Source organism: Streptosporangium sp. NPDC000239 (assembly GCF_040300765.1).
Lineage (GTDB): Bacteria > Actinomycetota > Actinomycetes > Streptosporangiales > Streptosporangiaceae > Streptosporangium.
On sequence record NZ_JBEPEI010000006.1, the window covers coordinates 114,605 to 170,805 of the forward strand.

The 56,201-nt window shown below is 72.5% G+C and carries 53 protein-coding genes, 1 pseudogene and 1 riboswitch (1 of these 55 cut by a window edge); of the genes and pseudogenes, 21 read left to right on the top strand and 33 right to left on the bottom strand.

The features are described 5' to 3' along the window. The first annotated feature begins 75 nt into the window (after positions 1-75). Positions 76-2,223, top strand: a complete 2,148-nt coding sequence (locus ABT340_RS17720) for a tetratricopeptide repeat protein (protein WP_352011821.1) — start codon at positions 76-78, stop codon at positions 2,221-2,223. A 1-nt stretch (position 2,224) separates the two neighbouring features. Here the strand turns inward: ABT340_RS17720 and ABT340_RS17725 are convergent, their stop codons facing one another. Next, complete coding sequence (locus ABT340_RS17725; RefSeq protein ID WP_352011822.1) at positions 2,225-3,904, bottom strand: CDP-glycerol glycerophosphotransferase family protein; 1,680 nt, start codon at positions 3,902-3,904, stop codon at positions 2,225-2,227. 276 nt (positions 3,905-4,180) lie between these two features. Here ABT340_RS17725 and ABT340_RS17730 point away from each other — a divergent pair, with 276 nt between their 5' ends. The 3 genes from ABT340_RS17730 (at position 4,181) to ABT340_RS17740 (ending at position 6,406) form a co-directional block, all read left to right on the top strand. After that, positions 4,181-4,528: a cupin domain-containing protein gene (locus ABT340_RS17730; RefSeq protein WP_352011823.1), complete on the top strand. Its 348-nt coding sequence runs from the start codon at positions 4,181-4,183 to the stop codon at positions 4,526-4,528. Between the two features lie 96 nt (positions 4,529-4,624). Next, the gene (locus tag ABT340_RS17735) at positions 4,625-5,044 is read left to right on the top strand and encodes a YciI family protein (RefSeq protein ID WP_352011824.1); all 420 of its coding nucleotides are present in this window, start codon (positions 4,625-4,627) and stop codon (positions 5,042-5,044) included. Positions 5,045-5,104: 60 nt separating this feature from the next. Then, on the top strand, positions 5,105-6,406 hold the full coding sequence (locus ABT340_RS17740) for an RNA polymerase sigma factor (RefSeq protein ID WP_399179406.1): 1,302 nt from the start codon (positions 5,105-5,107) through the stop codon (positions 6,404-6,406). Positions 6,407-6,425: 19 nt separating this feature from the next. Here the strand turns inward: ABT340_RS17740 and ABT340_RS17745 are convergent, their stop codons facing one another. Beyond that, positions 6,426-7,709, bottom strand: a complete 1,284-nt coding sequence (locus ABT340_RS17745; RefSeq protein ID WP_352011825.1) for an amidohydrolase family protein — start codon at positions 7,707-7,709, stop codon at positions 6,426-6,428. Positions 7,710-7,796: 87 nt separating this feature from the next. Between ABT340_RS17745 and ABT340_RS17750 the strand changes: the two genes are divergently transcribed. Then, positions 7,797-8,252, top strand: coding sequence for a MarR family winged helix-turn-helix transcriptional regulator (locus ABT340_RS17750; protein ID WP_352011826.1), 456 nt, complete (start codon positions 7,797-7,799; stop codon positions 8,250-8,252). Positions 8,253-8,348: 96 nt separating this feature from the next. On the opposite strand, the gene ABT340_RS17755 is transcribed toward ABT340_RS17750, so the two are convergent. From ABT340_RS17755 to ABT340_RS17765, 3 genes and pseudogenes are all read right to left on the bottom strand, one after another. Beyond that, positions 8,349-8,618, bottom strand: coding sequence for a Rossmann-fold NAD(P)-binding domain-containing protein (locus ABT340_RS17755; protein WP_352011827.1), 270 nt, complete (start codon positions 8,616-8,618; stop codon positions 8,349-8,351). A 22-nt stretch (positions 8,619-8,640) separates the two neighbouring features. Beyond that, positions 8,641-8,811 (bottom strand): annotated as a pseudogene (locus ABT340_RS17760) (RNA-guided endonuclease TnpB family protein); the annotation flags it as partial. Between the two features lie 202 nt (positions 8,812-9,013). Next, positions 9,014-10,111 (bottom strand): aldo/keto reductase, encoded by a 1,098-nt coding sequence (locus ABT340_RS17765; RefSeq protein ID WP_352011828.1) that lies wholly within the window; start codon positions 10,109-10,111, stop codon positions 9,014-9,016. Between the two features lie 125 nt (positions 10,112-10,236). Between ABT340_RS17765 and ABT340_RS17770 the strand changes: the two genes are divergently transcribed. From ABT340_RS17770 to ABT340_RS17790, 5 genes are all read left to right on the top strand, one after another. Continuing rightward, positions 10,237-10,842 carry a TetR/AcrR family transcriptional regulator gene (locus ABT340_RS17770; protein WP_352011829.1) on the top strand — a complete coding sequence of 202 codons (606 nt, stop codon included), beginning with the start codon at positions 10,237-10,239 and terminating at the stop codon, positions 10,840-10,842. A 110-nt stretch (positions 10,843-10,952) separates the two neighbouring features. Next, entirely contained in the window at positions 10,953-11,345 is a 393-nt protein-coding gene (locus ABT340_RS17775; RefSeq protein ID WP_352011830.1) for a YybH family protein, read from the top strand. Between the two features lies 1 nt (position 11,346). Then, positions 11,347-12,849, top strand: coding sequence for an aldehyde dehydrogenase family protein (locus tag ABT340_RS17780; protein ID WP_352011831.1), 1,503 nt, complete (start codon positions 11,347-11,349; stop codon positions 12,847-12,849). 40 nt (positions 12,850-12,889) lie between these two features. Further along, a complete protein-coding gene (locus ABT340_RS17785) occupies positions 12,890-14,101 on the top strand; it encodes an acyl-CoA dehydrogenase family protein (RefSeq protein ID WP_352011832.1) in 1,212 nt (403 codons plus the stop codon). Further along, positions 14,098-14,595 carry a flavin reductase family protein gene (locus ABT340_RS17790; protein ID WP_352011833.1) on the top strand — a complete coding sequence of 166 codons (498 nt, stop codon included), beginning with the start codon at positions 14,098-14,100 and terminating at the stop codon, positions 14,593-14,595. Before ABT340_RS17785 ends, ABT340_RS17790 begins: the two co-directional genes overlap by 4 nt. A gap of 252 nt (positions 14,596-14,847) precedes the next feature. On the opposite strand, the gene ABT340_RS17795 is transcribed toward ABT340_RS17790, so the two are convergent. Next, positions 14,848-16,032, bottom strand: coding sequence for an RNA-guided endonuclease InsQ/TnpB family protein (locus tag ABT340_RS17795; RefSeq protein ID WP_352011834.1), 1,185 nt, complete (start codon positions 16,030-16,032; stop codon positions 14,848-14,850). Between the two features lie 179 nt (positions 16,033-16,211). On the opposite strand from ABT340_RS17795, the gene ABT340_RS17800 reads away from it, so the two are divergent. Beyond that, on the top strand, positions 16,212-17,258 hold the full coding sequence (locus tag ABT340_RS17800) for a LuxR C-terminal-related transcriptional regulator (RefSeq protein WP_352011835.1): 1,047 nt from the start codon (positions 16,212-16,214) through the stop codon (positions 17,256-17,258). Between the two features lie 24 nt (positions 17,259-17,282). Here ABT340_RS17800 and ABT340_RS17805 read toward each other — a convergent pair whose 3' ends face one another. After that, on the bottom strand, positions 17,283-18,263 hold the full coding sequence (locus ABT340_RS17805) for a helix-turn-helix transcriptional regulator (protein ID WP_352011836.1): 981 nt from the start codon (positions 18,261-18,263) through the stop codon (positions 17,283-17,285). Positions 18,264-18,370: 107 nt separating this feature from the next. On the opposite strand from ABT340_RS17805, the gene ABT340_RS17810 reads away from it, so the two are divergent. After that, positions 18,371-18,766, top strand: a complete 396-nt coding sequence (locus tag ABT340_RS17810; protein ID WP_352012082.1) for a RidA family protein — start codon at positions 18,371-18,373, stop codon at positions 18,764-18,766. Positions 18,767-18,863: 97 nt separating this feature from the next. Here the strand turns inward: ABT340_RS17810 and ABT340_RS17815 are convergent, their stop codons facing one another. Next, positions 18,864-20,297, bottom strand: coding sequence for a M4 family metallopeptidase (locus ABT340_RS17815; protein WP_352011837.1), 1,434 nt, complete (start codon positions 20,295-20,297; stop codon positions 18,864-18,866). A 387-nt stretch (positions 20,298-20,684) separates the two neighbouring features. Here ABT340_RS17815 and ligA point away from each other — a divergent pair, with 387 nt between their 5' ends. Both ligA and ABT340_RS17825 read left to right on the top strand, forming a co-directional pair. Beyond that, positions 20,685-22,781: an NAD-dependent DNA ligase LigA gene (ligA, locus tag ABT340_RS17820; RefSeq protein WP_352011838.1), complete on the top strand. Its 2,097-nt coding sequence runs from the start codon at positions 20,685-20,687 to the stop codon at positions 22,779-22,781. Positions 22,782-22,957: 176 nt separating this feature from the next. Further along, positions 22,958-23,773 (top strand): inositol monophosphatase family protein, encoded by an 816-nt coding sequence (locus tag ABT340_RS17825; RefSeq protein WP_352011839.1) that lies wholly within the window; start codon positions 22,958-22,960, stop codon positions 23,771-23,773. Between the two features lie 155 nt (positions 23,774-23,928). On the opposite strand, the gene ABT340_RS17830 is transcribed toward ABT340_RS17825, so the two are convergent. Further along, a complete protein-coding gene (locus ABT340_RS17830; RefSeq protein WP_352011840.1) occupies positions 23,929-24,354 on the bottom strand; it encodes a low affinity iron permease family protein in 426 nt (141 codons plus the stop codon). Positions 24,355-24,519: 165 nt separating this feature from the next. Between ABT340_RS17830 and ABT340_RS17835 the strand changes: the two genes are divergently transcribed. Beyond that, positions 24,520-25,692: a hypothetical protein gene (locus ABT340_RS17835; protein WP_352011841.1), complete on the top strand. Its 1,173-nt coding sequence runs from the start codon at positions 24,520-24,522 to the stop codon at positions 25,690-25,692. 58 nt (positions 25,693-25,750) lie between these two features. On the opposite strand, the gene ABT340_RS17840 is transcribed toward ABT340_RS17835, so the two are convergent. After that, positions 25,751-26,110: a ferredoxin family protein gene (locus ABT340_RS17840; RefSeq protein ID WP_352011842.1), complete on the bottom strand. Its 360-nt coding sequence runs from the start codon at positions 26,108-26,110 to the stop codon at positions 25,751-25,753. Between the two features lie 19 nt (positions 26,111-26,129). After that, entirely contained in the window at positions 26,130-27,122 is a 993-nt protein-coding gene (locus tag ABT340_RS17845) for an NAD(P)/FAD-dependent oxidoreductase (RefSeq protein WP_352011843.1), read from the bottom strand. A 241-nt stretch (positions 27,123-27,363) separates the two neighbouring features. Between ABT340_RS17845 and ABT340_RS17850 the strand changes: the two genes are divergently transcribed. From ABT340_RS17850 to ABT340_RS17865, 4 genes are read left to right on the top strand one after another with little or no spacing between them, the layout of a single operon-like run. Further along, positions 27,364-28,527, top strand: a complete 1,164-nt coding sequence (locus ABT340_RS17850; protein WP_352011844.1) for a Rieske 2Fe-2S domain-containing protein — start codon at positions 27,364-27,366, stop codon at positions 28,525-28,527. A 9-nt stretch (positions 28,528-28,536) separates the two neighbouring features. Then, positions 28,537-29,484, top strand: a complete 948-nt coding sequence (locus ABT340_RS17855; RefSeq protein ID WP_352011845.1) for a DODA-type extradiol aromatic ring-opening family dioxygenase — start codon at positions 28,537-28,539, stop codon at positions 29,482-29,484. Further along, positions 29,481-30,359 carry an alpha/beta fold hydrolase gene (locus ABT340_RS17860; protein ID WP_352011846.1) on the top strand — a complete coding sequence of 293 codons (879 nt, stop codon included), beginning with the start codon at positions 29,481-29,483 and terminating at the stop codon, positions 30,357-30,359. The genes ABT340_RS17855 and ABT340_RS17860 overlap by 4 nt, the downstream gene beginning before the upstream one ends. Positions 30,360-30,380: 21 nt before the next feature. Next, the gene (locus tag ABT340_RS17865) at positions 30,381-31,244 is read left to right on the top strand and encodes an alpha/beta fold hydrolase (RefSeq protein WP_352011847.1); all 864 of its coding nucleotides are present in this window, start codon (positions 30,381-30,383) and stop codon (positions 31,242-31,244) included. A gap of 3 nt (positions 31,245-31,247) precedes the next feature. Here the strand turns inward: ABT340_RS17865 and ABT340_RS17870 are convergent, their stop codons facing one another. From ABT340_RS17870 to ABT340_RS17890, 5 genes are all read right to left on the bottom strand, one after another. After that, on the bottom strand, positions 31,248-32,036 hold the full coding sequence (locus ABT340_RS17870) for an IclR family transcriptional regulator (protein ID WP_352011848.1): 789 nt from the start codon (positions 32,034-32,036) through the stop codon (positions 31,248-31,250). A gap of 88 nt (positions 32,037-32,124) precedes the next feature. After that, positions 32,125-33,444 (bottom strand): M20 family metallopeptidase, encoded by a 1,320-nt coding sequence (locus ABT340_RS17875; protein WP_352011849.1) that lies wholly within the window; start codon positions 33,442-33,444, stop codon positions 32,125-32,127. Positions 33,445-33,905: 461 nt separating this feature from the next. Further along, the gene (locus tag ABT340_RS17880) at positions 33,906-34,685 is read right to left on the bottom strand and encodes an ABC transporter ATP-binding protein (protein WP_352011850.1); all 780 of its coding nucleotides are present in this window, start codon (positions 34,683-34,685) and stop codon (positions 33,906-33,908) included. Continuing rightward, entirely contained in the window at positions 34,685-35,749 is a 1,065-nt protein-coding gene (locus ABT340_RS17885; protein WP_352011851.1) for a FecCD family ABC transporter permease, read from the bottom strand. Before ABT340_RS17885 ends, ABT340_RS17880 begins: the two co-directional genes overlap by 1 nt. Next, positions 35,746-36,732 carry an ABC transporter substrate-binding protein gene (locus ABT340_RS17890; RefSeq protein ID WP_352011852.1) on the bottom strand — a complete coding sequence of 329 codons (987 nt, stop codon included), beginning with the start codon at positions 36,730-36,732 and terminating at the stop codon, positions 35,746-35,748. Before ABT340_RS17890 ends, ABT340_RS17885 begins: the two co-directional genes overlap by 4 nt. A gap of 193 nt (positions 36,733-36,925) precedes the next feature. Then, a riboswitch (cobalamin riboswitch) is annotated at positions 36,926-37,048 on the bottom strand. A gap of 141 nt (positions 37,049-37,189) precedes the next feature. Here ABT340_RS17890 and alaS point away from each other — a divergent pair. Then, a complete protein-coding gene (gene alaS / locus ABT340_RS17895) occupies positions 37,190-39,835 on the top strand; it encodes an alanine--tRNA ligase (RefSeq protein ID WP_352011853.1) in 2,646 nt (881 codons plus the stop codon). Between the two features lie 15 nt (positions 39,836-39,850). Here the strand turns inward: alaS and ABT340_RS17900 are convergent, their stop codons facing one another. Continuing rightward, positions 39,851-40,588: a class I SAM-dependent DNA methyltransferase gene (locus ABT340_RS17900; protein ID WP_352011854.1), complete on the bottom strand. Its 738-nt coding sequence runs from the start codon at positions 40,586-40,588 to the stop codon at positions 39,851-39,853. A 50-nt stretch (positions 40,589-40,638) separates the two neighbouring features. On the opposite strand from ABT340_RS17900, the gene ABT340_RS17905 reads away from it, so the two are divergent. Continuing rightward, positions 40,639-40,983, top strand: a complete 345-nt coding sequence (locus tag ABT340_RS17905) for an ArsR/SmtB family transcription factor (protein ID WP_352011855.1) — start codon at positions 40,639-40,641, stop codon at positions 40,981-40,983. Here ABT340_RS17905 and ABT340_RS17910 read toward each other — a convergent pair. The 16 genes from ABT340_RS17910 to ABT340_RS17985 all read right to left on the bottom strand — a co-directional run. Then, positions 40,943-41,704, bottom strand: a complete 762-nt coding sequence (locus tag ABT340_RS17910; protein WP_352011856.1) for a metallophosphoesterase family protein — start codon at positions 41,702-41,704, stop codon at positions 40,943-40,945. The two genes, ABT340_RS17905 and ABT340_RS17910, sit on opposite strands and share 41 nt — an antisense overlap. Positions 41,705-41,842: 138 nt before the next feature. Next, positions 41,843-43,060, bottom strand: coding sequence for an ATP-grasp domain-containing protein (locus tag ABT340_RS17915; protein ID WP_352011857.1), 1,218 nt, complete (start codon positions 43,058-43,060; stop codon positions 41,843-41,845). A 5-nt stretch (positions 43,061-43,065) separates the two neighbouring features. After that, positions 43,066-43,851 carry an inositol monophosphatase family protein gene (locus tag ABT340_RS17920; protein WP_352011858.1) on the bottom strand — a complete coding sequence of 262 codons (786 nt, stop codon included), beginning with the start codon at positions 43,849-43,851 and terminating at the stop codon, positions 43,066-43,068. A gap of 7 nt (positions 43,852-43,858) precedes the next feature. Next, complete coding sequence (locus tag ABT340_RS17925; protein ID WP_352011859.1) at positions 43,859-45,100, bottom strand: ATP-grasp domain-containing protein; 1,242 nt, start codon at positions 45,098-45,100, stop codon at positions 43,859-43,861. Continuing rightward, positions 45,097-46,251, bottom strand: coding sequence for a hypothetical protein (locus ABT340_RS17930; protein ID WP_352011860.1), 1,155 nt, complete (start codon positions 46,249-46,251; stop codon positions 45,097-45,099). The genes ABT340_RS17925 and ABT340_RS17930 overlap by 4 nt, the downstream gene beginning before the upstream one ends. Then, positions 46,248-47,321, bottom strand: coding sequence for an amidohydrolase family protein (locus ABT340_RS17935; RefSeq protein ID WP_352011861.1), 1,074 nt, complete (start codon positions 47,319-47,321; stop codon positions 46,248-46,250). Before ABT340_RS17935 ends, ABT340_RS17930 begins: the two co-directional genes overlap by 4 nt. A 51-nt stretch (positions 47,322-47,372) precedes the next feature. After that, positions 47,373-48,212, bottom strand: a complete 840-nt coding sequence (locus ABT340_RS17940) for a nucleotidyltransferase family protein (RefSeq protein ID WP_352011862.1) — start codon at positions 48,210-48,212, stop codon at positions 47,373-47,375. Next, complete coding sequence (locus ABT340_RS17945; RefSeq protein ID WP_352011863.1) at positions 48,209-49,045, bottom strand: hypothetical protein; 837 nt, start codon at positions 49,043-49,045, stop codon at positions 48,209-48,211. Before ABT340_RS17945 ends, ABT340_RS17940 begins: the two co-directional genes overlap by 4 nt. Beyond that, entirely contained in the window at positions 49,042-50,310 is a 1,269-nt protein-coding gene (locus ABT340_RS17950; RefSeq protein WP_352011864.1) for an MFS transporter, read from the bottom strand. The genes ABT340_RS17945 and ABT340_RS17950 overlap by 4 nt, the downstream gene beginning before the upstream one ends. Then, positions 50,307-51,005, bottom strand: a complete 699-nt coding sequence (locus ABT340_RS17955; protein WP_352011865.1) for a class I SAM-dependent methyltransferase — start codon at positions 51,003-51,005, stop codon at positions 50,307-50,309. Before ABT340_RS17955 ends, ABT340_RS17950 begins: the two co-directional genes overlap by 4 nt. Continuing rightward, positions 51,002-52,957 carry an alpha-hydroxy-acid oxidizing protein gene (locus tag ABT340_RS17960; RefSeq protein ID WP_352011866.1) on the bottom strand — a complete coding sequence of 652 codons (1,956 nt, stop codon included), beginning with the start codon at positions 52,955-52,957 and terminating at the stop codon, positions 51,002-51,004. The genes ABT340_RS17955 and ABT340_RS17960 overlap by 4 nt, the downstream gene beginning before the upstream one ends. Then, complete coding sequence (locus tag ABT340_RS17965; RefSeq protein WP_352011867.1) at positions 52,954-53,544, bottom strand: thiamine pyrophosphate-dependent enzyme; 591 nt, start codon at positions 53,542-53,544, stop codon at positions 52,954-52,956. Before ABT340_RS17965 ends, ABT340_RS17960 begins: the two co-directional genes overlap by 4 nt. A gap of 7 nt (positions 53,545-53,551) precedes the next feature. Then, entirely contained in the window at positions 53,552-54,079 is a 528-nt protein-coding gene (locus tag ABT340_RS17970) for a thiamine pyrophosphate-binding protein (RefSeq protein WP_352011868.1), read from the bottom strand. 61 nt (positions 54,080-54,140) lie between these two features. Continuing rightward, positions 54,141-55,259 (bottom strand): GNAT family N-acetyltransferase, encoded by a 1,119-nt coding sequence (locus tag ABT340_RS17975; protein WP_352011869.1) that lies wholly within the window; start codon positions 55,257-55,259, stop codon positions 54,141-54,143. Continuing rightward, positions 55,244-55,999: a YqcI/YcgG family protein gene (locus ABT340_RS17980; protein WP_352011870.1), complete on the bottom strand. Its 756-nt coding sequence runs from the start codon at positions 55,997-55,999 to the stop codon at positions 55,244-55,246. The genes ABT340_RS17975 and ABT340_RS17980 overlap by 16 nt, the downstream gene beginning before the upstream one ends. Then, on the bottom strand, positions 55,992-56,201 hold the end of the coding sequence (locus tag ABT340_RS17985) for a nucleoside-diphosphate kinase (protein WP_352011871.1). 678 nt of this gene lie beyond the right edge of the window; the window shows 210 of its 888 coding nt (coding positions 679-888); its start codon lies beyond the right edge, outside the window — the gene reads right to left on this strand; it ends in the stop codon at positions 55,992-55,994. The genes ABT340_RS17980 and ABT340_RS17985 overlap by 8 nt, the downstream gene beginning before the upstream one ends.

Below are 56,201 nucleotides of genomic sequence, written 5' to 3' on the forward strand. Positions count from 1 at the left end.
TCATTTACCCCAGGCGTGTTCCCGGTGGCGGGCCGCCGTCCGAAGTGTGACCAGACCTGAGGCGGTTGCTTGAGCATGGTGATCGAATCCGATGACGAGCGGTCAGGGGCGGGCGGGACGCGCAACGAGCTTTCCGGCCAGGTCGCGGGCAACGTCGTGCAGGCCGGAGTCATCCAGCACCTCACGTTCGCGGCCCAGGAGCCGCCCGTCGCCGAGATTCCCCGGCAGCTGCCTCCCGAGCCGCGCGACTTCGTCAACAGGGTCAGGGAACTGGACGAGCTGGACCGGCTCCTCGACGAGGGCGGTGACGGTTCCGCACCCCTGGTGGCCGTCGTGAACGGCCTCGGCGGGGTGGGCAAGAGCGCGCTGAGCCGCCGCTGGGCGCACCGGGTGCGTGAGCGGTTCACCGACGGTCAGCTCTACGCCAGCCTGGGCGACCTGCGTCACGGGGGCGGGGTCGCGGTGAGCGACGTGCTCGGCGGTTTCCTGCGGGCCCTGGGCGTCCGCGAGGCGGGCATCCCCGCCGACCCGTCCGAGCGGGCGGCCCTGTTCCGCTCCAGGACCGCCGACCTGCGGCTTCTCATCCTGCTCGACGACGTCGAACACGCCGCCCAGGTGACGCCGGTGCTTCCGGCGTCCGCGAGCGGCGTCGTGGTGGTGACCAGCCACAGCAGACTCGGCGAGCTGGTCGTCACCGGCGCGGTCCCGGTCCCGCTCGCACCACTCGACGAGGAGCAGGGGGTACGGCTGCTCGCGGGCGTGCTCGGTGAGGAGCGCGTCCACGCGGAACCGGAGGCCGCCGGGGAGCTGGCGCGGCTGTGCGGAGGGCTGCCGGTCGCGCTGCGGGTGGCCGCCGCCCGCCTGGCGCAGCGGCGCGGACGGCCGATCGCCAGGCTGGTGACGGAGCTGACCGACGAGCGCCGCAGGCTGGAACGCCTGGCGGTCGGGGGGAAGACGATCGTGGAGGCGGTGTTCGAGACGGCGTGCCGGGCGCTGCCGCCCGGGGCGGGACGGCTCTACCGGCTGCTTGGCGCGGTCCCGGTCGCCGACCTCTCGGTCCAGGCCGTGCAGGTCGTGGCGGGAACGGGGGAGCGGGAGACGGAGGAGTCGCTGGAACTGCTCCTTGAGGCCAATCTCCTTGAGGAGACCGCGCAGGAGCGTTACCGGTTCCACGACCTGGTCAGGTTGCACGCGGCCCGGCTCGCCGAGCGGGAGGAGGCCCCCGGGGAGCGGGAGGCGGCGCTCGGCCGGATGGCCCGCTGGTACCGGGCGTGCGCCATGGCGGCCGACCGGGCGGTCACGAGGTCCCGGCTGCGTCTGGCCCCCGCCCCCGAGCCGGTCGAGCCCGAGGTGACGTTCTCCTCGGCGCGGCAGGCCCTGGACTGGCTGGACGGTGAGCGCGGCAACATGCTCGCCGTCCTCCGCCTCGCGGAGCGGGCCGGATGGGACGACGTCGTCTGGCAGACGGTCGAGGCGCTGTGGGTGCTGCACCACAGCCGCAAGCACTACGCCGACTGGATCGAGGCGGGCAGGCTGGGCACCCTGGCCGCGGGCCGCCTCGGGAACCGGGCCGCGGAGGCCCGCATGCGCAACCAGACGGCCAGGGCGTTCGTCGAGCTCGGCGAGCTCGGGCCCGCGGACGAGGAACTGCGCCTGGCCAGGTCCCTGGCCGTGGAGTCCGGCGACCGGCGGCTTGAGGCGGCGGTGCTCGAGTCACTCGGCCAGGTCGAGCTGGCCCGAGGGGCCTTCGACGCCGCGATCGGGCACTTCACCGAGGCCCTGGCCGTCAACGAGGCGCTGGGCAGGACCCGGGGCGCGGGGCTGCAGTCCTACCATCTCGGCCTGACCCACACCGCGGCGGGCCGCCCCCGGGAGGCGTTGGAGGCGTTCGAGCGGGCCAGGGGGCTGATCGGGGCCGAGGACGAGACCAGCCGGGCGAAGATCGACATCGAGCTGGGACTCGTCCACCGGATGCTCGGCAGGCCGCAGGAGATCGTGGGGAGGGTGACGGAGGCGGCGCGCACCATGCGGGCCAGGGGAGTCCCCCTCAAGGAGGCCAGGGCCTGGGAGATCCTGGCCGGCCTCACCGCCGACCTGGGAGACGAGCGGGGCTCGGAGGAGCACCTGCGCCGGGCGATCGCCGTCTACCTCGACCTGGGGAAGACGGCGAAGGCCGACGAGCTGGGCGGACGCCTGCCCCCTCCGGCCCCGGAGGACTCCTGACTCACGGCCGGACGGGGGTGACGTCGACGCGACCCTCGACGGCTCCGAGCCGTAGCCGCAACACGGACGGCGGCTCCCCGGCGCGGCGCTCGGAGACCAGCCAGCCGTACAGCGCGGAGGGCAGGCACGAGACGTCCGTCACCTGGGAGGTCTCCGGCAGGCCGAGGACGAACTCCCGCCCGTCACGCCGCAGGACGACGTGGACCCGGCGCCCGTCGACGACCGCGGCGGCCAGCGCGCAGCCCGGGTGGCGCCGTACGGCCTCCCGCGCCCACTCCGGTGAGCCGTCGCGGTGCACGATGACGGCCGCGCTCTCCAGCAGCCGCCGGTTCAGCTCCTCGGCGTCCACGGTGAGGTGCGTCTCGCGTGGCTCCCCGTCGAGGGGGCGGGTGACGGCCGCCGGGAAACGCCGCATCGCCACGGCCCCGTCCTCGCCGGCCCACGTCTCCACCAGGAACGAGGCCGGAGCCGGTTCCGCCCCGTACGGCTCGGCGAACGGCACCCCCGGCGCGGAACCGGGCGGATGGGCGAGGTCCATGAGCCGGTAGGCCACCTCGCGCAGCGACTCGCCCGCGCGGCCGAGGTTGCCCAGCGTACGGCCCGTCACGCGGTCGTAGGCCCCGGGCACGTGCGCGGAGAGGGCCTCCTCCACCTGTTCGAGCAGACCACGGCGCCGGTCGAGCCGGGGCAGGACCCCGCACAGCTCGGCGGTCGGGGAGGACGGGTCGAGCTCCTGCGCCTCCCGCCCCGAGGAGGCCAGCAGCACCGGCCGCCCGAGCGCCGCCCCGTAGAAGGTGACCGACCCGTGGTCGCCGACGACCACGTCCGAGGCGATCAGCGCCGCCTGCCACCCCCGTTCCGGGGGGATCACCGTCAGGCCCGCGCTCCGCTCACGCGCCAGCCACAGCCGTAACTGCAGCTCGCCGTGGTGGAGCGGGATGTTCGGATGCGTCACAAGCGCCACGCGGTACTCGTCGAGGGGAAGCTCGGCCAGCAGACGGGGCAACACGTCGCCGTTGGCCCCGTACAGGGAGTGCTCACCCCAGGTCGAGCTGACCAGCACCAGCCTGAGACCGTCGGGAACGCCGAGCGCGCGCCGGTAGCGCCTCCTGCGCGGCAGGTGCGCGACCAGCCGGTCGAAGGACGGGTCCCCGGTGACCGTGGCGACGGTCACGGCCTCGGGGCAGTAGCGCGCCAGGCGTCCCAGCTGCTCCTGGTGGGACAGGGCGATCGCGGCGGGCACCACCCGGCCGTCGCGGACCAGCTGGCTGCGCGCCAGGCCCGAGACCTCGGGGCCGTAGCCGTTCCCGGTGCGCAGCAGGCGGTTGTGACCGGCGCCGTGGGGCATCAGCAGCAGCGGGGCGTCGATCCGGTGCAGGTCCCCGTTGGCACTGGCGGACAGCGCCAGGTCGAACCGCGTCGCCACCGCCTGCGCCCACGGGATGGTCCTCGCCCCCGCCGCCCGCAGGTAGACGTCGAGCCCGTCGTCGAAGGCCGACCCCTCGACGGTCGTGAACAGCGTCCGGACGCGCAGGTCGGAGCCGAACATGGGCAGCACGTCGAGCAGCCGGCCCGCCGAGGTCATGTTCCTGGCCACGGCCAGGACGCTGCGGCGGGTGCGGACGGTGCCCCAGGTGCCCGCCGGAGAATCCCCCGCCCACGGCCGGTCCTCGCCGCTCACGATCCTCCGACCGGGTAATCCAGACACTCGGGCCAGCAGTGATTTTCAACGAGCATGTACCATACCGCCTGATCCTTCGGCGCCGGAAACGAGAAGAGTTCCCGCCGCCAAGCGGTTTCCCCTTTTCCGTGAACACGCTTCCCGGCGCCATATGAATGGCAGGGAAAAGAACCGCGGTTCCGGAGCGCCCGGATATGTGGCCGAGGAAGGGGGGAAGTACCGTCTGCGTGGGAGATCGGACGCCCATCGCCTCGTCCGTACCGTTCAGGGGAACGAATGAACAAGCTGTCATTGACCGCACTGGCCTCCCAGCAGCTCGACCTCGCCCGCGCCGCGTCGAGCGGGCGCAGCGCGCACACCGTGTACGGCGGGCACGAGCACTCCCTCCGCCAGACGCTGATCGCGCTCGACGCCGGACAGCGGCTCGGCGAGCACGAGAACCCCGGTGAGGCCACCGTGCACGTCCTGCGCGGGCGGGTCCGGCTGAGCGCGGGCGACGACTCCTGGGACGGTTCGGCCGGTGACCTGCTGATCGTGCCCGACGCCCGGCACGACCTTGAGGCGGTCGAGGAAGCCGTCGTCCTGCTCACCGTCTCCCTCAGCCGCCAGGGCTGGGACGCCTGAGAAAAAAGTTCGCCCGCCGTGTCGATCCGCCGTCACGCTGTTCGACCTGTGGGTGAGAGGGCCGAAGGACGGCCCCGACAGCGGAGGAGACCGGAGATGGCGAAGTACATGCTGATCATGAGGGGCACGGACGAGAGCCTCGCCGAGATGATGAAGACGCCCTTCGAGGAGATGCTCGAAACGGTCGGGCGTTTCAACGACGAGTTGATCAAGGCGGGCGTGCTCGTCGCCGCCGAGGGCCTGGACGACCCGGCCCAGGGCGTGGTCGTCGACTTCAGCGGACAGACGCCGGTGGTCACCGACGGCCCGTACGGCGAGACGAAGGAGCTGTTCGGCGGCTTCTACCTGATCGACGTGGCCTCCAAGGAGGAGGCGGTCGAGTGGGCCAGGCGGATCCCCATGATGTCCGGCGCCAAGTGTGAGATCCGCCGGGTGCCCGGCATCGACGAGTTCCCCCAGGACAACGAGTGGGTCGCCAAGGAGCGGGAGTGGCGCGAGCGGACCGGCCAGCTCTGACCGCCGGGACGGGCCCAGAAGACGAGCGCGGCAGGCGAGCACGGAAGACGAGCACAGAGGATGAGCGCGGAAACAGCGGAAACAGTGGGTGAGCCGGTACGGCGGGCCGTCGAGGCCGTCTGGCGGATCGAGTCGGCCAGGATCGTCGGCGCGCTGGCCCGCTACACCGGTGACTTCGCGCTGGCCGAGGACGTCGCGCAGGAGGCGGTCGCCGAGGCGCTCGTCGCCTGGTCGCGCGACGGCACGCCGGACAACCCGGTGGGCTGGCTGCTGACGACCGCGCGGCGGCGCGCCATCGACGGCTTCCGCCGCGGGGCGGCGCTGGGCGAGCGCTACGCCATGCTCGCCGGGCAGCTCACCGAGGGGGAGGCCACCTCGGGCGCGCGGGTCCCGCCGGACCGGGACGACCTGCCGTGGGATCCAGAACGGATCGACGACGACGTCCTGGCGCTGATGTTCGTGGCCTGCCACCCGGTGCTCTCCCCGGAGGCACGGGTGGCCCTGACCCTGCGCGTGGTCGGCGGCCTGTCGAGCGAGGAGATCGCCAGGGCGTTCCTGGTGCCCGTGCCGACGGTCCAGGCGCGGATCACCCGGGCGAAGAAGACGATCGCCGCGGCGGCGGTGCCGTTCGAGCTGCCGCCGCCGGAGGATCGGCGCGAGCGGCTCGGCGGCGTCCTGGGCGTGCTCTACGTGATCTTCACGGAGGGCTCGACGGCGACGGCCGGTGACCACCTGCTGCGCACCGACCTCGCCTACGAGGCGATCCGCCTGGCCAGGACGCTGACCGCGCTGCTGCCCGCCGAGCCGGAGGCGCACGGGCTGCTCGCCCTGTTCGAGCTCACAGCCGCGCGTTTCCCCGCGCGCACCGGTCCCGACGGGGAGGCGGTGCTCCTGGAGGACCAGGACCGACGGCTGTGGGACCGTTCGGCGATCCGCCGGGGACTGGCCGCCCTCACCCGCGCGGCGGGGGCCGGGCGAGGGCTCGGGCCGTACGGGCTCCAGGCGGCGATCGCCGCCTGCCACGCGTCGGCCCCCTCGGTGGCGGAGACCGACTGGAGACGGATCGTGATCCTCTACGAGGCGCTCGGCCGGGTGGCGCCCTCACCCGTCGTGGAGCTCAACCGCGCGGTCGCCGTCGCGATGGCGGACGGGCCGGGGCAGGCGCTGGGCATCGTGGACGACCTGGCCGTCGCCGGTCGCCTGCCGGGTTCGCACCTGCTGCCGGGGGTGCGCGGCGAACTGCTGGCCAGACTCGGCAGGGCCGCCGAGGCACGCGCGGAGTTCGAACTGGCCGCCCGCCTGTGCGGCAACGTCCGCGAACGGTCGGTACTGCTGCGCAAGGCGGCGGCGCTGCCGGGGTGACCCGGTCCGGCGGGGGCGCTCAGGCGGCCAGCAGGGTGCCGCGGCGCCAGACGGCGCGGATGTCCAGGGTCGCGGAGATGTCGGTCGTGGGGTCGCCGTCCACGAGGAGCAGGTCGGCGCGGGCGTCCACGGCGATCCTGCCCCGGTCGGTGAGGCCGAAGCGGCGTGCCGTGACGCTGGTCGCGGCACGCAGCGCCTCGACGGGCGTCAGTCCGGCCTGGACGAGGTAGCGCAGCTCACGGTGGAGGCTGGCGCCGTGGGCGACACCGCCGAGGAAGGGCAGCGGGAAGGCGGCGTCGGTCCCGGCGAGGATGTCCACGCCCGCGGCGCGCAGGGCGCCGACCGTGTCCAGGACGTCCTCCAGCCTGCCCTGGGGGTAGTGGCCGTAGCAGCGGCGCAGCGTGGTGAGCCAGGCCTCGTCCAGGCGGGAGCCGACGCGCGGGTCCTCGGCGAGGTCGGCGCCGGTGATCCCCGTCATGGAGGCGTTGAGGACCACGCAGGGGACGACGAACGCGCCGGAGCGGGCGACGAGATCGATGATCTCGTCGTCGTGCGGCCGGTCCATGAACAGGTGGGCCAGGCCGTCGACGCCCGCCTCGACGGCCATGCGCGTCGCCTCGACGGTGAGGACGTGGGCGAGGGTGAGCATCCCGTGCCGGTGGGCCTCGGCGACCCCGGCGTTCAGGGTCGCCTGGTCGAGCATGGGCAGGCCGGGGTGGCCCTCGACCGTGCCGTCGTCGACCATGAACTTGATGTAGTCGGAACCCGTCTCGACGAGCTTCGGCACGAAGTCCCTCGCCTCCTGAGGGGTGGTCGAGAGCGGCTTCACCGGGGCCTGGCCGCCGGTCGGCCCGCCGGCGGGGCCACTGTCGCCGAAGTGCGTGCCCGGTGGGAACAGCTCGCTGGGGTGGCCGCCGGGCGGGGTGATGGCGAACCCCGCGGAGCGCACGTCGGCGAGGGCGTCGTCGCCGTCGAGGCGGGCCCTGTTGGGCTTGGTCCACAGCCCCTGCATCTCCAGTTCGGTCGTGACCCCGAACCTCAGCGCGAACGCCAGCGCCTGCTCGGAGGTGTGGACATGGGCGTCGATCAGGCCGGGCAGCAGCGTGCCGCCGCCCGCGTCGACGACGTTCGCCCCTGCGGGCACGTCGCCTCCGACGGCGGTGACGACCCCGCCGTCGATCACGACGGTGGTCTCCCGCAGAACGTGTTCGCCGTCGAAGACGCGGGCGTTGGTCACGGCGGTCATGGGCACTGTGCCTCCCTGGGCGGTGCGGACGGTACGGGCGGTCCGGGTGCCGCCCATGCCCAAGAAAATACATGACTAATGACATGCATGTGCGTGTCATAAAGCATATGTATGTTTGTTTGTCGTGAAGGTTAGGATGTCTCCATGACCAGCGGTGACGACATGACCCCGGAGGAGGAGGCCCTCCTCGACGGCATCGGGCCCATCTTCGCCCGGCTGCGGCGGCGCGTGCCCGCCTCACGCAGGGACGCCTCCCGCAACCTGGTGCTCAACATCGTCGCCGACAGCCGCGACGAGATGACCGTCGGCGGCGTCGCCGAGGAGCTCGGGGTCGACCAGTCGGTCGCCAGCCGCATGGTCTCCGACTGCATCTCCTCCGGATACCTGCTGCGCGCCGCCTCACAGGAGGACGGCAGACGGACCGTGCTCAAACTCACCCAGCAGGGCGCCGACCTGCGCGAGTGCTTCGCCAAGGGGCAGCGCGAGGCGTTCGAGCAGATCACGGAGGGCTGGCCGAGGAGGGAACGGCTCCAGTTCGCCAGGCTGCTGCTCAGATACGTCGAAGACGCGGCCCTCCTGCGCGAGCGGGAGCGAACCTAGGACCTGTCTGGCAATTCGAAGTCGCGGAGCCAGAGCATGACAGATGCCAGGGTGACGCCTGTCGGGTAGCGGGCGGCCAGATCCACGGACCCCTTGTCAGGAGGCGGGGTGGTCGGCGCTGAGGGTGAGGTCGCGCCAGGTGTCGAAGGCGGTCCTGAGGGTGCCGAGGCGGGCGGAGGCCACGTCGTAGGAGGCCCTGCCCAGCAGCAGGCGCAGCGGTGGCCGCTCCGACCCGACGGCGGTGATGATCGCCTCGCTCGCGCGGACCGGGTCGCCGGGCTGCCTGCCGTACGTGGCGAGGGTCGAGGCCCGTCGCGCGCCCGCCGTCTCCGCGTAGTCGTCGATGTGGACGCCGGACTGACGCATGGAGGGGCCCGACCAGTTCGTCCGTGAAACGAACCGTCTGTCGGCTGTCCTTCCTCGACCGGAACCGGGGCGGTGCGATCTTTCGCCCCTTGCGCCTGCCTGTGACCGAGGAGAAGAAGTTGCGGTAGGCGGCGTTCAGGTCCGCCAGCGCCTGCTGCAACACCACGGCCGAGACCTCGCTCAGCCAGGCCCGCGACCCGGCGGCGAGTGCCGTACGGTATGCCCGCGTCCTCGGGGCTCAGGCGCTCGCGGCGGGCGCGCAGGAACCGGCCGAGCGGGTTGTCCCGGGCCGTGGCCGCGCCCGTGGTCTCAGGGTCCATGCCTTCGAGGCCAGGCCCGGCGCCGGGGAGGCAGAAGCCCTGAAGGGGGCCGTGCCACTCCCACCCTGACGGGCGTCAGGCCACCCAGTTCCGTACGGCGGGGGCGTATCCGGCGGGCTTGTCCCCGACCTTGACCCCCGGGCTGACCAGATTGCCCTGGTACTCCGGGGTGAACATGCCGTAGACCAGCGGGGGCGTCACGGCGCTCGCCTCGTCGAGGACGGCGCGCAGCTCCGGCGGGATCTCGAAGCCGAGGGCGGCCATGGTGCCGTCGAGCTGCCGCACGTCGCTCGCCCCGACGATCGCCGAGGCGATCCCGGGCTGGGTGGCGACCCAGTTGACGGCGACCTGGGCCGTCGTCACCCCGAGCTCGGCGGCGACCTTCTCGGCCGCCGTCAGGATCCGCCACTCCCGGTCCGTCCACGACCGCCAGGCCGAGCCCGAGCGGTCGAGCCTGCCCGGCCCGGTCAGACCCTGTCCGTCACGCCGGTACTTGCCGGTCAGGAAGCCGCCGCCGAGGGGGCTCCACGCCGTGATGCCGACTCCCAGGTCGCGTCCCATCGGGACGTGTTCGAACTCGATCGCCCGGTCGATGAGGGAGTAGGGCAGCTGCACGCAGAGCACCGGAGGGAAGGCGCCGGTCTCGGCGAGGGTCTGGGCGCGGGCCGCGTACCAGGCGGGCACGTCGGACAGGCCCGCGTAACGGATCTTCCCGGCCCTGGTGAGGTCGTCGAAGGTCCGCATGACCTCCTCGACGGGGGTGATCCGGTCCCAGGTGTGCAGCAGGAACAGGTCGACGTGGTCGGTGCGCAGGCGGCGCAGCGACGCCTCGACCGCCCTGATCATGTGCTTGCGGCCGTTGCCGCCCGCGTTCGGGTCTCCGGGCTCGACGCTGTTGGTGAACTTGGTGGTGAGCACCACCCTGTCGCGCACCCCGGCCTCGGCGATGAGGTCGCCGAGGATGGTCTCGCTCTCTCCGGCGGTGTAGAAGTCGGCCGTGTCGATGAGGTTCCCGCCCGCCTCCAGGTAGCGGCGGAAGACGGGGCGGATCTCGTCCCGGGCCTTGCCGTACGCGGCGTGGAAGCCGCCGGTGCCGAAGTTCATCGTGCCGAGCGCGAGCCTGCTGACCCGCAGCCCGGAACGTCCGAGCAGGTAGTACTGGTCGAGAGACATGGGGGTCCTTCCCGTTCTGAGATGGGTGGGTGGTTTCGCGACCCACCTTGCGCGGCATAAAATGGACTGTCAAGTCCAAAACTGGCGCGATAATATGGACTGAAAAGTCCAATCTGGAGGTGGTCATGCCCACGCTCACCCGCAAGGGGGCCGCGACCCGGCGGCGCATCCTGGACGGCGCCGCCGCGCACATCCGCGAGTTCGGCGTGGCCGCGACGACCCTCGACGACGTGCTGGCCAGGACCGCCACCAGCAAGAGCCAGCTGTTCCACTACTTCCCCGGCGGCAGGGAGGAGCTGCTGCTGGCCGTGGCGCGCCTGGAGGCCGACCGGGTGCTTGAGGACCAGCGGCCCCAGCTCGGCGACCTCACCTCCTGGCCCGCCTGGTGGTCGTGGCGCGACACCGTCGTCGAGCGTTACCGCAGGCAGGGCGGCCTGTGCCCGCTCAACGCCGTCACCTCGCACCTGGGCGAGGGCACCCCCGGCGCCCGCGCCGTGGTCACCGGGCTGATGGGCCGCTGGCAGGCCGAGCTCGCCGCCGGAGTACGGCACATGCAGGGCGTCGGCGAGATCGACCCCGCAGTCGACCCCGACCGCGCCGCGGCGGCCCTGCTCGCGTGCGTCCAGGGCGGAGTGCTGATCCAGATGTCCACCGGCGAGACCACCCACCTGGAGGCCGCCCTCGACATGGGCATCGCCAGCCTGCGCGCGGGCTCCTTCCCCGCGAACTGACGGGCATCCCCCGAACAGGGGATGCCCGCGAACCCCGTCCCGGCGGGATGTGGCCGCCCGCGGCCGAACCTACGTTGAGGGAAACGCACCCCCCTCACCAAGGAGTAACCGTGGGTTCGCACAACAGCGTCACCGAGCTCAACGAGTTGTTCGTCGAGGCAATGAACGCCGGGGACCTCGACCTGGCCGTGTCCTGCTGGGACGAGAACACCGTCTTCCAGACCGCGCCGGGGACGGAGCCCGTCCGAGGGCTGCCCGCCCTGCGGGAGGCGCTCCAGCGGTTCATCGACACCAAGCCCCACCTGACGATCGAGGAACTGCACCGGGTCGAGGCGGGGGACGTCGCCCTGGTCGCGCTCAGGTGGCACCTGACCGGGACCGGCCCCGACGGGGAGCCGATCGAGATGGGCGCCGTGGACAGCAACGTCTTCTGCCGCCAGGCCGACGGCACCTGGCGCATCCGCATCGACAACCCCTTCCACTCCCAGCACATCGGCTTCTGACATGACCACGACCGAAGCCACCACGGGGGGACGGCTCTCGCTGGCCGCCCCGCAACCCCTGCTGATCGGCGGCGAGGAGGTCGGGGCCGCCCGGACCTTCCCCGCCGTCGACCCCAGCACCGGCCGCGTCTGGGCGCAGGTCGCCGAGGGTACGGCGGGCGACGTGGACCGCGCGGTCGCCGCGGCCAGGAGCGCCTTCGACACCTGGCGGCGGACCTCGCTCGACACCCGGCAGGCCCTGCTGTGGGCCGTCGCCGAGCGGCTGACCCAGGATGCCGGACGCTGGCCCGCCCTGCTCGCGACCGAGAACGGCAGAGCCATCCGCGAGGGCGGCCTGATCGACGTGCCGACGGCCGCGGAGATCTTCCGGTTCTTCTCCGGCGTCGTCCGCGACCTGCACGGGCGGACCGTGCCCTGCGGCCCCGGCGCCCACGTCTCCACCACCCCGCGCCCGCTCGGCGTCGTCGCCGCGATCGTCCCGTGGAACTCGCCGCTGATCTCGGTCGCGCACAAGCTGGCGCCCGCCCTGGCCGCGGGCAACACCGTCGTGGTGAAGCCGTCGGAACTGGCCTCGGTCAGCACGGTGGAGTTCGTCCGGCTCGTGCAGGACCTGTTCCCGCCCGGCGTCGTCAACGTCGTCACCGGGTTCGGCCCCGAGGCCGGGCACGCGCTCGTCTCCCACCCCGACGTCGCCAAGGTCAGCTTCACCGGCGGCACCGAGACCGGGCGCCGCATCCTCGGGGGCGTCTCGGAGCGGCTGGTCCCGGCGCTGATGGAACTGGGCGGGAAGGGGGCCATGGTGGTCTGCCCGGACGCCGACCTCGACACCGTCACCGAGGACGTGCTCACCGGCGTCTTCGCCGCCAACGGCGAGGTGTGCTTCGCCTCCTCACGGCTCATGGTGCACCGGGACCGCCACGACGAACTCCTCGAAAGGGTCGTCGCCCGCGCCGAGTCGATCGTCGTCGGCGACGCCCTCGACCCGGCCACCCAGCTCGGCCCGCTGGTGACGGCCGGGCACCGCGACCTGGTCGCCGCCAGGGTGCGGGCCGCGCTCTCCGAGGGAGCGGGGCTCAGGGCGGGCGGGCACGTCCCGGAGATGCCCGGCGAGCTGGCCGGGGGCAGCTACTACCGGCCGACCGTCCTGGCCTCCCCGGACGGCACGACCAGCGCCTCGTGCGAGGAGTTCTTCGGCCCCGTGCTCACCGTGGAGTCCTGGACCTCGGAGGAGGAGGTCGTCGAACGGGCCAACAGGGTCGCCTTCGGGCTGGCCAACGGGGTGTGGAGCACCGACCTCGCCCAGGCCTACCGGCTGGCGGACCGCCTCGACTCCGGGATGGTCTGGATCAACACCTGGTTCGCGACACCGCTCGGCCAGCCGCAGGGCGGCGTCAAGGCCAGCGGCTTCGGCAGGGAGGGGGCCACCTCGACCCTCCTGGAGTACACCTTGACCAAGGTCGTCCACGCCAGCCTCGACACCGCCCGTCCACCGATGTGGACCTGAGACCCTTCAGAACAGATCGACCAGGAAGACAGGCACCACCATGCGCTTCGACCTCGACGAACACAGCGCGCAACTGGCCGAGCTCGGCGCGAGACTCGCCGCCGGGTTCGCCCCCCACGCCGGGGAGCACGACCGCGACCGCAGCACCGCGACGGAGAACCTCGCCAAACTGCGCGAGGCGGGCCTGTACGGCGTCGCGCTCCCGCGCGACCTCGGCGGCCTCGGGGCCAGGACGACCCAGTGGCTGGCCACCGTCGAGGCGCTCGCCAAGGGCGACGCCTCGACCGCGCTCGGCTTCAACATGCACTACGTGGCCACCCGCATCATCGCCACACTCGACGCCGTACCGGCCGACGCCAGGAAGCGGGTGGCCGACCTGGTGGTCCGGGACGGCGCGCTGATCTGCGCGCCGCTGTCCGAGCCGTCCGCGTCGAGCCTGCTGCCCGCCACCTACATGCCCACCCTCTCCGCGCGCCGGGTGCCCGGCGGCCTGGAGGTCAGCGGCACGAAGATGTTCGCCTCCCTGTGGGAGGCCAGCGACTACGCCTTCATGTTCGCCCACCCGGAGTGGGCGGACGACCCGACCCACGTGGTCGGCTTCCTGATGCCGACCCGCCAGGACGGCGCGATCACGGTCACCGACGACTGGGACACCCTGGGCATGCGCTCGACCCGCAGCAACCAGGTCCGCATCGACGGGGCGTTCGTGCCGGACGACCTCGTCCTGTGCGAGTTCGGCGACTTCCTCGGCAACTGGATCGTGGCCCAGGCCCACATCGCGTGGGGCGGCTACACCGGCGTCTACCTCGGTGTCGCCGAGGCGATGGCGGAGTGGCTGCGGAACGCCCTCGGGACGCGCACGGCCAAGGGCCACGCCCAGCCGATGGGCTACCACCCGACGATCAGCACCGCGATGGGGCACATCGCGGCCCAGATCGAGGCGGCCAGGCTGATGATGTACCACGCGGCCTGGGAGGCCGACGAGAACAGCGGGCCGAGCCTGAACACCTGCGCCGCGTTCCTGCGGGCGAAGCTGATGGTCGGCACGGCGATCCACACGATCTCCACGCTCGGCACGACGGCGGGCGGCCTCAACTCGCTGATGCGGGCCAAGGGCTACGAGCTGATGCTGCGGGACGCCATGACCGGCCCGATCATGCCGCCGAACGCGCTGGCGTGCGCGGAGATGGCCGGTCTGATCTCGATGGGGCTCGACCCGGGCCAGGCACCGGCCCTGCGCACGGCGTCATGAACGGGGCCACCTCGTGCGAGCCGTCGACCGAGCCGACTCCCGAGGCCTTCAGATCGGCGTGCGCCCAGTTCCCCACCGGGGTCGTGGTCGTCACGACGACCCTGGACGGCACGCCGTACGGCAGCACCGTCAACGCCTTCACCTCCCTCACCCTGCACCCGCCCCAGGTGCTGGTCTGCCTGGCGGCGACCTCCCGCACCTGGTCGGCGATCGAACGCTCCGGGGTGTTCGCGGTGAACGTGCTCTCCTCGGGGCAGGCGGCCACGGCCCGGCTGTTCGCCTCGAAGGACTCCGACAAGTTCGAGCACGTGGACCACGTCCCCGGCGCGGTCGGCGCGCCGCTGCTCGCCGGGACCACGGCGAGCTTCGAGTGCCGCCTGGCGGGGACGCTGCGCAACAACTCACACTGGATGCTCATCGGGCGGGTGGTCTCACTGGCCGCCGAACCCGAGCGTGAGCCGTTGCTCTTCCTCCACGGCCGTCTGGCCGGATGACGGCCCCGGCGGACCCGGCCGGACAGCGACCCGGCGGCCCCGGCCGGACAACGGCTCGCCAGGCCCGGCCGGGTGACGGCCCGCGGGGCGCGGGTCCGCTGAGCGGACCCGGCGCTTGGCGGCCACGGCCGTCCTCCTGGAAGGTGGGAGGAAGCCGGTCCGGGCGGGACGCCTCGGTGGGCCGCCCGGCCGAGCGTGTCGAGAGTGGAGCACGTCGTGACTCCTCCGTTCCCTGAAGGAAGCGGCTTCTCGCTAAGCCGCTTCCGCGGCCTGGCGAAGGGCAAGCCCTGCCCTCAAGACGTTGACCGCCGCGTTCACATCGGCGTGCGCGGCATGCCCGCACTCCCGGCATCGGAACTCGGCTTGGGTGAGGCGGTTCTCCGCAGCGCGGTGCCCGCAGGCGGCGCAGGTGCGGGAGGTGTGGGCGGGGTTCACCGCGATCAGCTCTCGACCGGCGCCCTCAGCCTTGTACGACAGAATCGTCAGGAACACCCCCCGCCCCGCATCCAGAATGCTCCGGTTCAACCCGGACTTGGCGGCGATGTTCCGGCCGGGCCGCTCGACCGTGCCCGCAGCCGAGCGGGTCATGTTCGCGATCCGCAGGTCCTCGTGCACGATCACGTCGTAAGTGCGGACCAGGGCGAGCACGGCCTTGTGCCCGTGGTCGAGGCGCTGACGGCGGACCTTGCCGTGCAGGGCGGCGACACGGGCGACCGCCTTACGGCGCCGCGTGGAGCCTCTCTTCTTACGGGCCAGGGCTCGTTGAGCCTGCGCGAGACGATCGGCGGTCGCGGCCAGGTGGCGCGGGTTGGCGACGTGCTCGCCGCCGGAGGTGGTCACCAGCGAGGCGACGCCCATGTCGATGCCGACCGCCGTGCCCGTGGCGGGAAGTGGTTCGGCGGGCACGTCGTCGCACGACAGCACCACGTACCAGCGGGGCCCCTCCCGTTTGACGCCGATCGTCTTCACGCGGCCCTTGACCGGCCGGTGCCGGTGCGCCCGGACAGGCCCGACACCCTGAAGGCGGACATAGGTGGCGCTGGGGTGTTCGGGCTGGAAGTCCCACCGGCAGCCGTCACCGTCCCTGGGCCACTCAACGGTGTCGAACCGGCCCCGCCCCTTGAACCGCGGGAAACCGGGCGTGCGGCCTGCTTTGACGCGGTCGAAGAACGCACGGAACGCCTTGTCGAGCCGTCGAAGGGTGGCCTGCTGGGAGGAGAAGGACCAGCGCCCCTGCCCGTCCGGGTCGTCGGCGCGGATGTGCTTCAGTTCGGCCGACTGCTCGCCGTAGCGGATGCTCACGCCCGCCTTGGCATAGGCGGTGCGGCGATGCTCCAGAGCGGCGTTGTACAGGACCCGGTGATCGCCCAGGCACGCCGCCAGCGCGATCTCCTGGTGGTGGGTGGGACGCAACAGGAATTTGAACGATCTGCGCACACCCCACCCCCATCACGTTCGGTAACTAAACCGTCACGGTATCGGCCGGCACCGACAAAACCAGGAAGGACATCCGCGATGCGCGGACCAGGCGGGTCACTGCACGCTCGGGCCTTGGCGGCCCTCCCTCTCCCGATTCCCCCGTCACCTAAAGGCGACAGTCCCCTCGGGAGAATCTGATGGGCAGTCCCGCCGCCGATCCGGTCCGATCGCTGCCGCCCGCGCTCGTCGCCGAGCTGGTCGCCTCGCCCTCCCTCGAACGGCTGCTCGACCGCTTCCTCGACTTCCTTGAGGAGGCGCCGGGCAGGTTCGGCTCCTTCGCCGCGGGCGTCTACGTGCACGACAACGTGACCGGGCGCCCCGCCGCGGCCAGGGTGCGGGGACTGGGCGACTACTACGTGCGCAGCTACGAGCGCCACGGCCGCGACCGGGACCCCGTCGTCCAGCGAGCCCTGCGCGAACGCCGGGTGTGCGACAGCGACTCGCTGATGCCGAGGGAGGAGTGGCTGAAGCTGCCCATCGTGCACGATGTGTTCGCCCCGCACGCCATGGCGCGGGTGCTGTGCGCCCCGTTCGTCGTCGGCGCCGAGGTGGCGGGCACGCTGAACCTGGCCCGGCGGGACGGGCAGCCCGAGTTCACCGAGGCCGACCGCGACGCCGCCCACGTGGCGGCCATGGTGCTGGGCATCGCGGTGTCCGCGGTGCGGGAGCGGTCCTCGATCGAGCGTGAACGCCACCAGCTGGCCGAGGCGCTCGACCGGTGCGGCACGCCGGTCGTGCTGACCGACCTGGCGCTGGCGCGGCGCCACCTCAACGCGCCCGCCCTGTCCCTGTTCGCCAGGCTCGGCGACGACCGCCCGGAGGTGGAGCGGCTGCTCGACTGCGACGGGGACAGGACGGTCGTCTCCTGGAGTGCGGACGGCGCCCTGGAGGCCGGGCCGCACCTCACCGTCACCTCGCAGCGGCTGCCCGGCCAGCCGGACGTGATCGTCTCGGTCATCACCGTACGGGACGGTACGGCGCGCCTGGTCGCCCCGTACCGGCTGGCGTCCCTCACCCCGCGCGAGGCCGAGATCGCCACCCGCGCCCTCACCGGCCGCAGGGACGGTGAGATCGCGGCCGAGCTGTTCATCAGCCCGCACACGGTCAAGCACCACCTCAAGTCGATCTACGCCAAGCTCGGCGTGCACACGCGCGCGGAACTGCTCGACCGCCTGCTGCGCTGAGCCCGCCGTACGGCCCGGCACCCGTCAGTCCTCGGGGTGGTCCTCGTAGCGGGTGGCGATCGCGGTGGCGCGCTCGCGCAGCCAGGCGCGCAACCACCGCGGGGCCAGGGCCTCGGCGTCCAGGGCGAGCTGCCACAGTGCCCACTTGGCGTGTCTCGCGTCCTGGAAGGTCACCTCCATCCGCAGCAGGCCGTCCGGGTCGGCATCCTCGGCGAGGACGGCCAGCGCGGTGCCCACCAGCTCCTCCCGCCTGGCCGGGGCCAGCCGTACCAGTACGGCGACCTGGTCGCCGCCGGCGCGGAACCGCGTGCCGCGCTCCTGCCAGGCCCGGTCCAGATCGACCCGGTCCGGCCGCCGCGCGGGCTCGGCGAGCCTCTCGGCGGCCAGGACCCGGGACAGCCGGTAGGTGCGGTCGGCGCCGGACCGCGTGGCCAGCAGGTAGCCCTGGTCGCGTACGGTGACCAGGCCGATCGGATCGACGGTGCGCCACCTCGGGGCCTGGCCGACGGCCGCGTAGTGGATGCGCAGTCTGTGCCCGGCGAGCACCGCGCGCCGGATCTCGGCGACCACGGCGTCCGGCACCTCCTCGGCGACCGACCGGCGCGAGAGGAGGTCGGTCTCCGGGTCGATGAGCAGCCGCTCGGCCGCCTCGGCCGCGATGCCCTGATGACTTTCCGGCAGCGCGTCGATCACCTTGAGCATCGCCGAGGCGAGTGCGGAGCCGAGGCCGAACGCCTGCGCGCCGCGCCGGGACCCGGCGATCAGCAGGGCGAGGGCCTCGTCGTGGTTCAGCCCGGTCAGCTCGGTCCGGAAACCGGGCAGCAACGAGAACCCGCCGTGCCTTCCGCGTTCGGCGTAGACCGGGACTCCGGCCGCCGACAGCGCCTCGATGTCGCGCAGCACGGTGCGGGTGGACACCTCAAGCTCGCGGGCCAGCGCGACCGCGGACAGCCGGCCGTGCCGCCGCAACAGCAGCACCAGCGAGACCAGCCGATCGGCACGCACGCAAAAACACTACTGGAATACACGACACAAGATGTCGTGATTTGCCAGGAGGCTTGGTGACATGGCCATCGGGCCGATGAATGTAACCGAATGGAGCTGACATGGCAGTGGAGCGAACGGCGGTCAACCCGTGGGCGTGGTCGACGGAGCTGGGATACAACCAGGGGGAACTCGTCTCCGGGCAGACCCGGACCCTGTACTGCGCCGGGCAGACCGCGATGGGTGGCGACGGCAGGCCCCGGCACGCCGGTGACATGGCGGCGCAGCTGGCGCTGAGCCTGGACAACCTGGAGGCCGTGCTCGGCGAGGCGGGCATGTCCCTCGCCGACCTCGTCCGGCTCAACGTCTACACCACCGACGTGGACCGGCTCTTCGAGCACTACGGCGTGCTGGCGTCGCGGCTGGGTGCCGCCGGGGTGGCGCCGTCGACCACGATGCTCGGGGTGACACGGCTGGCGATCCCCGACCTGATGGTCGAACTTGAGGGAACCGCCGTCGCCTGAGGCACCCGTGCGACACCACCGGAGTGTCCCGGCGGCCGGAGGGGCGGACGGTCTCCGCGTCCGCCCCTCCTCCGGCCGCACCCGTGGCGGTCGTTCGTCAAGGCGTCGCCTGATCGCCCTCTCCCATGACCGTGAGGGTGAAATGGGCCGTCTTGGCGGAGCCGCCGGAGGTGGCGACGAAGGTGATGGTGTGGGTACCCAGGGGGGCGCCGGCCGAGACGTTGATGGTCGCCGTGATGGTTTGACCGGCCTGGACGATGTTGACGGTCGTTCCCGCGGGGGTGCCGGTGGCCGACAGGGTCACCGGCTGGGCCATGTCGGGAGACAGCCTGATCTGGACGGTGGTGGACCCGCCGGGGCTGACCGTGGCCGAGGGCGGGTCGACCGTGATCCCGCTGGGATAGGGAGAGGGCGGGGGAGTGGGCATCGAACAGGTCGGCTCGCCGGCCTGGGCGGGGACGCGGACGGCGGTCCACGCGGCCTTGGTCGCGTTCATCTCGGGGCAGCCGTAGAGGTTCTTCGCGGCCAGCATGGTGGCCACGCGTGCCCTGCCGTACGACCAGCCGAGGGACTTGCGCTGGATCCCCTGATAGAAGATCCGGGCGGCCTTCTGGATGCCGACGCCGGTCAGCGTGGACGGGCCCGCGCAGACCGGGCTGGCGGGTTTGCCCGGCGGGTTGGTGCCCTCGGCGAGCAGGTAGAACCAGTGGTCCTGCGGTCCGCCGTCGGCGGGCGGGATCATGGAGAGGGGGTAGCAGTTCCGGTTACCCGTCAGTGAGGGGTCGTACATGTTCCTGAGCGGCCCACCGCCCACGATGTTCACCTCCTCGCCGATCAGGTAGTCCGGTTCGTCCAGGGCAGGGGGGTGGTTGGCGTAGTGCTCGGTCAGGGTGCCGAAGATGTCGGCGGCAGACAGGCGGAGGGACTGCGCCTCCGGGCCGTTGCCGTCGTCGTAACCGGTTTTGGCGTAGACGGCCAGGCCGTAGTGGTAGCCGACCAGGTCGAGTGAGGTGAGCTGGTCGGTGCGGGCGCTGTTGTGGCCGAAGACGGCACGGGCGCCGTCCCAGTAGGCGTTGACGTCGTTCAGGCCGACGGAGGCCGGGTAGGAGTGGCCGGCTCCGTCGACGCCGTTGCGCCCCAGCCAGTCACGCAGCATGTCCCAGTGCTTCTGCGCGGCGAACATGACGTCGACGCAGGCGGTCTCCAGACTGGTGCCGGTTCCGTCGCCCCAGGCGTCGGTCGGCTTGGTGAGGACGGGGCCGTTGAGACGGCCGCAGCTCAGACCGGGGCGGGTGGGGTCGTTCAGGGAGTACAGGCCCCCGGAGTACGTGGTCTGGACGGCCACCGGGTTGCCGTTGAAGTGACTGTTGCCCGAGCCCAGGAGCGCCCGGCCGGCCGTTCCCGCACCGCTGTGCACCGTGGCGAGCCGGGGCGCCGTGCTCGTGGTCTCCGCGCCGTTCGCCGGCGCCGTCGTGCCCATGGTGACGACCGTCATGAGAGCGAACGCTCCCAGCGTGGTTTTGAGGTTCATACGCGATGACTCCTTGTCCGCAGGCGCAAGGAGCCGTGGCCGGCCAGGGCTGCCCCAACGGTGCCATCGACATGGGGGGCGGAGAACCCTACAAATCCTTATATTTCGGGCGTATGGCGTGCATAGCGCTCCCAGCGGGCGCACGGGCCAGGGACCGGAAAACACGTTCCGGTCCCGAGGGTCCTCGTGGCCCCGGCCGTGAATCGACGGGGCAGGGCCTGACGTGCGCGCGCAGGGAACCGGCCCGGCTTGGGCCGTCCGGCCTTCCGCGAGGAGCACGTGGGCTCCGCGTGATCGTTCGGACGACGCGCACGGCCGGTTGACCACCCCTGTTCACCGCACGCTCGCGGTCCGGAGAATGTCGGTTCCGTTCGACAGGATGTCCTCATGAGCGACACGCCTCCTCTCACCGTCCCCGCTGACCGGGCCGCCTACGCCGCGGCGGTCCAGCTGGCGGTCGACGCCGCCGCCGCCTACTACGGCGACGGCACCTCCTCCCTCGACGACGACGACTACGACCGGCTGGTCCGCGGCATCGAGGCCTACGAGGCCGAGCACCCGGGCGACGTGTCGCCGGATTCGCCCACGGGAAAGGTCGCCGGAGGCGCCGTCGTCGGCGACGTCCCGCACAGCACCCCGATGCTGAGCCTGGACAACGTGTTCTCCGCCGACGGCCTGGCCAAGTGGGCCGCCGGGCTGGAGCGCCGCCTGGGCCGTCCGGTCACCGCCTGGAGCGTGGAGCCCAAGCTTGACGGCCTGGCGATCTCGGCCCGTTACCGCAACGGCCGCCTGGTCCAGCTCATCACGCGCGGCGACGGCACGGCCGGGGAGGACGTCAGTCACGCGATCGGGACGGTCGTCGGTCTGCCGGGCGCGCTCACCGAGCCGGTCACGGTCGAGATCCGCGGCGAGGTCATGATGACCGCCGCCCAGTTCGAGGCGGCGTGCGCCAAACGTCAGGCCCACGACGGCACCACGTTCGCCAACCCGCGCAGCGCGGCCGCCGGCACGCTGCGGGCACAGGACCGGCCGTATGTGTGCGAGCTGACCTTCTTCGGCTACGGCGCCCTGCCGTTGCCGCCCGGTGACGGCTCCGAGGTGGCCGTACGGCTGCGCGAGCTGCCGCACAGCCGGATCATGGGCCTGGTCGCCGCGTGGGGCGTGCAGACCACCGCCGCCACGCCGGTCGCCGGCGTCACGGCCACCGGCGTCGAGGAGATCCAGGCCCGCGTCGAGCAGATCGCCGCCCAGCGAGCGGATCTGGCCTTCGGCATCGACGGCATCGTGATCAAGTGCGACCTCGCGGAGGACCAGGCGCAGGCCGGGTTCAGCTCGCGCGCTCCCCGGTGGGCGGTCGCCTACAAGCTGCCCGCCGTCGAGAAGATCACCAAGCTGGTCGCGGTGGAGTGGAACACCGGCCGTACGGGCATCATCGCCCCGCGCGCGGTGCTGGAGCCGGTCGAGCTCGACGGGTCGATCGTCACCTACGCCACGCTGCACAACCCCAGCGACATCACCCGGCGTGGTCTCATGCTGGGCGACTCGGTGACCGTCTACAAGGCCGGAGACGTCATTCCGCGGGTGGAGGCGCCGGTGGTGCACCTGCGCACCGGCGACGAGCAGCCGATCGTCTTCCCCGAGACGTGCCCGAACTGCGGAGACGTCATCGACACCGGTCAGGAACGGTGGCGATGCGTGCGGGGCCGGGCCTGCCGGGCGCTGGCCCCCATCGCCTACGCGGTCGGCCGCGACTGCCTCGACATCGAGACCCTGGCCGAGTCCCGCATCGTCCAGCTGCTGGACGCCGGGTTCATCGCCGACTTCGCCGACCTGTTCCTCCTGACCCGCGACCAGGTCCTCACCCTGGAGCGGATGGGGGACACCAGCACCGACAAGCTGCTGGCCGCCATCGAGACCGCCAAAACCCGGCCGTTGAGCCGTGTCTTCTGCGCACTGGGCGTTCGCGGCACGGGCCGGTCGATGAGCCGCCGGATCGCCCGGCACTTCGCCACCATGGAGGCCGTTCTCGCCGCGTCCGCCGAGGACCTGCAGGCGGTGGAGGGCATCGGCCCGAAGAAGGCCCCGGACGTGGTCGCCGAGCTGGCCGGGTTGCGTCCGCTGATCGACAAACTCATCCAGGCCGGGGTGAACATGGTCGAGCCCGGCGTCACACCGGCTGTGGCGGTCGACGGGGCGGTCGACGGCCAGGAGGACGAGAAGGGCGAGGACTCCGCGTTGCCGCTGGCCGGGATGACGGTCGTGGTCACCGGCGCGATGAGCGGTCCCCTGCAGGACCTGTCGCGCAACCAGGTGAACGAGCTCGTCGAACGGGCGGGAGGCAAGGCGTCGTCCGCGGTCTCGGCCAAGACGTCGCTGCTGGTCGCCGGAGACAAGGCCGGGTCCAAGAAGGCCAAGGCCGAGGGCCTGGGCGTACGGATCGCCTCACCGGAGGAGTTCGCCGCACTCGTCGGCGCGTTCCTGTGACATCCTCCCCCGACTGAAGGACGGGGCGTCCACGCTGCGGGCGCTCGGCGATCGAACACCGTCCTTGGCCCGGAAGAGCCACCTGCCGTCGACCGTCCACGGCCTTGTCCGGTGCCGGCCGCAGGGGTGACGTCCGATCCGGCCGACGGAGACCGGCTCCCGGTACCCTGCACGGCGTGATCGACTCCAACGCGGGTCCCGACGACGCCGAGGTCGCGATAGCCGCGGCGTGTGCCGGCGCCGACGTGGTGCGCGGCCTGTACGGCCGGCGGCTCGCCCGCATCGACAAGGGCGCCGGAGACTTCGCCACGACCGCCGATGTGGAGGCCGAGAAGGCGATCCTCCGCGTCCTCCGTACCGCCCGGCCCGATGACGCGGTGCTCGGCGAGGAAGGCGGGCGGCAGGGCGCGGCCGGCGCCGAGCGCCAGTGGTTGGTCGACCCCTTGTGCGGCACGCTGAACTACGCCGTCGGCGGCATGCCGGTGGCGGTCAACGTGGCGTTGCGCGACGGGGCGGCGGCGGTGGCCGACCCGTTCGGCGGCGAGGTCCTCTTCACCGACGGCGAGTCCGCCTGGACGCGGCACGACGGAGCCGACGCACGGCTGGTGCCCACTTCCGCCAGCCGGTTGGTGGACGTCAACCTGGACCCGCCGTTCCCGAGCGCGCCCGGGTTCCGGGCCGTTGACCTGCTGGCCCACGCCGGGTTCGCCGAGCGGTTCCGGCCGAGGGTCGTGTCCACGACGCTGGCGTTGGCCTGGGTCGCGGCCGGCAAACGCGCCGCGTACGTCACCGACGGCGGTGACCTGTCCGGGAGCGTGCACTTCGCCGCCGGGATCGCCGTGTGCCGGGCCGCCGGTTGTGTGGTCACCGGGATCGACGGCGCCCCGATCGGGCGGGCGGGCCGCGGGCTTGTGGTGGCCGCCGACGCCGAGGCCCACGGGCTGCTGATGTCGATGATCCACGGCCGAAAACAGGAGAGGCCGCTCTCCTGATCGGCCGCCGCGATCGCTCGGCCGGCCCGATCGCTCAGTCGCCACGATCCGAAGAGGTGCCTGCGGGAGATCGGTTACGCCACGACGCCGGCGGGCGTCGTCGTGATCGGCCGGTGTCGGCGCTCGCCACGGTGCGTGAGAACCGCGGGCCGGGATCAGGTGCCTTCCTTGTTCTCCAGGCCGACGGCGGCACGCAGCTCGCGCATGTCCTCGTGCAGCTGCTTCAGCTGCCGGTCGGCGGCGACCTGCTTCATCAGGTCGGCCAGCGCGTCGGCGATCGCGTTCAGCTTGTGCTGCAGGGCCTCATCGGCCCGCCTTTGCGTGTTCTGCAGCAGGGCCACCAGCAGGAACGTCACGATGGTGGTGGCCGTGTTGATGATCAGCTGCCAGGTGTCGACGTCACCGAAGACGAAGTACGACGGAGCCCAGACCAGGACCAGCAGCACGCACATCGCAAAGAACCAGGCGCCGGAGACGAAGGCGGCGGCCTTGGTGGCGAAGCGGTCGAAGAACGACAGGCGGGCGTTCACGTCCGTCGGCATGGTGGCCGTGTCGCCGCTGCCGGAGTGATGTGTCGTCATCGCCGCCCCCCTTGCTTCACAAAACGCGAGAAAGGACAGCTATCCAGGAGAACGTTCTGGAATCATCGCCGTCCGTAATTTTTATGTGGTGCTTCGCGCCGGCCACCGCCACCGCCGCCTCATCGGACGAACAGCATCCGATCGGGATGCGTAGGCTTCTGCTCCATGGCACGGTTCCCGCGCGATTCGCTCATGATCGGGCCGCTGGCCGTGCTCGCGGTGCTGGGCGTCGCCGCGGCGGGATGTTCGGGCGACGGCGCCGCGGACTCGCGGGGCGCCTCGGGGAGAGCATCGGGGCACGGCACTCCGGCCGAGGGAGACCCGCCCCTGTCCGCGGGAGTGTGGACCGAGACGGTCCATGGAGGCTCCGAGATGACCAGGGTCGTCGCGGTCGCGCCCGGAGAGGCGTGGGCGGTGGGTACCGACGGTGAGCCCGTCGGCCCGTACGGCGGCAGCCTGTGGCGCTGGGACGGACACGAATGGCGGTCCACCCGCCCGCCGGGGAGCCTGCGGTATCCCACGGTCGTTTCCGGAACGGCCGCGACCAATGTCTGGATCTTCGACCAGGACGCGGACATGTGGCGCTGGGACGGCCGCCGGTGGACAAGCCGGGGAAGACCGCCCTGGCCGCGCTCGGCCCGCCTGAACGACGCCGTCGTCGCCGGTCCCGAGGACGTGTGGATCGCCGGCGGCCAGATCACCGGGACACGGCAGAATCCGCGCTGGCGCCCCCTCCCTCTCGCGCACTGGTCCCCGTCGGGCTGGGCCGAGGTCCCTGTTTCCTCGGCCTCGTCCGTGAAGAGATTGAGCGCGGCGGCCCCGGACGACCTGTGGGCGCTCACCCGCGATGATCTGGGGGAGGTCTCCGCGATCGAGCACTGGGACGGCCGCCGTTGGAGAGCCGTGCCCGCACCGCCGTCGCTCAGCGGTGCGAAGGCCTCGTTCCGCGACGTCGCGGCGGTGTCGGCGCGGGAGGTCTGGGTCGCGGGCACGATCATGCGGCCGGGCCGCCGCCAGGCCGCACTGCTGATGCGCTGGGACGGCAGCCGATGGGACCTGCCCGGCGGCGTCCCGGAGGAGGCGATCTCGTTCGGATCCGTGGCGCCGGACGGCCATGGCGGGGTATGGCTGGGCGCTTCCAACTACGCCTACGACGAGCATCGCATTCTGCTCCACTTCGACGGCCGGTCCTGGACCCGCGAGAAGGCGCCCAAAGCCAACAACGCACCCGAGGTGTTCGACATGGCCAAGGTCCCCGGGGGAGACCAGGTGTTCGCGGTCGGTGGCAGCCCCTCCCACGACGAGGACAGCAGGGGATGGGTCTGGACGAGGTCCTAGCCTCGGCTGAGGAACTGCTCGTCCGGCCCCGGCCACCGGCTCGGCGGGCCCGGGCGGGTCACGGAAGGCCGCCGTTTCGCTTCGGGTGCGCGGTGACCAGGGGGGTGTCCACGCCGATCTCGCCGGTCGGCAGCGCGCCGCCGGGGTCGCCGAGGGGCCGGTCACGGCCGGGCAGCACCTCAAGGAAGAAGGCGCGGGAGTCCTCAAGGTGGGCGTTCAGCGTCTCGTCCCCTCGGGCGCGCCGATCCACGACGATCGCGGAGACGGGGCACTCGACCTCGCACGCGCCGCAGTCGATGCACGCGCTCGCGTTGATGTAGCTCTTGCGTTCGCCGACATATATGCAGTCGACGGGGCAGACGTCGACGCAGGAACGGTCGAGGACGTCGATGCAGCCGGGGCCGATCACATAGGTCACGGTGGTGTCCTTTCGGGGGTCAGGGGCCGTCGGTGGAGTGGCCGGGGAACAGGGACAGGCCGGGGTCGAGGTCGACGGCCACGTGGTTCACGGCGGTGGCGGCCTCGCCGAAGCCGACGGACATCAGCCGCACCTTGCCCTCGTAACCGGCCAGGTCGCCCGCGGCGTACACCCTGGGCAGGTTGGTCCGCATCGACCGGTCGACGGCGACCGTGTGCCCCCGCAGGGTGAGCCCCCAGTCCCGCAGCGGACCCAGGTCGCTGACGAAGCCGAGCGCGGCGATCACGTGGTCGGCCGCGACGACCGTCTCCTCGCCGGAGCGGGCCCGCAGCCGTACCTTCGCCAGGCGGCCCGCGGTGAGGTCCCCTTCGAGCGCGGTCACGCGTGTCTCGGTGTGGACGCGCGCCCGCCCGGCCCTGACGCGGTCGAGGGTCGCCGCGTGCCCGCGGAAGACGGCCCCCCGGTGCACGAGGGTCACCGAACGCGCGATCGGGCCGAGCGTGTCCGCCCAGTCCAGGGCGCTGTCGCCGCCGCCGACGACCACCACGTCCCGGCCGGTGTGCGCCCGGGGGTCGGTCACGAAGTACGACAGGCCCGTGCCGAGCCACTCCTGGCCGCACTCCAGCGGGCGCGGGGTCGGTGTGCCGATCCCGGAGGTCAGCACGACGGCGCGGGCGTTGACGACCGTGCCGTCGTCCAGCGTCACGACCGGCTCGCCGTCGCGGTGTTCGAGCCGTACGGCCCGCCTGCCCATGAGGCGGGTCGCGCCGAAGGCCGAGGCCTGTTCCACCAGGGCGGCGACGAAGTCCCTGCCCCTGACCGCGGGGAGGGCGGCGACGTCGCGGATCTCCTTCTCCGGATACAGGGCCGTCACCTGGCCGCCCGCCTGCGGCAGGGCGTCGACGACGACGGTGGACAGGCCGCGGAATCCGGCGCAGTAGGCGCCGTACAGTCCCGCAGGTCCCGCGCCGACGACGAGGACGTCGGCCGAGACGGGTGTGGGGGTGCTCACCACGGGCTCCCTGGGGGTCGGTGCGTTCTCGCAGCAGAACGTAGGCCGGGCACCCCGGTCAGGTCCCGTGGCGGGGACCGCTCACCGGACCGCCGTGCGCTTGGCCGCGCGGTCCGCTGGGTGAACCGGGTTCCTTCCCCGGGCCCCGGGCCGGATGGTCTGCTCCCGGCACCGGCGTGAGGCGACTGGAGCAGACATGACCGAAACCGTTGATCCAACCGTGAATCCGACCGTGAGTCCGGTGAGGGGGCACCGCGCGGGCAGGCTGCCGGGCCGTCAGGACTGGTCGAGCTGGCCGCACTACCAGGCCGCGGCGGCGGGCTTCCGCGGCTACTGGTACCCGGTCTGCTTCTCCTCGCAGGTCGGTGAGAAGCCGCGCCCCGTCACCCTGCTCGGCGAGCGCCTGTTCGTCATCCGCGACCGGGGCAGGGTGTACGGCATGCGGGACCGGTGCCCCCACCGGGGGGTTCCGCTGAGCCACGGCGACAAGCAGTTCCCCGGGACGATCTCCTGCGTCTACCACGGATGGACCTTCGACCTGGAGACGGGCGTCCTGAAGGCCGCGATCACCGACGGCCCGGGGTCGCCGATCTGTGGCAAGGTCACCCAGCCGACCTACGACGTCGAGGAGCGCCTGGGCCTGGTCTGGGTGTACGTCGGCGACGGCGAGAGGCCGCACCCGATCGACGAGCAGCTGCCGGAGGAACTGGTCGGCAACCCGGCGGTCGTGGGCCAGCGGATCCAGGCGCGCGCGGGCAACTGGCGGTTCGCCTGCGAGAACGGCTACGACGAGGGGCACGCCAAGTATCTCCACCGCACCGCGCTGTGGCGGCTGTTCAAACCGATGCCGGTCTGGAACACCACGAGCATCGTCAGGCGCGGACGCTGGATCTACCGGGTGCAGCGGGAACAGTTCTGGGAGGCGGACTTCCCCGGCCTCGGCAGGTGGTCGGGGACGGCGTGGTACAAGGCCCGCCCCCCGAGGACGGTCCAGAACATCGGCAACACCGCCTCGCACCGCCGGGTCAACCCGACGATCGCGGCCCAGGAGTTCCCCGGGTTCGCCTCGGTCGGCATGCCGGGCGTCCTGCGGATCGTCTACCCGACCTTCATCCACTACGAGTTCTACGTGCCGGTCGACGCGGAGAACCACCTGTACGTCGGCATGCTGGCCGACTTCAGCAGGGGTGTCCGGGCGCTGCCGTTCTACGCCAAGTATCTCGGCGCGGTGCGCTGGCTCTTCCACGGCCAGTTCTCCGGCCAGGACAAGTGGATGGTCGAGGTCACCGACGCGCCGCCGGAGAAGCTCTACCGTCCCGACGACTCCCTCCTGCGGTGGCGCAAACTCGCCGAGGACACCACCGAGGAACGCCTCGAACGGCTGCGCGCAGGGAACACGGACTGAGGGCCGGATATGTCCGACATCGTGCTCGGGGTCGGGGCGTCCCACTCGACCCTGATGAACACGCACTGGGACCGGGTCGTGCACACCGACCGGGCCGAGGCCTTCCGCGACGCGCTGGAGACCGCCAGACACCGGGTGGCGCTGGCGCGCCCCGACGTGGTGGTGATCGTCGGGTCGAACCACTTCCGCGGCCTCTGGCTGGACCTGGTCCCGGCCTTCACCGTGGGCGTCGGCGAGGTCGTCGCCACGGGGGAGGCGGGCACCCCCGAGGGGCCCCAGCGGACCGACCCCGCCTTCGCGCGGGCGCTGGCGGCCGACCTGGTCGAGGCGGGCACCGAGGTGGCGATCTCGGCCCGGCTGCAGATCGACCACGGGCAGTCGCACGCGATCCAGTACCTGCTCGGCGACCTGGAGGTGCCGGTCGTCCCGCTGGTCGTCAACGTCTTCGCCCGGCCGCTGCCCACACTGGCGCGCTGCGTCCGGCTGGGGGAGAACCTCGCCGGGGCCGTGGGACGGATCACGGGGGACCGGCGCGTGGTGGTGGTCGCATCGGGCGGGCTGTCCCACCGGCTGCCGTGGCCGAGTGACTGGGCGGACCCCCAGGACGACGACGAGGCCTTCCTGGTCGACGCCTGGACCAACGGGCGGGGCGAGTGGGAACGCTACGACAGACGGCGCAGGGAGATCATCGTGGCCGCCCGCCCGACGATCTTCCCCGAGTTCGACCGGGCCTTCCTCGACGACCTCGCGGGCGGCCGTCTGCGCCGTTACGCCTCCCTGACGACCGCCGAGGTGGAGGAGGCGGCGGGCAACGGCGGCCAGGAGCTGCGGAGCTGGCTGGTGATGGCCGCCGCGCTCGGTTTCGTGCCGGGCACGCCGCTGGTCTACGCGCCCATGCCCGAGTGGCTCACCGGGATGGGCGTGGCCGTACTCGACCCCGCGGGAGGTCACCGATGACCGGCACGCCCTCACCGGCGGCGGGCGTCCCGCCCGAGAGCCGCTTCGCCGACGCGGACGGCGTCAGGTACCACTTCCACGAGCTGGGGGAGGGGCCGGACACGATCTTCCTGCACGGCGGTGGCCCCGGGTGCACCGGCTGGAGCGACTTCGGGCCCGTCGCGCCGTACTTCTCGGCCGGCCGGAGGTGCCTGATCGTGGACATCCTCCAGTACGGCAAATCCGAAAAATGCCGAATCAGTGGGCCGATGTGGGATTTCCATGCCGCGAAGACCGTCGCGTTCATGGACGTCCTCGGCGTCGAGAGGGCCGACTTCGTCTGCAACTCCTGGGGCGGCACCATCGCGCTGTGCCTCGCGGCCCGATACCCCGACCGTGTCCGCTCCCTCGTGGTGACCGGCAGCATGCCCGTCTTCTACGGTCCCCTGGCGCCCCTGCCGGAGCGCGGGCACCGGGGCCGCGCCGCCCGCGACGTCTACTACGGCGGGCGGGGACCGACCCGGGAGAAGATGCGCGAGCTGATCACCCGGCTGGAGTGGTACGACGCCGCGCGCCTGCCCGAGGAGACCGTGGACATGCGCTGGCGGCAGAGCCTCGACCCCGGGGAGCGCGAACTCGCCGCGATGACGGACTCGCCCCGGGGCGACTGGCAGGACCTCACCGCCGAGCTCGGGCTGGTCGAGGCGCCGGCGCTGTTCATCTGGGGACGTGAGGACGCCTTCCTCACCCCCGACTACCCGCTCATGCTGTCGCGGATGCTCAGGCGCGGAAACCTGCACGTCATGGACCACGTCTCGCACCACCTGCAGGAGGAACGGCCCGCCGCCTACCACGCCGTCGTGGACGGCTTCCTGCGATCCGTCGACCACCCCTGAACGACCATGGAGGAGAACCCCATGACCACCACCATCTGGACCGAACTGACCGGTCTCGACTTCCGGGTCACCACCGTCGACGCCGGGGGCGTCCCCACCCGCTCCCTGCAGGCGGGGACCGGTGAGCCGGTGATCTTCCTGCACGGAACCAGCGGCCACCTGGAGGCCTTCGCCCGCAACCTCGGCGCCCACGCGGACCGCTACGCCTGTCACGCGATCGACATGCTCGGCCACGGATACACCGGCATGCCGGACTACCCCTACGAGATCCCCCGCTACCGCGACCACCTGCTCGCCTACATGGACGCGGCCGGGATCGAGAGCGCCCACATCGTCGGAGAGTCCCTCGGCGGCTGGGTCGGGGCGCGCACCGCGATCGACGCGCCCGGGAGGGTGGCCTCCCTGCAACTGCTCTGCGCCGGGGGCACCGTGGCCAACCCGAAGGTCATGGAGCGCATCCGCACCTCGACCAGGCAGGCGGTCACCGGCGACGACATCGACCTGACCAGGCGGCGGCTGCGGCTGCTGATGGCCGACGCGAAGGACGCGACCGAGGAACTGGTCGCGGTCAGGCACGCCGTCTACCACCGGCCGGGCTTCGCCGCCAACATCGGCAACCTGCTGTGCCTGCAGGACATGGAGACCCGGCTGCGGAACATCCTGCGCCCGGAGGACCTCGCCAGGCTCGACGTGCCGACCCTGATCGTGTGGGGCCGTGACAACCCCTTCGGCGAGGTGCCGGAGGCGGCCGCCATGCACAGGGCCATCGCGGGCTCGGAGCTGGTGCTGTTCGACGAGTGCGGCCACTGGCCCCAGCACGAGCAGGCCGCGCGCTACAACGGGCTGAGCCTGGCCTTCCTCGCCGGGCACCCGATCTCCGCGTAGGCGTCAGCCCGTCGCCTGGAGCGTCCTGGAGACACCGAGCGCCGCGGTGCGCAGCGCGGCCGTGAACCGGCCGTGGTTCATCCTGAAGGTGGGCGCCGTGATCGACAACGCGCCCGCGAGCGCGCCGGTGTCCCCGAAGACGGGCACGGCCAGGCTCGTGTAACCGAGCCTGGTCTCCTCGGCCTCGACCGCGAGGTGCTCCGCCCTGACCCTGGCGATCTGGGCCTGGAGCAGCCCCGGCTGGGTGATCGTCCGGTGCGTCATGGGGGTGAGGCCGCGCCGTACGACCTCGTGGAAGAGGGCCGGAGGGGAGAAGGCGAGGATCACCTTCCCGGTCGCGGTGCAGAACAGGGGGAGCCGCCCGGCGACCCGGGACTGCTTGCGCAGGCCCCGGTGCACCATGAGCTTCTCGACGTACAGCACGTCGAGGCCGTCGTGGATGGCGAAGTGGACGGTCTCGTGCGTGGCGAGCAGCAGATCCTCCATGTACGGCAGGGCCGCCTCCCGCAGGATCCGCTGCCTGGGCACCCGCTGGCCGATCTCGAAGAGCCGCAGCCCCAGGCGGTAGTGGCTGCCCGCCCGTTCGAGCACTCCCCAGCCGAGCAGCTCCTGGGCGAGCCGGTGCACACTCGCCTTGGCCACCCCGGTGCGCCTGACCAGCTCGGACAGGGACAGGGCGTCGTCCTCGGCCGTGAAGGCCTCGATGATCAGACGGGCCTTGCCCAGGACGGAGTTCATCGCCTCGGCGTTGCCCGGCGTCGATCCGGCGCGGGCGAACGGGAGCACCGTCATCGCAGGGACCTCCCAGGTGGTTCGGAGACCTGTGAGGAGTAGTTTGGTGCGTTCCATTCGAAATAGCTACCCTCTGTGACCGATATGGTCATATGCCCACCTCCGTGCGGGACCTGGTGACCGTGTTGACGGCGACGCGGACCAGCAGCCGGGTGAGCCGCTCCATCTCCCTGACGTCGGCGGTGTTCATCCCCAGGGAGAAGTCGAGCCCGGCGATCTTGGGCATGCCGATCCGCACGGTCGGCACCCCCCGCCCCCGCAGGATGTTGGCGTCGGTGGCGCCGCTGTTGCCGAGGGCCACCTCGTGCGGACGCCCCTCGGCGGCCTCCCAGGCGGCGACGGCCTCACGGGCCACCCAGCCCCCGGGGTCGGAGGCGGTGCCGGGTACGGCGAGCACCATCTCGAACGTCACCGGGGCGCCGGGCAGTTCGGCGCGGATCTCCTCGATCGCGGCGCCGAACTCCCGCTTGGCCTCCATGGGGGTCGTGCGCGGGCTCAGCCGCAGGTCGACGAGCAGCCGGCACGCGGCCGGGGTCACCGCGGCCCGGTACGGCCAGCCCCCCTCGATCGCGGCGACGACACCCTGCGGGGCGACCGTCCCCTCGGTGTGCCGCTCGGCGTACCCGGCGAACCACCGCTCAAGCCGTACGGCCACCTCGCCCGCCCTGGCGACCGCGTTCTCGTACGGCAGGCGGTGCCGTGAGCCGGCGTAGGTGTGGACGCCGTGGACGACGACCTCGAACCAGGCCAGCCCGACCTCCTCCCAGGAGACCGTCCACCCCGGCTTGGCGATCACCGCGAAGTCCGCCCAGAACCCCTGTTCGAGCAGGTAGGAACAGCCGACCCCCTGCCCGACATTGCGCCGTCCGGCGCCGGGCGCCGCGTTGGCGGGCATGCCGCCCGACCCGAAGGCGACCAGCAGGTCCCCGGCCAGCGGCAGCCCGGCCCGGTGGACGGCCTCGGCGGCCATCAGCACGCAGGCGGCGTGCCCCTTCGGGTTGCCCGCGCCGAGCCCGGTCACCAGGTCGCCCTCGACGCGGGCGGCGGGGCGCATGTCGGGGCGCAGCGCGGGGCCGATCCACGGGACGTCCTTGTCCTCGCGGCCGGTGGTCAGCGTGTCGATCGGCGCGTACAGCATGAGGTCGGGGCCGCCGCCGTCGCCGCGCAACCGGCCCCACGCGTTGGCCTGCCGGTCGTCGAGCGGCTGGACGGCCGCCGTGACACCGGCGGCGGTCAGGGTGGCGGCGATGTGCTCGGCCAGGGGGCGCTCGCCGCCGGTGGGGCTGGGGACGTCCACCAGGCCGCGCAACAGCTCCCGCAGCCGGTCACCGGTGACGTGCCGCCAGGTCGCGGCGACCAGGTCGCGCCGGTCCCCGGCGAGTCCGGCGAGCCCGTCGGGCGCGTTCACCGGTTGATCCGGCGGACCTGGGTGTTGACCCGCCTGGTGAGCAGGCGCCACAGCGGCGGCAGCGCCGCGACGACGGCCGCGCAGACCAGCAGGACCAGCAGGGGACGTGGCATGGGGATCTCCTTGACTCGTCCCGCGTGGGACCCCCGGCGCGTGGCCGGGGGTCCCACGCGGGAGCCGTTTCCGCCCTGCCGAGATGATCCGCCGGCCGGAGGGGAACCGCCCATGGAAACGTCCCGCTCAGCGGGACGCCCACACGGAATCGGCGTACGGCGACGCCATGGTGGACCCCTTATCCCGAAATTGAAAGGCGGCGTCGTTCTCCGTACGGGCGCCCCTGTCACGTGGTGAGCTGTTCGAGGAAGGTGAGGGCGAAGAACGCCTCGACCTCCTCGCCACGCTGGCCGTCCCCGAGACCGTCGGCCACACCGTCTCACCGGGCTACTGAGGCGCGGAGCCCCTCACGGCGCGTCCCCCTCGGTGATCAGCGTCACCTGGGGGACGCCCGTCCTCGGATGCGCGCCGACCTCGGCGTCCACCCGGTAGACGTCCCGCAGCAGCTCAGGCGTCAGCACCTCGCGCGGGGTCCCGAGCGCCACGATCGCGCCGCCGTCCATGACGCACAGGCGGTCGCAGAACGCGGCGGCCAGGTTGAGGTCGTGCAGCGCGATCACCGCGGTGATCCCGAGCCCGCGCACCAGGCGCAGCGCGTCGAGCTGGTGGCGCAGGTCGAGGTGGTTGGTCGGCTCGTCCAGCACCATCACCTCCGGCCGCTGCGCCAGCGCCCGGGCGATCAGCACCCGCTGCCGCTCCCCGCCGGAGAGCCGGTCGAAGGGCGCGTGGGCCAGATCGGCCACGTCCAGCCGCTCCAGCGCCTCGGCGACGATCGCCCGGTCGGCGGGGGAGTCGCCGTCGAAGGCCCGTTTGTGCGGGGTACGTCCCATGGACACCACGTCGTGGACGCTCAGCCCGAAGTCGCCGCCGCCATCCTGAAGCACCGCGGCCAGCCGGCGGGCCAGCCATCTGCCCGGCATCCGCCACACGTCGTGCCCGTCGAGGAGCACCTGCCCGGCGGTGGGGCGCAGCACCCGGTAGAGGGTCCTCAGCAGGGTCGACTTGCCCGCGCCGTTGGGCCCGGCCAGGCCGAGCACCTCACCGGGGGCCACCTCGAACGTCACCGCGCGCACCAGGTCCCTGCCGCCGATCCGCACCGAGACCTCCCGTACGGCCAGAGCGCCCATCAGGTCCTCCTGCGCATCAGCCACAGGAAGAACGGCCCGCCGACCAGCGCCGTGATGATCCCCACCGGGATCTCCTCGGGGGTGATCAGCGTCCTGGCGACCAGGTCGGCCGTGATGAGGAACGCCGCCCCGAGCAGCGCCGTGGCCGGAAGCGCCCGCCGGTGGTCGGCCCCGACGAGCAGCCGTACCACATGGGGCATGATCAGCCCGACGAACCCGATGGCCCCGCTGACCGCGACGACGGTGCCGATCACCATGGCCACCAGCACGAACAGCGCCGCCCTGAAGCGGTGCACGTCCAGCCCCAGGGAGGCGGCTGCCTCCTCCCCGGCCAGCAGCAGGTTCAGCGGGCGTGAGACGCCCAGCAGGACGACGGTGCCCGCCGTCACGGCCGCCGCGGGCACCCACACCGTCGTCCACGTCGTCCCGGCGACGCCGCCGAGCATCCAGCGGACGGCCGACTGGGCCCGGTGCGGGTCGTCGGAGGTCACCACCAGGAAGCTGGCCGCCGCCGAGAGCACCTCGGCCGTCGCCACCCCGGCCAGCACCAGCCGTACCGTGGTCATCCGCCCGCCGGACCGGGCCAGGAAATAGACCGTGACCAGCGCCGCCAGCGCCCCCGCGAACGCGGCGACCGGCAGTGAGAACGGTCCGAGGAAGGTCAGGCCGAACACCGTCACGCTCACCGCGCCCACACTGGCGCCGGAGGAGACGCCAAGCAGCATCGGATCGGCCAGCGGGTTGCGCACCAGCGCCTGCAACGCCATCCCGCAGACCGAAAGACCGGCGCCGATGACCCCGCCCAGGATCACCCGCGGCAGCCGTACGTCCATGACGACGGTCTCCCTGACCGGGGACCAGACCGGTTCGGCCAGCGCGGGGTGGAGGCGGTGCAGCAGGATGCCCCACACCTGTTCGGCGGGCAGGCTGATCGAACCGGCCGCGACCCCCGCCGTGACCGCCCCGCCGAGCAGCAGCGCGCACAGCGCGAGCGTCAGCGGGTACGGCAGGCCGGGGCGCCGGGTGACGGGCGTCGTCCGGGAGAGCCCGGTCAGGCCGCTCACTCGAACCGGTCGGGGTGGATCTGCCGGGCCAGCGACTCGACCGCCGACGGCGCCCGGACCCCGAGCACGACCGACGACAGCGGCAGCACCGCGAACCGCCTGTGCCTGATCGCCGGAACATCGGCGAGCGCCGGGTTCGACAGCAGGAACCTCTTCTTGTCCTCGACCTTCTCCTCGCCGTAGTCGTAGACGACGATCCAGTCGGGCGCGCGCTCGGCGACCTGCTCGAACGACACGTCGGCCCACGTCTTGTCCACGTCGGTGAAGACGTTCCGCGCGCCCGCCAGCGTGATGATCTCGTCGCCGACGCCCTTGCCCCCGGCGGTGAAGGCGGTCTTGTCGCCGCTGTCGTAGACGAACAACCTGACCGGCTCGACGTCGGCGAGCCTCTCCCTCACCCGCGCCAGGGGCTCGTGCAGCCGGGTGATGAGCGCCTCGGCCCGTTCGCGCACGCCGAAGATCGTGGCGACGTTGCGGATCTCCCGGTCCATCAGGTCCATGTCCACCGGGCCTGATGGGCACTGCTCGACGTTGAGGTAGGTGTCGATCCCGGCCTTGCCCAGCGCGTCGCGGCCGCGGCCCTCCTTCTCGTCGAAGGCGCTGGAGAAACCGCCGTAGACGAAGTCGGGCTCCTCGGCCAGCAGCGCCTCGTAGGAGGGGTACTGCCTGGAGAGCACCTTCACCCCGTCGTAGGCGGCCTGGTACTCGGGCAGGACCTTGTCGTCGAGATATCCGGTGCCGGCCATCGACCCCTGCAGTCCCAGCGCCAGCATCACCTCGGTCGCGTGCTGGTTGAGCGAGACCGCCCGCCGCGGCGGGCGGTCGTAGGTCGTCCTGACGCCGCAGTCGTCGAGGGTGACCGGGAAGCCCGCGACGGCCCCGGCAGGGGCTTCAGCCGGGGCTCCGGAGGAGGTGCCGCAACCGGCCAGGAGCACGGCGCAGGACAGGGCGAACAACAGGGACAGGGGACGTCTGACCGTCACGGACGGTTCCTCTCACGGGATCTGCACCATGGGACGGCCCTGCCGGAAGGTCACGGAACCGGCCAGGAGGTCGTCTCCGGGCACACGTCGGCGCGGAGGGCTCGTGCGGTCGTCGCCACGCGAGGTCATCCATCGGCCGACCCGCTCCTCTCCGGGGAGATCCGCCCCAGTTCGTCGAGGAGGCGACCGCGTGAGTCTCCTGGCTCTCGGGTCGATGCTCGCCCCCGTCTTCCCACCCCGCAGGGGGCGGTGACCTCGTGGGGGTCCGCTCGCCGATCACAGTGGCGGGACCGCGCCGGATTCGCACCGGCTTCCTCGTCCGCGCTCGCCTTCGCCGGTCATCATTGCACGAAGCCGTTGATGCGCTGAAGATGGCCTCCGGTTCCGGCGGCGGCTGTACGATGCCTTGTTGCAACAAATTTGCAATTGCAAAGTCTGGCGGTATTCGGGAGGGCAAGTGCGGACGGCGGAGGTCAAACGGCGGTTCCTTGAGCACTTCGCGGCGGCGGGGCACACCGTGGCCGCCAGCGCGCCGCTGCCCGCCGACGACCCGACACTGCTGTTCGTCAACGCGGGCATGGTGCCGTTCAAGCCCTACCTCCTCGGGCAGCGGACACCGCCGTCCCCCCGGGCGGCCAGCGTGCAGAAGTGCATCCGCACCCTCGACATCGACGAGGTCGGCAAGACCACCAGGCACGGCACGTTCTTCCAGATGAGCGGCAACTTCTCCTTCGGCGACTACTTCAAGGAGGAGGCGATCAGGCTCGCCTGGGACCTGACGGTCAAACCGCGGGCCGAGGGAGGCTACGGCCTCGACCCCGACCGGATCTGGGCCACCGTCTACCTGGACGACGACGAGGCCCACGCCCTGTGGCGGGACGTGATCGGCCTGCCGGAGGCCCGCATCGTACGGCGCGGCAAGGCCGACAACTTCTGGTCCATGGGCGTCCCCGGGCCGTGCGGGCCCTGCTCCGAGCTCTACTACGACCGTGGCCCGGCCTACGGGCGAGAGGGCGGGCCCGAGGTCGACGAGGACCGTTACCTCGAATTCTGGAACCTGGTCTTCATGCAGTACGAGCGGGGCGAGGGCGTCGGCAAGGAGGACTACCCGATCCTCGGCGAGCTGCCCTCCCGCAACATCGACACCGGCATGGGCCTGGAACGCATGGCGGCGCTGCTCCAGGGCGTCGACAACCTCTACGAGACCGACGAGACCCGGCCCGTCCTGGACGCCGCGGCGGCGCTGACCGGAACCAGGTACGGCGTGCGCTCCGGGCCGTCCGCGGCCGAGAGCCACCCCGACGACGTCCGGCTCCGGGTCGTCGCCGACCACGTCCGCACCGCGCTCATGCTGATCGGCGACGGCGTCACCCCCTCCAACGAGGGACGTGGCTACGTGTTGCGCCGGATCCTGCGCCGGGCGATCCGCGCCGTCCGGCTGCTCGGTTACGAGGACCCGGTCCTGCCCGAACTGCTGCCGGTGGCCCGCGACTGCATGGCGCCCTCCTACCCGGAGCTGGCCGCCGACTTCGACCGGATCTCGGCCTACGCCTACGGCGAGGAGGAGACCTTCCGTTCGACGCTGCGCCAGGGCAGCGCGCTGCTCGACCGGGCCATCACCCGGACCGGGGAACGGCTGCCCGCGGCCACGGCCTTCAAGCTGCACGACACCTACGGCTTCCCGATCGACCTGACCGTCGAGATCGCCGCCGAACACGGCCTCGACGTGGACGTCACCGGGTTCAGGGAGCTGATGGCCGAGCAGCGGCGCCGCGCCCGTGAGGACACCCGCGCCAGGAAGACCGGCCACGCCGACACCGGACTGCACCGCGCCCTCCTCGACGAGCACGGCCCCACCGACTGGCAGGCGTACACGACGCTGACCACCGACTCGACGGTCCTGGCCGTGCTCCGCGACGGGGCGCCCGTGGCCACGGCCGTCGCGGGCCAGATCGTCGGCGTCGTCCTCGACCGCACCCCGTTCTACGCCGAGTCCGGCGGCCAGGAGAGCGACGCGGGAACCCTGCACGGCCCGAGCCTGTCCGCCGAGGTGCTGGACGTGCAACGCCCCGTCCCCGGGCTGGTCGTGCACCAGGTGCGCGTCCTGGACGGGGAACTGGCGCCGGGACAGCCCGTACGCGCCCAGGTCGACCCCGAGTGGCGCGCGGGCGCCCGCCAGGCCCACTCGGCGACCCACGTCGTGCACGCCGCGCTGCGCGCCACGCTCGGCCCGGCCGCCCTGCAGTCCGGCTCCTACAACCGGCCCGGCCACCTGCGCCTGGACTTCTCCTGGCGCGGCGCCCTGCCCGCCGGAGCCCGCGGGGAGATCGAGGACGCCGCCAACGTCGCGATCCGCGGGGACCTGCCGGTCGAGGTGCGCCACATGCCCCTTCGGGAGGCCCGTGAGATCGGGGCGCTGGCGCTGTTCGGCGAGACCTACGACGAGACGGTCCGGGTCGTCGAGATCGGCGGCGCCTGGTCACGGGAGCTGTGCGGCGGCACCCACGTCGACCGCTCCTCCCAGATCGGCGGCGTCGCCGTCACCACCGAGTCGTCGGTCGGCTCGGGGCAGCGCCGCATCGAGGCCGTCACCGGCATCGAGTCCTTCCGCTACCTCGCCCGCGAGCGCGACCTCGTCTCCCGGATCGCCGAGCAGTTCAACGCCCCCCGCGCGGAGGTCGCCGACCGGGTCGCCGCCCTCGCCGAACGCCTCAGGGAGAGCGAACGTGAGACGGCCAGGCTCCGCGACCGGCTCCTGACCGTCGAGGCCGGTCAGGTCGCCGCGACCGCGACCGTCCACGGCGACGTCCTGCTGGCCACCGGCACCACGGAGACCGACGCCCGTCTCCTGGCGGAGCGCGTCGGCACGGCGCTGCCCGAGGACCGGCCGGGCGTCGCCGCGGTGCTGTCAGGAACGGCCCTCGTGGTCACCGTGAACGCCGCGGGCCGTACCCGGGGACTGGCCGCCGCGGACCTGGTCAGAGCGCTGCCCGAGGGCCGGGGCGGCGGCAACGCCGAGACGGCCCAGGGCCGCAGGCCCGCCGACCCGGACAAGGCCCTGGCCGCCCTCGCCGCCCTCCTCACGGACCGGACGCCGGCGTGACCGGACCGCCCCGGCTCACCCGGCGTGTTCGTAGACGCTGACGTGCCGCCGGCTCGTGGCCGTGTACGGCTCGTGTTCCCAGCCTCCCCAGCGCTCGCGCAGCCGGAGACCCGCGATCCTGGCCATGAGGTCGAACTCCGGCGGATGGGCCAGGCGGAGCCTGATGGGACTGAGGACGATGCCCTCGGCGCTGATCCTGACGTGGTTCTCGTCGAGGATCTGCGTCACCGGGTCGTAGCGGCACACGTCCAGGCCGACGTGGTCGACCCCGACGTGCTCGGCGTCGACGTACTGGTGACGAGGGCGCGCCGGGGCGGTCGGTATCCGGCACTCCACGACGAACACCCCGTCCTCGGCCAGGTGCCGGGCCGCGTTCTCGAAGCAGCGGACCTGGTCGTCCTGGGTGAGGAGGTTGCCGATCGTGTTGTACACCAGGTAGACCAGGCCGTAGCGGCGTCCGGTGGTGACGGTGGACATGTCGCCCATGGTCACCTCGATCAGGTCGCCGCCCGGCTTCTCGCGCATCCGGTCCACCATGTCCGGTGAGAGCTCGACGCCGTCGACCCGTATCCCGCTTCCGGCCAGCGGCAGGGCGACGCGGCCGGTGCCCACCGCGAACTCCAGTGCGTCACGCCCGGCAGCGAGCCCGGCCAGGAACGCGACCGTCCGCTCCTCGTCACCACGGGTGTCCTCGGCGTCGTAGCGCATGGACACCTCACGGCCGAAGCTCGTGCGCGGATCGAACCCCTCCATGTCCTCTTCCTCTCGCTCGGTCCGGCGCTCCCCGCCCCGGAGGAGCCCACGTGAGAAGTCCACGCCACCCGGCGCGAACGGCCAAGCAACGCAGGGTGGGGCTTAATGAAATCGGCTCCGCCCCCAGACGCCACCGCCCTGGCGGGGCGCTGCTGGGCGCGCCCAGGGCCACGTTGCTCGGCCTGCTTGAGGAGCCGTCGCCGACGGTCGAACTCGCCCGCCGCCTGAGGGTGACCCCGAACGCCGTCTCCCAGCACCTGCGCGTGCCGTACGGCACCGGCCTGGTCACCCGGGTCCGTGACGGGCGGCACGTCCTGTACCGCAGAAGTCCCCTCGGCGACCGGCTGGTGGCGTTCAGCAGGCCGTACGGCCGTCGCGCGGGCCGAAGGCGGTGACGGCCTCGGCGTCCGTCGTGACGGCGTGGATGTAGTGCTCGGCCCACGAGCGGCAGTCGTGGTAGCCCGACCTGCGCACCACGGACTCCACGGCGTCGTCGAGGTCGAACGGGGTGCGGCGGATCTGGACCTGGCCGTCGCGCAGCAGCAGCCAGTGACCGCCGGTGCGGCCGTAGGGCATGCCGATGCTTCCGGCGTTCACCACGAGACGCTCGTCCACGAGCCGCATGTACGGCATGTGCGTGTGCCCGCACACCACGGTGCGCACGTCGCCGGGCAGGTCGGCGAAGACCTCCGCCCAGCGCTCAAGCCGGGTGTCGACCAGCACGACCTCGTTGTCGTCGCGCGGGGTCCCGTGGCAGAAGACGACCTTGCCGAAGCCCTCGACCTCCATGGTGACCGGGTGGGGCAGGTCGGCCAGGAGCTTGACGTCCTCGTCGCGGAGCTGCCGCGCGGCCCACAGGTCGATCTCCCAGGCGTCCTCGACGCCCTCTCCCCGCGCGAACGCGACCAGGTCGCGGTCGGCGTTGCCGCGCACCAGGACCGCCCTGTCGCCCAGCTCGCGGAGCCGGTCGAGCACCTCGACGGGCTGGGGGCCCGCGGCGTGGTCGCCGGTGACGACGATCCTGTCGGCGGCCATCACCTCGGGTTCGGCGAGCACGGCCTCAAGCGCGGGCAACACCCCGTGAATATCGGACAGAACAGCGACACTTGCCACCATCGAATGTCCTTTCTGGCCGCGTCGGGTACGGGTCTCAGGTGCTTTTCTACACGGCCGCCGCGGCCGGTCGCCAGCGGACCGGCCGACCGGCCGGAAAAAGCCCTGAACGACACATGTGACGATGATTTATCGGTGGAATCATTCTGTTGTCACCAGACGATATTCGGACAGCGCGTTTTCCATGCGCTCCCTGACCTCTTTCGAATCCCTTCCCGCTATGTGCAGATATCCGGTGCAGGCGTTCGAGGCGCGCGCCGGTTCGAGACGGTCGCCGACCGAGGCCGTGACCTCGCCGGAGATGACCCCGGGAAGGGAAAGAAGGTCTTCTATGGGGGAGATGTCCAGCACGCGGCCACGGCGGGCGGGAAGGAGAAGATCCCCGACCGACCTGTCGAGGGTGTACGCCAGTTTCGGACGCCGTCCCACATAGACGTCCGCGACGGCGGCCAGCATGTCGAACCCGTGGGAAAGGCCGTGGTTCTCCGGCAACCAGGCCCCGCTCAGCCGCGCCGCGATCTCACCCATGACGTGGGAACCGTCCGGCCGGAGAAAGAACTCCGCGTGGAGATAACCGTCGCGATAACCCAGCGCGTCGGAGATCCGCTGCGCCACCTTCCTCGGGTCGAGGGGCTTGGGCTCCGACGGCGCCAGGGTGATGTCGGCGTTCATCGCGCCCTCAAGCGTCTCCAGCATGGGGGCCGGGTTGACGGCGACGAAGGCGTCCTGGACCTCGCCGCGGTGCACGAGGGCGCACAGCTGGTGCTCGGTGCCCGCCACGTGTTCCTCGACGATCCACCGCCGCCGGGGCCGTACCGCCATGATCCGGGCGGCCGAGGTCATCTCGTGGGAGTGGAACCTCCAGACGTCCACGCTGGAGCCGGAGACGGCCGGTTTCACCACGACGGGCCATCCGTGCCGGTCGGCGAACGCCCGTACCTCCTGCGCCGAGGTGACGGCGCGCCAGCGCGCCGCGGGCAGCCCGGCGGCGGCGAACAGCTCCTTCATCGCCACCTTGTCCGTGACCAGGCGGACCTGGTCCCGGGTCATGTGCGGCAGCCCGGCGAACGCGGCGAAGCGGTGCGTCAGCGGCTGGAGCGTCTCGTCGGGGTTGCAGAAGTGGGTGGGGACGGCCCCGAGCCCGGCGGCCCACTTCTTGTAACGGGTCACCTCCCCGGCCAGCGGCCGGTCCTCGTCGATCACGAAACAGGGCACGCCGTCCGGCACCGTACCCGCCGTGGCCCCTGTGCACAGCAGCACCGTGCCGATGTCCGGCCGCTCCAGCAGGTGACGGGTGAAACGCCGCCTGCGGCTCGTCACGAGCAGCAGCACGGGCCGCCCGGCGCGGGTGTGGGCCATTCCCGTCACCCCACCACGTGGCGGTGCTCGGTCAGGAGGCCGAGCAGCGCGCGCACCACGGCCGGTTCCCCGGCGATGTCGATCCGGGTGCGCCGCAGGGAGCGGCCGCGTGTCACGGTGCCGCCGCCCGCGCGGACCAGGCCGTGTCCCGCCGCCGTGTCCCACCACGGGAGGGCGACCGCGATGTGGGCGTCGAGGGTCCTGGCCGCCACCCTCAGCAGGTCACAGGCCGCCGAACCGGTCCGCACCACCTGGTAGCGCCTGCCGACGAGCCGGAGGATGCCGTGGGCCTCCTTGAGCTCCTCGGCCCCGTACGGCAGCGCCACGGCGACCCGGACGTGCCGCTCCGCGGGGCCCGGCGACCGGGTGAAGCTGCCGTCGAGCGAACCGTCGAGCGTCGCCATCCACTGCCCGTCGGCGGGCCGGACGATGACGGAGGCCAGCCAGCGCTCGCCGGAGACCGCCGCGACGCTCACCGCGTAGTGGGGCGAGGCCCGCACGAAGTTGGCGGTGCCGTCGAGCGGATCGACGATCCAGGTGACCCCGGAACGCCCGGCCTGGTAGCCGGACTCCTCGGCCAGGACCGCGTCGTCCGGCCTGGCCGTGCGCAGCAGGTCCATGATGACCGACTCCGACCTCAGGTCCGCCTCGGTCAGCAGGTCCTGCTCGGTGCTCTTGCGCGTGACCCGGTAGGTCTCCCGCGCGGTGTCCTCGATCTCCGCCGCCGCGCGCCGGGCCACGACGAGAGCGAGCCTTTCGATGTCCAACCCGGTGTCCGACTCGGTGTCCAACGCCGTCTCACCCCCGCTCCCGGCCGCGCAGCCGCCGCAGCGTCAGCTCGATCACCTCGTCGAGCCGGGCCTGGACCTGCGCCTCCGTCTCACCGCGTACGGTCACCGTCACGGCCGCCTGGTTCCAGGCCGCGGGCCGCGGCATGACGTCGCCGACCTGGAAGCGCAGCTGGGTGTCGATGATCCAGTCCTCGGCCGGGGGCGTCAGGTCCGTGTCGAGCCGTCCTGCGGGGGCGTAGACCAGCGCGTAACCGGTCAGGTGCGGGGCCGGTTCAGGGGGCCGGGGAACCTCCAGCCCCAGCTGGGAGCGGATGACGACCTCGTCGAGGTTGACACCGGTCCGGGACAGGAAACCCGGGATGATGCCGCCGCCGCCCGCGCGGCCGCCGATCTCACAGAAACAGACCTCGTCCCCGGAGCCCCCGGAGCCCTGAGTGAGGAAGACCTCATGGTGGGTGACGCCGCTGAAGTCGGGGTAGCAGGCGAGGACCCGGCGGTTGAAGGCGAGCAGCCGGTCGAGGGTCGCGCCCGGCCCCACGGCCACGTCGCGGAACGCCTCCAGGCGGCGGTAGGACGTCGTCTCCTCCACGCTCCGCCCGGCCACCGCGGCGAGCGGCACCCCGTCACGGACGACGCTGTCGATGTGGAACAGCCGCCCGTCGACACGTTCCTCCACCTCGTAGCGGGCCAGCTCGTCCTTGGAGGTCGTGGCGGCGAACCGGCGGACGTCCTCGGCGTCGTCGAGGAAGACGATGCCGGCGGAGCTCTCCCCACGCCGCGGTTTGGCCACCACGGCGCCGTGCCTGCGCAGCAGCTCCAGGGCGTTCGCCTCGGTGAAGGGAGCGAAGTCGGGGACGCGCACGCCGCGCTCCCGAAGCCGCTCCTTCATGACCACCTTGTCCCGGTACCCCAGGACCTGGTGCTCCGTCGGGCCGGGCACGCCCAGCCGGTCCCGCATCCTGGCGGCGGTCAGCAGCAGGCCCTCGCTGATGGCGACGATCCGCTGGGTCGGGCGTTCCGAGACGCCGTCCAGGAAGTGCGCGGCGGCCTCAAGGAGGGTCTCGTCACCGCGCGGGACGCCGACGACGCCCGCGAGTTCGTCACCGCGGGCCTGGTCCAGCTTGCGGATGTCGGTGACGAGCCGGACGCGGTTGCGGGAGGCGGGCAGGAAGGCACGGCCGTCGGTGTCCCGGTAGTACCGGTAACCGATGTGGTCGAGGACGAGGGTCTGTACCGGCTCATCGCTCATCGTCGGCTGTACTCCGCGTATCGGGCGGCGAGTTCCGCCGCGGCCTGCCCGGCGTCGTCGAGCGCGAGCTGCTTGCAGTGGTATCCGAGCTCCGCCCGCATGATCTCCGTCGACTCCTCGGTGAACTCCACCAGGCCGTCGGCCCCTATCCGGGCGATTCCGTCGTGACGCTGGCCGTCGAGGTTGATCTCCACGGCCTCCTTCTCCGACAGCCGGGGCGGCAGGTCGAGCTCCGTGCCGTCCGGGGTGATCCTGACCGGGTAGCCGCCGGGCAGGCCCGCCCAGCCGGGGGCGTGCACCTCGGCGCCGGTGCCGGTGGCCAGGGGTTCCAGCACGCTCAGGGCCGACGCCGCGGTCATGACCTGCCCCTCCCGGCCGCCGGTACGGCGGTACTGCGTACGCATCAGGGCGAACATGACGTCCTCGGGAGGCAGCGCCGCCGTGACGTCGGCGCCGTCCCGCCAGAACGTCAGGTGGTAGGCGGCGCCGCCGCCGTCCCCGGTCCGGGAGAGCCGGTGCCCGACGAAGTGGTGCGCCACGAAACGCGGCCGTATCTCCTCCGGCGGGCAGCCGAGGTGCCGGGCCGCGATGGCCCGCAGCGCGGGGACCGAGTTGGCCACGTTGCCGATGCCCAGGTGGGGGCTCAGCCCCACCCCGGCGAGCGCCGGGTGCACGGCGTCGGGGTAGGCCGCGTTGACCACGACCGCCGGACTGCCGGCGAGCCGTACGGCTCTCATGAGGCCGAGCACCGGGGACAGGTGCATCGGGAGCCACGGCCCGAAACGGGCGGCGCCGACACGTGCGAAACGGTCCCGGGGCAGTTCGGAGAGCACGTGCCAGGACTGCAGGCTGGCCGCGGCGAACACGATGTCCGGGGCGAACCCTGCGAGGGCCTCCGCCGTGCGCGCGGTGTCGTCCAGGTCCGCCACCAGGGGCTCGACCGGCCAGTACCTGCCCAGCTGGGCGGCCGAGAGCGCCACCATGTTGGCCGTGCGGACGACCGCCTCCCCGTCGCGTCCGAGGATCGCGAGACGGCGGGGGGACGGCGCGTTCGCCAGCCCGTGCAGCACCCGTACGGCGAGGTCGCCGCAACCGGCCACCAGGACACGGACGGGGCGGTCCCCGGCGGGGACGAGGGGCGGGGGCGTCATCGCGGATCACCCGCCGCCCGCCCGACCAGGCGCGGGACGAACCGCGAGGTGTTGGCGGCCAGCAGGTCAGGGGGGCAGAGGCCCGAGAACTTCGCCAGCCAGCCACCGGACTCCACGGTGTCCCAGTGGGGGTAGTCCGAGCCGAACAGGATGCTCTCCGCGCCGAGCTGACGAGCGGCCCACAGCACGTGCTCCTCCCCGGGGTCGGGCACCACGGCGAAGTGCTCGCGGAAGGTCTCGACCGGGTCCGGCACGTCCCCCGCCAGCCGCCTGGTGTGGCTCGCGAGCCGTCCGAGCACGCTGGGAATCCAGGCGATGCCGGACTCCAGCATGACCACCCGCAGGCCGTCGGGCAGCCCGTCGGGGCGGGTGACCAGGTCGGCCAGCGCGATCATCTGCTCGCCCATGTGCCCGAAGGCGTGGGTCATCGCGTAGTCGTCGTAGGCGTCCGCCAGCGGCGACCACTGGTGGCAGCCGGTTCCGCCGTGCACGGCCAGCGGGAGCCGCAGCCGCGCCGCCGTGCCGAGCAGCGGGGCGAGGTCCGGGGAGTTCAGCCGCGCCGTGGCGGTGCGGGCGGTCGGCCGTACCACGACGGCGACCAGGTGCGGGTCGTCGGCGTACCCCCGCAGCGTCTCCTCGCTCCACTTCGGGTCCTCGGCGGAGGCGAGGAAGGCCCACTTCAGGGTCAGGCGGGACCGGGCGCAGGCCCGCGAGGCCAGCCGGTTGTACCCGTCGAGCAGGCGCAGGCGCGTCTGCTCGTCCTCGACGGCCTGTACCGACAGGCCGACGAACCCGGGCTGGAGGACGGCCGCGGCGATGCCGTGTTTGCCGGTGAAGGCGGCCCTGTCCTCGTCCTGGCCCGGCCCGATGAGGTGGCCCAGGCCCTTGGGGTTGCCGTGCCCGGGGCCGCTCGGCTTGGGGAAGACACGGTCTCCGAGCCGGAGCCGTGTCACCCCCGCCTCGACGACCACCTCGGGGCGTTCGGCGGCGGTGAACCCGATGTCCTCCCAGATCTCGGGAAGGTGGTCGGTGAAGTGCGTGTCACAGTCGTACAGTCCGGCGTCGGGCACGAGATCTCCAGCTTCTGTGGTCGCGGGTCGTCGATGTGCTTTTCGCGGGCATCACTCGACTCCCATGTGCCGGCCCTGGGCCAGCCATTCGAGCCCGTCCTCCGGGTCGAGGGCCATGTCCCCGGCGATCCGGTCGACCGAGGCCGTGGTCATCAGGCCGGCGGACAGGTCCTCAAGGCCGCGGCGGGCGCCGTCGGGCAGCGCGCCCGGTTCGTCGAGCAGGCGTTTCGTGATGGGGTACCAGTACCCCCGGCCGATGAGCCGCGCGTGCGCGAGGGAGGTGGCGGCGGCGAGCACGTGCCCCAGGGCGCCGATCGTCTCTCCCGCCCTGACGTGGTCGGTCGCCAGCAGCAGGCAGCACGCCGCGCGCCCGCGCCACCAGGCGGCGGCGTTGTCCCGCAGCGCGACGGGGCAGGGGGGCCGCCCGACCTCACCGTGCACGGAGACCGAGAGCGCGGCCTCGCTCAGCAGGATGTAGGACGGCACACCGCTGTGGATCTTGGGGTAGGAGTGGACGAGGAAGGCCCCCCTGTCCGCCCGTTCCCGCTCGGCCTCCAGGTTCGCCAGCGGGCGCAGGCAGACGTCGATCCTGGGGGAGACCGGCACCGAGAACTCCGACTCCTGGAACGGGTGGCCGAGGTTGGCGGTGACGATCTCGACCGGCTCGCTCCCCGAGGGGAGAGCGGGCAGCAGGCGGCGCAGCTCCGCCTCGGAGGGCACCTCCTCGACGTAGACGAGGATGTCCCAGTCACTGTCCGGGCTGGTCGGCCTGCCGCGGGCCCGTGAGCCCGCGATCCGGACGGAGCGGACGACGGGCGAGCCGGCGAGGCCGTCCACGACCTGGCGGACGACGGGCGGAAGCGCGGGGACGTGGGAGGCCGGCGTGGTCACGGCCGCCCCCCGAGCCCCTGACCGCGCAGGTAGCGGGCCGCGGTCGCGCCGTGCTCCGTGCCGGGCAGCCAGTCCAGCAGGCCCGCCGCCAGCTCCTCGATCCGTGCGAAGAGCTCGGGTACGGCCGTCATGTCCCGGCGCAGCAGGGCGCCGGCCTCCACGAGCAGCCGGGGCCTGTCCACGGCGGCCGACAGGTCCGCGGTGAGGTGCCTGCCGAGGTTCTTGACCTCGTGCAGCACACGGTCGTCGGCGGCCAGGGCGCTGACGAGCAGGTGCTCGACCGCCAGGCGCAACTGGACCGAGGCGTCGAGCGGCAGCCCGTCGGCCTGGGCGGTCGCGGCCTTGCGATGGAAGTGGAGCGCGGTCAGGTAGGTGGTGGCGCAGTGGAACGCGGGCAGCCACCCCAGCTCCATCCGTTTCCGCCAGCGTTCGACCGTCTCGTCCCCGTGCAGGACCAGGCCGCCCCGAAGCCGGGACAGGAGCCTGATCTCCAGCACGTCGAGGACGGGCAGCTCCAGATCCGGGGTGCCCGGGTCCCCGACGCGGGACATCCCGGCCGCGAGCTCGGCCAGGCCGTCCAGCGGACGCAGCACCTCAAGGCTGATCACCGGGTCGCAGGAGTAGATGTGGTTCAGGCACAGGCTCATCGGCCGCACCACGCACGGCGTGCCGTCACCGGGTGGCGCCCAGCCGTACGGCGCGTCCACCACCAGCACGTTGACGTTGGAACCGCGCATGGCCACGCCCTCGGCCGTGGAGCCGGCCAGCACCACGCCGCAGCCGTCCGGCCAGGAGAAACGCCGTGCCAGCGCCTCAACGAGTGTGTCGCTCATACACCCCTCACCTCCGGCATCCGCCGGGCCGACTTGACGATCAGCATCGCCGGGACACAGACCAGGCCGCCCACCGCGGCCACCAGCAGGGCCGTACGCGTGGACGTCGTGTCCGCGAGCGCCCCCGCGACGGAGTACGAGATGGGCACCAGCACCTGGGACAGGGCCCAGTCGATGCCGAACACGCGCGCCACCTGGTCGCGTGGCACGGCGCTCTGCAACAGCGCCCCCCACAGGACCGTCGAGACGGCGAGCGCCGCGTTGATCACGAAACTGCCGGCCAGCGCGGGCCACGGCGACGAGTGGACGGCGAATCCCGCCAGGCCGCCCGCCATCACCCCCCACGCGAGGTAGAGCAACGGCAGCGTCCGCCTGTCGAGTGGCCTGCCTCCGACGAGGAGGGCGCCCGCGACCTGGCCGACCCCGCCGACGGCCAGGACGAGGCCGTACATCTCGGCGCCGCCGCCGACCTCGTTGCGCAGGACGTAGGGGACGAGCACGTTCCACGGCCCCATGACGCAGACGACCGCGACCGCGCCCGCGGAGAAGGCGTAGAGCAGCCAGCGGTGCCTCCACGCGTAACGCCAGCCGCCGAGGCCGTCGGCCAGCAGGTTCGCGCCGTCCCCGGGGCCGGGATCCCGCTCGGCGCCGACCCGCAGCAGGAACAGGAACGAGACGACGAAGGTGCCCGCGTCCAGCAGGAGCACCCAGTCCGCGCTGTAGTTCGCCACCAGGGCGCCGCCTGCCACCGGGCCGACCAGCCGCCACATCAGGGGCCGGATGGCCTGGTCGGCCGAGTTGGCGCCCACCAGGTGCTCGGGAGGGACCAGGGACTGCACCATCGTCGCGAAGGCCGGGACGAAGACGGCCTCGGCGGCGGAGAACAGGGCCAGCCCGCACAGAAGCAACCAGCCGTTGAGGAGACCGGCCATGCCCAGCAGGCCGAGGGCCGCCAGCGTGACCGCCCGGCAGAGGTCACCGGCCAGCATCACCCGCCGGGCGCCGAAACGGTTCACGAGCGCCCCGGCGACCAGCGCGGCGGGCAGTGCCGCCAGGGCCATCACCACCCCGATGGACGCCAGCGCCGTCGCGGTGTTGCTCATGGAGAGCACCAGCCACGGCAGCGCCACGAACATCATGCCGTCCCCGAGCAGCGAGACCGCGAACCCGGCCCACAGGTACCTGAAGTCCCGGATCCGGAAGGGCCGCAGCTGCGGCCGGTCCGCCATCCGCGACAGCAGGGTGGTCCTGGGCTCCCGGGTCATCCGCGCTCCGGCCCCGCGGGCGTCTCGAACAGGCAGTGCCAGTGGAAGGACCCCGGCGCCGAGTGCTCCGCGTCGTGGATCGACAGGGGTTCCGCGGGCCGGTTCAGCGTGACCAGCCCGGCGGCGTCGCAGTAGAAGTGCGGGTGCACCTTGTCGTCGTCGGCGTCGGGCCGTACGAAGGTCCCCTCCGCGACCTCGACGCCCTGCCCGTAGCCCCGGTTGCGCCGCGACAGCATCGTCACCTGGTAGAGCCCGCCTGGCCGCAGCACCCGGTGGATCTCCTGGACGGTCGCCCGCACCGCCTCCGGGTCTCCGTGGTAGATCGCGTTGTAGGCCAGCACGTAGTCGAAGTGGCCGTCGGGGTAGGGGAGCCGGTTCATCTGGCCGATCCGCAGGTCCACGTCGACCCCGGCCTGCTCGGCCGCCGCGCGTGTGTGCTCGACGGCGGTCGGGCTGGCGTCGACGGCCCAGCAGCGGAAGCCGGACCGGGCCAGGAACACCGCGTGCCTGCCGACCCCGCAGGCCAGGTCGAGCACCGTCCGCGCCCGCCGTTCACGCAGCAGGCCTACGGTGCCGGCGACCCAGGGGTCGACGGTCGACCAGTCGGCGCGCCCGTCGCCGGTCCGCCACACCTGGTCCCAGTGCTGGTGGGCCGTGGTGCTGGCCGTGGTGCCGCCCGTCTGTCCCTGGTTCACGCCCACTCCCGCACCCCGATCAGTTCCCGGTCGAGGCCGTCGACGGCGGGGGCGCCGAGGAGGGCCATCGTGTGGTCGAGTTCCTCGGTGAGGGAACGCAGGACGCCCTCAACCCCCTCCTGGCCGCGCGCCGCCAGCCCCCACAGCACGGGACGGCCCACCAGGACGGCCCGCGCGCCGAGCGCCAGCACGGTCGCCACGTGTGCCCCGGTGCGCACCCCGGAGTCGAACAGCACGGGCACCCGGTCGCCGACCGCCGCCACGACGGCGGGCAGCGCGTCCGCCGCGGCCACGTGCCGGTCGGACTGACGGCCGCCGTGCGTGGACACCTGGATCGCGTCCGCGCCTGCGTCCACGGCCCGCCGGGCGTCCTGGGGGTGCAGGACGCCCTTGACGACGAGCGGGAGCCGGGTGCGGGAGCGCAGCTCCGCGAGGTCCGCCCAGGAAACGGCCGGATCGGGGAACAGCTCGGCGACCAGACCGGCGGGGGTCAGGGAGGGGTCCCGGCGCCGCCGGTGGGCGAGCAGGTCGACGAAGCACGGGTCCTGGACGATCGCAGGCGGCGCCGTGTCGAACCGCCGGAACCCGTTGCGGGCGTCGCGGCTCCTGCGGCCGACCAGCGGGACGTCCACGGTGCACACCACCGCCCTGGCGCCCGCCTGTTCGGCCCGGCCGACCAGGGACCAGCTCACCTCGCGTTCCCGCAGCAGGTACACCTGCTGCCACAGCCGGTCCGGGGCGGCCTCGGCCACCTCCTCGACCGGGCGGGAGCTGAACATGGACAGGGTGAAGCCGAGCCCCAGGGAGTGCGCGGCGGCGGCCGTGGCCACCTCGGCCCGGGGGTGGCACAGGGCCTGCAACCCCATCGGGGTGACCAGGAGCGGCGCGGAGAGCGGGGTGCCCAGCAGCTCGGTCAGGGTGCTGCGGGCGGAGACGTCCCGCAGCACACGCGGTGTGAGCGTCAGGGCGTCCAGGCGCTCGACGTTGCGCCGCATCCCCGACTCGTCCCCGGCGCCGCCCGCGCAGTAGTCGAAGGCCGCCTCGGTCATCCTGACCCTGGCCGTCTCGACGTCGGAGGGGCGGGCCGCGCGCTCCTCGACCCGGGGCCGGGGCTCGGGAACGGGGACGCCGGTCGCGGGCGGCGGGTCGGTCGCGTGGCCGTGTTCGGCAAGCTCGAACAGCCGCTCGACCCCGGCGAGGTCGGGAAGGACGTTCTCCAGACGCCGCGAGGCCATCAGGTCGCGCAGCACCCGGGAGGTCTGCGCCACCAGGTTGCGGATGACGACGTTGGCGAAGATCACGGTCACCGGGCCGTGCGCGGCGAAGGCCTCGGCGTCCACGCCGGGCAGCACGGTGGGGGCGAGCACCATGGGCCGCAGCGGGGCGATCCGCTCGACGACGGGGAGCAACTGGTCGGCGCTGGCCCGGTTGGCCTGCGCGAACAGGGCGTCCGCGCCCGCCGCGGCGTAGCGCCGCAGCCGCCGCACCGCCACGTCGGCCCCGTGCCCGGCGACCAGGGCCTCGGTCCTGGCGATGACCTGGATGGAACGGCGGGCGGCCACCATGGCGGAGATCCGCTCGGCGAACGCCTCGGCGCCCAGCAGCTCCCGGCCGCTGAACCGGTCGTCGAGGGAGTTCCGCTTGGGGAAGACGTTGTCCTCGACGCAGATGGCGGTGGCGCCCGCCTCCTCGTAGAGCTTGGTCGCGAGCACGGCGACCTCGTCGCTGCCCCTGCCGGTGTCAGCGTCGACGTAGATCGGCAGGGACGTCACGGCCCGCACCGAGCGGACGATGGCGGCCACCTCGGTGACCTCCAGGACCTCCCGGTCCGGGACACCGCGGCTGGCGGACATCTCAAGGCTGCCGAGCCACAGGACGTCGGCCCCGGCCTCCTCCGCGAGCAACGCGGTGATGGGGCTGTGCACGCCTATGCCGATGCGTAACTCGTTCATTGGGCTGTCTCCTGCCGGGAAACGTCTTCACGGAACCGCGCGATGAACCTCTCGGTGATCTCGGCCGGGTGGAAGGGGACCCGGGGCGGAGGCGGGCCGCCGTCCGTCGCGACGAGGACGTGGACCAGGCCGACGTGCCCTCCGCCGACCGCCGCGGACAGCGCCAGGGAGAGCGCGTCGCCCTCGGCCACGGAGACGGCCGTCGAGTACCCGCAGGCCTCGGCCATCTTGACGAAGGAGAACCGGGGCGCCGGTGACCCCTGCCCGCCGGTGCTCTCGTACATCCCGTTGTCCAGCACCACGTGGACCAGGGGGCCGGTGGCGGCCGCGGCCAGCGGCGCCGCCGACAGCCCCATGAGGGTGTTCCCGTCGCCCTCGACGGCGAAGGCCACCGCCCCGGACAGCTTCGAGAACCCGACGGCCATGGGAAGGGCGAGCCCCATGCTGCCCATCATGTAGAAGTTCTCCGCCCGGTCGGAGAGCGCGTACAGCGCGCGGGGGATGAGCCCGTTGCCGGTGAAGACCGCCGCGTCCGCCGCGTCGGCCGCCCGTGTGACGCGGGTGAGCGCCTCGCCTCTGGTCAGCATCCGCCGCTCACGCCCCTTCCGGCGCGCACAGGACGGCGACGGGGATCCGGGAGGAGCGCGCGGTGCGCAGGGCCGCGCGCAACCGCTCCGCCACCTGCGCCGGGTCGGCCAGCCGGCAGCGCAGTACGGGGATGCCCAGCGCGTCCAGTACGGCGGGGGCGGGCCCGCCGATGACGTTGTGGTGGGGGACGTCCCGGCCGTCGTGCCCGGCCCAGGAGACCATCAGCACCAGGGGGACGCGGTAGACGAGCGCCAGGCTGGTCAGTGCGTCGACGCACGTCCCGAGCCCGGCGCTCTTCATGAACACCAGGGGTGTCGCGCCCGCCAGGTACGCGCCCGCCGCGAGCGCGACGCAGTTGTCCTCCCGCGTGCCGGGCAGGTAGCGGTCGGCGGCGCGGGGGTGCTCCGCCAGCCCGCTCAGGAAACCCGCGAGGTGGGAGTCGGGCACGCCGGTGATGAAGTCGTATCCGGCCGCGAAGACCTCCTCGGCCAGCACGGGAGTTCGCTCGGTTTCTCGCGCGGCAATGACATCCAAGTCTGCGTCTCCAGTTCGCCGTGCACTCGCTGTGCTGTCGGGGGGTGCTGCCGGGTGGTTCTCAGGGCGGGTCGTCCCGGCGTGCGGCACGTTCGATCCACGGGGTGAGTCCTCCGCAGAGGTCGGTGACCCAGATGTCCCGCCTCGCCCCGTGGCATCCCCGCCACTTCTTGCTCCGCTCGTAGCCCAGCCCGTAGTCGATCGTCCGTACCCCCTCCTCCCGCGCGGCACGGACCGGGGTGTAGAACATCACGTCGAAGTAGGTCCTGCGGCAGGCCGGGTTCTCGTAGTCGAAACCGCACCAGAACACGTGCCACTGCTCGCCGTACCGGATGAACAGGCTGAACGCCAGCAGTTCGTCGCCGGCGGAGCGGCTGTGGAACAGCCGGAGGCGCTGCGGCGGGAAGAGCGAGGTGAGCCGCTCCAGCCTGGACCACTCGGTCTCCGGCGTGCTGTACCCGCCGTACTTCCCGACGAGGTTCATCCGCAGGCGGATCTCCGCCGCGCCGGGGACGTCCGCGGGCGCCGGGGCGGTGCGCACTCCGGCGCGGGCGAGGTCGCGAAGGTCCCACCGCACCTTCTGGCGGCTGGTCTTGGGGAGCCGGGCGACGTACTCGTCGAACCCGCCCCGCGGCACGTCGAGGACCGACCGCACCGTGCCGGGGATCCGCGACCACGCGGGGGAGGCAGAAAGCGCCGAGCACAGCGCGGGACCCGCCGCGTACAGCACCGCCGCGCAGACCGCACCGGCCTCCCGCGCCCACGCCGTGACGGCGGCCAGCAGATCGCCGACCCGCTCGGGTGAGGGGCCGCCGGGGCCGACCACGCCGGCGTCGTAGCCGGGCTGCACGATCGCCAGGAACGGGAAACAGAGCGAGCGTTCCGGGGCCTCGCCGGGCGGGCGCCGCTGGTCGGGGAAGACGGGTGGATCACGCCACATCAGCTCGTGGAGGTTGAACGACTCGTAGCAGTCCGGGTCCTCGATCAGGTATCCCGTGGTCGCGGCGAGGGTGACGCCGTCGCGCACGAGCCGGAAGTAGTGGCCCCGGCCCGGCGGTCTGTCCCCCATCATCTCCAGCCACGCGGGCGAGGTCAGGAAGGTCAGGTCGGGCCAGCGCGGCGGCAGGACCTCGTCGACGACGAGCCGCGCCCCGTCCCCGGCCCTCAACGCCGCTCCCATCGGATGGGACACCCGCCGGTCAGCGGCCGTCCGTCGATCTCGGGGAAGTACTGCTTCCACTTCTCGGCCGTCGATCCCAGGCCGTCCCCGGCGTCCGAAAGCAGCGGAACGTCCTCGTACCGGGACAGGCTCCGGCGGATGCGCCGTTTGGCCGCGCGCCCCGCCGCCGTCGAACCGCCGATGTTCCCGAAGACGCTCCGGGACTGCATCGCGATGAGGAGGCACTGCCCCAGGGCCCGGCTGCGCCGGGGGCCGTAGGCCGGGCACATGCCGAAACCGAAGAGCCGTTCGCCGCCGAAGTTGAAATCCCATTTCGGGTCGTCGGGGTCGTCGGGAACGTCAGGGGGGCGTGGTCCTCTGTCAGACGAATGCAGGCCGGAAAGGACCTTCCAGAAAAGGGCGCGGTACCCTGCGAAGTCGCGTTCGCCGGACGGCGGGCCGACCATGAGGAGGAACGAAAGCCGTTCTTCGGGGGAACCGCGCTGGATCCCGATGAAATGCGCGAGGTCGCGGGCCACGGCGGCCACCTCGCCGGAGAAGTCCCGGCGCAGGTTCATGAACGTGTAGTAATTGTTTCCCGCGGCTTCGCCGATGGCGCCGAAGTGGCAGGGGTAGGGAAAGGGATGGGTGGAGAGCAGGGTGTCACGGATTCGCCGCCGTTCCCGGGAGACCCATTCGGGGGAGTCCTCCGGCGGTTCCTGGGCGCTCGTCCACATCCGTGCGGAGGCGCTCTCACCCACGTGCGTCACCGCCCGCGACCGGGTCGGGATAGGCCACCGGCGGGAAGTACTGCGAGGTCGCCAGGACGGCCCTGGACCAGGGGTCGACCCTGATTCCGTAACCCTGGAGCGCGGTCCACAGCCGGTCGGTGTCCAGCGGTGGCCCCTCGGGGGTGAACGTGGAGCCCAGGGCCCGGCGCAGGAGCAGGTCGGCGGAGCCGTC

What these genes read in the sequence shown, in the direction of transcription:
- ABT340_RS17975 (WP_352011869.1), bottom strand. Translation starts at nt 55,259, where the DNA reads ATGGGAGCGGCGTTGAGGGCCGGGGACGGGGCGCGGCTCGTCGTCGAC.
- ABT340_RS17785 (WP_352011832.1), top strand. Translation starts at nt 12,890, where the DNA reads ATGCGCTTCGACCTCGACGAACACAGCGCGCAACTGGCCGAGCTCGGC.
- ABT340_RS17790 (WP_352011833.1), top strand. Translation starts at nt 14,098, where the DNA reads ATGAACGGGGCCACCTCGTGCGAGCCGTCGACCGAGCCGACTCCCGAG.
- ABT340_RS17770 (WP_352011829.1), top strand. Translation starts at nt 10,237, where the DNA reads ATGCCCACGCTCACCCGCAAGGGGGCCGCGACCCGGCGGCGCATCCTG.
- ABT340_RS17800 (WP_352011835.1), top strand. Translation starts at nt 16,212, where the DNA reads ATGGGCAGTCCCGCCGCCGATCCGGTCCGATCGCTGCCGCCCGCGCTC.
- ABT340_RS17730 (WP_352011823.1), top strand. Translation starts at nt 4,181, where the DNA reads ATGAACAAGCTGTCATTGACCGCACTGGCCTCCCAGCAGCTCGACCTC.
- ABT340_RS17860 (WP_352011846.1), top strand. Translation starts at nt 29,481, where the DNA reads ATGACCGGCACGCCCTCACCGGCGGCGGGCGTCCCGCCCGAGAGCCGC.
- ABT340_RS17780 (WP_352011831.1), top strand. Translation starts at nt 11,347, where the DNA reads ATGACCACGACCGAAGCCACCACGGGGGGACGGCTCTCGCTGGCCGCC.
- ABT340_RS17735 (WP_352011824.1), top strand. Translation starts at nt 4,625, where the DNA reads ATGGCGAAGTACATGCTGATCATGAGGGGCACGGACGAGAGCCTCGCC.
- ABT340_RS17915 (WP_352011857.1), bottom strand. Translation starts at nt 43,060, where the DNA reads ATGGCCCACACCCGCGCCGGGCGGCCCGTGCTGCTGCTCGTGACGAGC.
- ABT340_RS17950 (WP_352011864.1), bottom strand. Translation starts at nt 50,310, where the DNA reads ATGACCCGGGAGCCCAGGACCACCCTGCTGTCGCGGATGGCGGACCGG.
- ABT340_RS17830 (WP_352011840.1), bottom strand. Translation starts at nt 24,354, where the DNA reads ATGACGACACATCACTCCGGCAGCGGCGACACGGCCACCATGCCGACG.
- ABT340_RS17910 (WP_352011856.1), bottom strand. Translation starts at nt 41,704, where the DNA reads ATGGTGGCAAGTGTCGCTGTTCTGTCCGATATTCACGGGGTGTTGCCC.
- ABT340_RS17765 (WP_352011828.1), bottom strand. Translation starts at nt 10,111, where the DNA reads ATGTCTCTCGACCAGTACTACCTGCTCGGACGTTCCGGGCTGCGGGTC.
- ABT340_RS17815 (WP_352011837.1), bottom strand. Translation starts at nt 20,297, where the DNA reads ATGAACCTCAAAACCACGCTGGGAGCGTTCGCTCTCATGACGGTCGTC.
- ABT340_RS17835 (WP_352011841.1), top strand. Translation starts at nt 24,520, where the DNA reads ATGGCACGGTTCCCGCGCGATTCGCTCATGATCGGGCCGCTGGCCGTG.
- ABT340_RS17855 (WP_352011845.1), top strand. Translation starts at nt 28,537, where the DNA reads ATGTCCGACATCGTGCTCGGGGTCGGGGCGTCCCACTCGACCCTGATG.
- ligA (WP_352011838.1), top strand. Translation starts at nt 20,685, where the DNA reads ATGAGCGACACGCCTCCTCTCACCGTCCCCGCTGACCGGGCCGCCTAC.
- ABT340_RS17960 (WP_352011866.1), bottom strand. Translation starts at nt 52,957, where the DNA reads ATGAACGAGTTACGCATCGGCATAGGCGTGCACAGCCCCATCACCGCG.
- ABT340_RS17880 (WP_352011850.1), bottom strand. Translation starts at nt 34,685, where the DNA reads ATGGGCGCTCTGGCCGTACGGGAGGTCTCGGTGCGGATCGGCGGCAGG.
- ABT340_RS17900 (WP_352011854.1), bottom strand. Translation starts at nt 40,588, where the DNA reads ATGGAGGGGTTCGATCCGCGCACGAGCTTCGGCCGTGAGGTGTCCATG.
- ABT340_RS17745 (WP_352011825.1), bottom strand. Translation starts at nt 7,709, where the DNA reads ATGGGCGGCACCCGGACCGCCCGTACCGTCCGCACCGCCCAGGGAGGC.
- ABT340_RS17720 (WP_352011821.1), top strand. Translation starts at nt 76, where the DNA reads ATGGTGATCGAATCCGATGACGAGCGGTCAGGGGCGGGCGGGACGCGC.
- ABT340_RS17965 (WP_352011867.1), bottom strand. Translation starts at nt 53,544, where the DNA reads ATGCTGACCAGAGGCGAGGCGCTCACCCGCGTCACACGGGCGGCCGAC.
- ABT340_RS17930 (WP_352011860.1), bottom strand. Translation starts at nt 46,251, where the DNA reads ATGACGCCCCCGCCCCTCGTCCCCGCCGGGGACCGCCCCGTCCGTGTC.
- ABT340_RS17755 (WP_352011827.1), bottom strand. Translation starts at nt 8,618, where the DNA reads ATGCGTCAGTCCGGCGTCCACATCGACGACTACGCGGAGACGGCGGGC.
- ABT340_RS17925 (WP_352011859.1), bottom strand. Translation starts at nt 45,100, where the DNA reads ATGAGCGATGAGCCGGTACAGACCCTCGTCCTCGACCACATCGGTTAC.
- ABT340_RS17870 (WP_352011848.1), bottom strand. Translation starts at nt 32,036, where the DNA reads ATGACGGTGCTCCCGTTCGCCCGCGCCGGATCGACGCCGGGCAACGCC.
- ABT340_RS17740 (WP_399179406.1), top strand. Translation starts at nt 5,105, where the DNA reads ATGAGCGCGGAAACAGCGGAAACAGTGGGTGAGCCGGTACGGCGGGCC.
- ABT340_RS17945 (WP_352011863.1), bottom strand. Translation starts at nt 49,045, where the DNA reads ATGAGCGACACACTCGTTGAGGCGCTGGCACGGCGTTTCTCCTGGCCG.
- ABT340_RS17750 (WP_352011826.1), top strand. Translation starts at nt 7,797, where the DNA reads ATGACCAGCGGTGACGACATGACCCCGGAGGAGGAGGCCCTCCTCGAC.
- ABT340_RS17865 (WP_352011847.1), top strand. Translation starts at nt 30,381, where the DNA reads ATGACCACCACCATCTGGACCGAACTGACCGGTCTCGACTTCCGGGTC.